This window comes from Alteromonas sp. 5NS40-0096 (assembly GCF_057544385.1).
Genome location: NZ_BAAJLQ010000006.1, coordinates 230,686 through 288,356, shown reverse-complemented (window position 1 = coordinate 288,356; position 57,671 = coordinate 230,686). Strand labels below are relative to the sequence as shown.

Sequence of the window (57,671 nt, the reverse complement as noted above, 5' to 3'; positions counted from 1 at the left end):
CAAAGCGTTCACGCTTGCCCTTAACCGGGTTGTACACAGTGTCGCCTGTGTTTACGACACCTGAATAACAGCGGAAAAATGTCAAAGTCCCTACAAACGGGTCTGTCGCAATCTTAAACGCCAACGCTGAAAACGGCTCATTGTCGTCAGCGTGACGCTCGGCTTCCGTCTCGTCTTTATCGTCCAGAATACCGTTAATCGCTGGAATATCCGTAGGCGATGGCAAGAATTCGATAACGGCATCAAGAACGGCCTGAACGCCTTTGTTCTTAAATGCACTGCCACATGTCGCCAGAACGATTTCATTATTCAGTGTTCGTACGCGTAACCCCTCGCGGATGTCCGATTCCGACAAATCACCTTCTTCTAGGTATTTGTCCATCAGCTCTTCATTGGCTTCAGCCGCCGCTTCCACCATTTCAACGCGATAGGTTTCGGCTTTGTCGACAAGGTCTGCTGGAATGTCTTCGTAAGTGAAAGTCATACCTTGGTCTGCAGGGTTCCAGTTAATCGCCTTCATCTTAATAAGGTCAATTACACCGTTAAACTCGTCTTCAGTACCTATATTCAATTGAATCGGAACGCAATTTGCGCCCAAACGGTTGCGGATCTGATCAACAACACGTTCAAAGTCAGCACCGGCACGGTCCATCTTATTGACGAAAACCATACGCGGTACTGAATATTTGTCAGCCTGTCGCCAGACTGTTTCTGATTGAGGCTCTACCCCAGAAGACCCACAAAAAACAACTACGGCACCATCTAGTACGCGCAATGAACGTTCAACTTCAATCGTGAAGTCAACGTGTCCTGGTGTGTCGATGATGTTGATTCTGTGCTGGTCGAACTGTTGTTCCATACCAGCCCAAAAACAAGTTGTAGCAGCAGAAGTGATGGTTATCCCACGCTCCTGCTCTTGTTCCATCCAGTCCATAGTGGCTGCGCCATCATGAACCTCACCGATCTTATGTGACAAACCAGTGTAGAATAGAACACGCTCAGTGGTCGTGGTTTTACCCGCGTCCACGTGAGCAACGATACCAATATTACGATAACGCTCAATTGGGGTCTTACGAGGCATACGTCTCTCTCATTTATACGTTGACAAGCAACGTTATTACCAACGGTAGTGTGCGAATGCTTTGTTCGCTTCGGCCATACGGTGAACGTCTTCACGTTTCTTAACCGCAGAACCTTTGTTGTCAGATGCATCAAGCATCTCAGCAGCTAGGCGCTGTGCCATTGATTTCTCACCGCGTTTACGTGCAGCTTCAACCAACCAACGCATACCAAGTGCATTACGACGAACTGGACGAACTTCAACAGGTACCTGGTACGTTGAACCACCAACACGACGAGACTTAACCTCGACTGTAGGGCGGATGTTCTCAAGTGCATCTTCAAATACATCTAGGTGTGCTTTGCCAGTTTTTTCAGCAACAATATCAAGCGCGCCGTAAACGATTTTTTCAGCGGTAGATTTCTTGCCGTCGAGCATTACGACATTCATAAATTTAGCAAGCAACTGCGATCCGAACTTAGGATCAGGTAGGATTTTACGTTGACCTACGACTCTTCTTCTTGGCATCTTAATTTCTCCGTGGAATTCAGGGATTACCCAAAACTCTAATTACTTCAGTTTGGCCTTACTAACGGAGAACCGTTAAGACTTAGGCCTTTTCGCGCCGTACTTAGAACGGCCTTGTCTACGATCGCTAACGCCAGCGCAGTCAAGAGTACCGCGAACTGTGTGATAACGAACACCTGGAAGATCTTTAACACGACCACCACGAATAAGAACAACACTGTGCTCTTGAAGGTTGTGGCCTTCACCGCCGATATATGAAGAAACTTCAAAACCGTTGGTTAGACGAACACGGCACACTTTACGTAGTGCTGAGTTTGGTTTCTTTGGCGTAGTTGTATATACGCGAGTACATACACCACGTCGTTGTGGACAAGCTTCTAGAGCAGCAACGTTGCTTTTTACAACGGGCTGTCTACGCGGCTTGCGCACCAACTGGTTAACTGTTGCCATTAACTAGCTCCTAATTAAAAACTACAAAAACCCGACGCTTAGTCAGGTGTCTTCTTGCGGCATTTTGTCTACCGCCAGGTAATGTGCTCGTCACTACCTGTTTATACGCTCTAAACAAAAAAATCCGCGTCAAAATAAGGCAGTTATTATTACTATCCATATTTTGGGTCGCGGCATATTAATGATCAAAGCTTACACTGTCAAGCTGTACAAACCATAACCAAAAGGAATTTATCGTTTTTACGCTTAAAAAGTGTAAAAGCGGGGGCTCACGCCCCCACTAATCTTTTTTACTCGTCGATTGGAGACTCGTCACCGACTTCAGCATTCAATGCTTGAGTCAATGCCTGCTCTGCTTCTTCAGCAGATACTGAGAGTTCTTCCATCGCAGCTTTGCGGCTTGCAGCACGGCGCTCGTGATAAGCAAAACCAGTACCAGCGGGGATCAGTCGACCAACGATTACGTTTTCTTTCAGACCACGTAAATCATCTTCTTTACCCTGTACCGCAGCTTCGGTAAGTACGCGAGTTGTTTCTTGGAACGACGCAGCAGAGATAAACGACTCAGTTGATAGAGACGCTTTCGTAATACCTAGCAACTGTGTTTCGTACAGCGCAGGCAATTTGCCTTGTTTTTCCATTTCACGGTTAGCTACTTTAACCGCTGAAACTTCAACTTGCTCACCTTCTAGGAACTGAGTATCACCAGACGCAGTAATGATGCACTTACGCAACATCTGACGAATTACAACTTCGATGTGCTTATCGTTAATTTTTACACCCTGTAGGCGGTAAACTTCTTGCACTTCGTTAACGATGTAGTTCGATACCGCACTGATACCACGTAGACGTAGAATGTCATGTGGAGACTCAGGGCCATCAGCAATAACTTCACCTTTCTCAACGCTTTCACCTTCGAACACGTTAAGCTGACGCCACTTAGGAATCATCTCTTCATACGGATCGCCATCCGCAGGTGTGATCACTAGACGCTTCTTACCTTTAGTCTCTTTACCGAATCCAACGGTACCCGAGATTTCAGCAAGGATAGCAGGCTCTTTAGGCTTACGCGCTTCAAACAAGTCAGCAACACGCGGTAGACCACCCGTGATATCACGAGTCTTCGAACTTTCCTGAGGAATACGCGCTAATACGTCACCTTCGTTTGCAACCTTGCCGTCTGCGGCTTCGATGGTTGTAAAGCTTGGTAGACGAATTTCTTGTAGACCCACTTCGTCGTTTTCAAGAATAAGCTTAGGCTCTTTTGAGTTAACCTTCGCTAGGTCTTTAACAACGATACGCGTGAGACCAGTTAGCTCGTCCTGCTGCATTTCTGTGTTTGAGTCGTCAATGTCAGCGAAGCTAATCTTAGACTTGCGTTCAGTGATGATTGGGTGACTATGCGGGTCCCAGTTAGCAACGATTTCACCAGCTGCAACTGCTGCACCATCATCAACCGTAAGCGTTGCACCGTAAGGTACTTTATAACGCTCTTTCTCACGGCCTTGTGCGTCAATTACAGTTAGTTCAGTTGAACGAGAAACGATAACAACTTTACTGTCTACGTTGCGAACGAACTTAGCGTTGTGAAGCTTCAAGCTACCAGCCGTTTTGACCTGTACGCTATTTTCAGCAGAGGCTCTAGATGCCGCACCACCGATGTGGAACGTACGCATCGTAAGCTGTGTACCTGGCTCACCGATAGACTGTGCAGCGATAACACCAACAGACTCACCTTGGCCAACCATGTGACCGCGCGCAAGATCACGTCCGTAACACTTAGCACAAACACCGAAGTCATTGTCACAAGTGATTACTGAGCGAACCATTACTTGGTCTACTGAGTTTGCTTCAAGCATATCAACGAGTGCTTCATCTAGCATCACGTTACGCTCAACCAGCACTTCATCAGTACCTGGCTTCAATACGTCTTCAGCAACAACACGACCTAGTACACGTTCACGTAGTGGTTCAACAACATCACCACCTTCGATTAGCGGAGACATTTGAACACCTTCAAATGTGCCACAATCTTCGTTAGTGATAACCAAATCTTGTGCAACGTCAACCAAACGACGAGTTAGATAACCCGAGTTTGCTGTCTTAAGTGCCGTATCGGCTAGACCCTTACGAGCACCGTGAGTTGAAATAAAGTACTGAAGTACGTTCAGACCTTCACGGAAGTTAGCGGTAATTGGCGTTTCGATGATTGAGCCATCTGGCTTAGCCATCAGACCACGCATACCAGCTAGCTGACGAATCTGTGCGGCACTACCACGAGCACCTGAGTCGGCCATCATATAAACAGAGTTAAATGATTGCTGTTCTTCGTCTTCGCCATCGCGGTTCTTAACCACGTCAGTCTTCAAGTTATCCATCATCGCTTTCGCGACTTTTTCGTTGGCATTTGACCAAATATCGATAACTTTGTTGTAACGCTCACCGGCAGTTACAAGACCTGATTGGAATTGTTCCTGAATCTCGATAACTTCGGCTTCAGCTGCATCGATGATGTCTTTCTTAGCATCAGGGATAACCATATCGTCGATACCAACAGATGCACCCGCGATCATCGCGTAGTGGAAGCCGGTATACATGATTTGGTCAGCAGCAATAACAGTATCTTTCAAACCAAGCGTACGGTAACAAGCGTTAAGCAATTTAGAGATTTGCTTCTTGCCCATCGGTTGGTTGATGATTTCGAACGGTAGACCTTTTGGCAAGATCAACGAGAAAATAGCACGACCAACCGTTGTATCAGTTAGCGTAACTTTTTCTGTCTTAGTACCGTCTTCCGCCACATCATATTCAGTAATACGAACTTTAACGCGAGCGTGCAATTCAGCATTACCAGTGCGGTACGCTTTTTCAGCTTCGTGCGGGCTTGTGAACATCATGCCTTCGCCCAAGCCATTTACTTTGTCACGCGTTAGGTAGTAAAGACCCAATACAACGTCCTGTGAAGGTACGATGATTGGCTCACCGTTCGCAGGAGACAGGATGTTGTTGGTTGACATCATAAGCGCACGCGCTTCAAGCTGTGCTTCGATTGTCAACGGTACGTGAACCGCCATTTGGTCACCATCGAAGTCGGCGTTATACGCCGCACACACTAGCGGGTGAAGCTGAATTGCTTTACCTTCGATTAGTGTTGGTTCGAACGCTTGGATACCCAAACGGTGAAGTGTTGGTGCACGGTTAAGTAATACAGGGTGCTCGCGAATTACTTCGTCAAGTACGTCCCATACTTCCGGCGCTTCACGTTCTACTAATTTTTTAGCTGCTTTGATCGTTGTCGCTAGACCACGACCTTCAAGCTTGCCGTAAATAAATGGCTTGAATAATTCAAGAGCCATCTTCTTCGGAAGACCACACTGGTGAAGACGCAACGTAGGACCAACTGTAATTACAGAACGTCCAGAGTAGTCAACACGCTTACCAAGTAAGTTCTGACGGAAACGACCTTGCTTACCTTTGATCATATCAGCAAGTGATTTCAAAGGACGCTTGTTAGAACCGGTAATCGCGCGACCGCGACGACCGTTATCAAGTAGCGCATCTACCGCTTCTTGAAGCATACGTTTTTCGTTGCGAACGATAATATCTGGCGCAGCCAAGTCTAATAGACGGCGTAGACGGTTGTTACGGTTGATGACTCGACGGTATAGGTCGTTCAAATCAGACGTAGCGAAACGTCCACCATCTAGAGGAACCAACGGACGAAGATCAGGTGGCAATACCGGTAGTACTGTCATGATCATCCACTCTGGTTTGTTGCCAGACTGTTGGAATGACTCTAGAAGCTTAAGGCGCTTAGTCACTTTCTTGCGCTTAGTCTCTGAATTGATGCTCGGCAACTCTTCACGCATAGCTGCTACATCAGCATCTACGTCAAGTACTTTAAGCAAATCGAATACTGCTTCAGCACCCATTTTTGCATCAAATTCATCGCCGTGCTCTTCTAGCGCATCTAGGTACTCTTCTTCGGTAAGAAGTTGAGAACGCTCAAGCGTTGTCATACCCGGCTCTGTTACTACGTATGATTCGAAGTAAAGAACACGTTCAATATCACGCAATGTCATATCAAGCATTAGGCCGATACGAGACGGTAGTGATTTAAGGAACCAGATGTGTGCTACTGGGCTTGCAAGCTCAATGTGACCCATGCGCTCACGACGCACTTTAGTCAGTGTCACTTCAACGCCACACTTCTCACAGATAACACCACGGTGCTTAAGGCGCTTGTACTTACCGCACAAACACTCATAGTCTTTCACAGGGCCGAAGATACGTGCACAGAAAAGGCCGTCACGCTCTGGCTTGAATGTACGATAGTTGATGGTCTCTGGCTTTTTAACTTCACCAAATGACCATGAGCGAATCATGTCAGGTGAAGCAAGACCGATACGAATATTATCGAATTCTTCTGTCTTATTTTGTTGCTTTAGAAACTTTAATAAGTCTTTCACACTTTTCTCCCAGCGGAGTCTTATACGTAGGCCTGAGCGTACTCAGGCCATCAGATCTATCTCAGCGAAGCTCGGCTTACTTCTCTTCCAGTTCAATGTTGATACCCAAAGAACGAATCTCTTTAAGTAGTACATTGAATGATTCTGGCATGCCAGGCTCCATTCTGTGGTCGCCATCAACGATGTTTTTATACATCTTAGTACGGCCGTTAACGTCATCCGACTTAACTGTAAGCATTTCTTGTAGCGTATATGCTGCACCGTATGCTTCAAGTGCCCATACTTCCATCTCACCGAAACGCTGACCACCGAACTGTGCTTTACCACCAAGAGGCTGCTGAGTAACCAAGCTGTACGAACCAGTTGAACGAGCGTGCATCTTGTCATCAACCAAGTGGTTAAGTTTCAACATGTACATGTAACCGACTGTTACTGGACGTTCAAACTCACGACCTGTACGACCGTCGAACAATGAAATCTGACCGCTTTCAGGAATATCAGCAAGCTTCAACATTTCTTTGATTTCACTCTCGCGAGCACCATCAAATACTGGCGTTGCAACTGGAACACCTTTGCGTAGGTTTTCTGCAAGACGTCTTACTTCGTGGTCCGTAAAGTTATCGATATCCACTTCCTGGTGATTCTCACCAAGCGTGTAAACCTGCTTGAGGAAGTCACGCATTTCAGCGATTTCACGCTGTTCTTTGATCATGCGGTCAATCTTCACACCAAGACCATGGGCAGCCATACCCAAGTGAGTCTCTAGAATCTGACCGATGTTCATACGCGATGGTACACCTAGTGGGTTGAGCACGATGTCAACTGGTGTGCCGTTCTCGTCGTATGGCATGTCTTCAACAGGCTGGATAGTTGAGATAACACCTTTGTTACCGTGACGTCCGGCCATTTTATCACCAGGCTGGATGTGACGTTTAACTGCTAGGTAAACCTTAACAATCTTAAGTACGCCTGGCGCTAGGTCATCACCTTGAGTGATCTTACGACGCTTGATTTCAAACTTCTTATCGAAGTCAGCTTTAATTTCAGAGTGTTGCTCTGCAATCTGATCAAGTTCGTTTTGTGCGTCAACGTCCGCTAATGGGATGTCGAACCACTTCTCACGAGGCAAGCTCTCTAGCTTAGCTAGGTCAGTACCGCCTTTAACCAATACGTTTTGTGCACGGCTGAAGATGCCATCCGCTAGGATGTTAAATTCGTCAGAAAGATCTTTCTTCACCTGACGCAATTGCATGTCTTCAATTTCAAGCGCACGCTTGTCTTTTTCTACGCCATCGCGAGTAAAGACTTGTACATCGATAACCGTACCGTGAACACTGTTTGGTACGCGAAGAGAGGTATCTTTAACGTCAGACGCCTTCTCACCGAAGATCGCACGCAATAGCTTCTCTTCCGGTGTTAGCTGAGTTTCACCTTTAGGTGTCACCTTACCAACAAGAATATCGCCGCCTTTGACTTCTGCACCAATGTAAACAACACCAGATTCATCTAGCTTGCTAAGAGCAGATTCACCAACATTAGGAATATCAGCACTGATTTCTTCTGGCCCAAGCTTGGTATCTCGAGCGATACAGCTGAGTTCCTGAATGTGAATTGTCGTGAAACGGTCTTCTTGCGCTACGCGCTCAGAAATAAGGATTGAATCCTCGAAGTTATAACCGTTCCAAGGCATGAACGCGATACGCATGTTCTGGCCTAGTGCCAATTCACCCAAGTCAGTTGACGGGCCGTCTGCCAATACGTCACCAGTAACAACTGGGTCACCGACGCTACAAGTTGGGCGCTGGTTAATACAGGTGTTCTGGTTAGAACGGGTGTATTTGTTAAGGTTGTAGATATCAATACCCGCTTCACCAGCAAGCATCTCTTCTTCATTCACTTTAACAACAATACGCGCTGCATCTACGTAGTCGATTACACCACCACGCTTCGCAACAACAGTTACACCAGAATCAACCGCGATGGTTTTTTCCATACCTGTACCAACTAGCGGCTTATCAGCGCGCAATGTAGGTACTGCTTGACGTTGCATGTTCGCGCCCATCAAGGCACGGTTAGCATCATCGTGTTCTAGGAATGGGATAATGCTTGCTGCAATTGAAACGATTTGCTGAGGTGAAACATCCATGTACTTGATGTCTTCACTTGGCATCAGAGTTGTTTCACCACGGTGACGACATGGAATCAAATCTTCTGCCAATGCACCTTCTTCAGTCAGTAGTACGTTTGCCTGTGCAATCGCATACTGGCCTTCTTCAATTGCTGATAAATAATCAATTTCATCAGTCACGATACCGTCTACGATACGACGATAAGGTGTTTCTAGGAAACCAAAGTCATTGGTGCGAGCAAAACTCGACAATGAGTTGATTAGACCGATGTTTGGACCTTCAGGCGTTTCGATTGGACACAAGCGACCGTAGTGAGTCGGGTGTACGTCTCGAACTTCAAAGCCCGCGCGCTCACGTGTTAGACCACCTGGGCCTAATGCAGAAATACGACGCTTGTGCGTTACTTCTGAAAGCGGGTTGTTTTGGTCCATGAACTGTGACAACTGGCTAGAACCGAAGAACTCTTTAACCGCAGCCGAAATAGGCTTAGCGTTGATAAGATCTTGCGGCATTACGTTGTCTAGATCGCCTAAGCTCAAGCGTTCTTTAACTGCACGCTCAACACGTACAAGACCAACACGGAATTGGTTTTCAGCCATTTCGCCAACAGAACGGATACGACGGTTACCTAGGTGATCGATATCATCCACTTCATCTTTACCGTCACGAATGGCGATAAGACGTTGCATAACAGCGATGATGTCTTCTTTATCTAGAGTACCTAGACCTGTCGACTCGTCACGACCCAAACGACGATTGAACTTCATACGACCTACAGAAGAAAGGTCATAGCGCTCGTCTGAGAAGAACAAGTTATCAAATAATGTTTCCGCTGCGTCTTTCGTTGGTGGTTCACCAGGACGCATCATGCGGTAGATCTCAACTAGCGCTTCAAGGCGGTTAGTTGAAGAATCAATACGCAAGGTATCAGAAATATAAGAACCGTGGTCCAGTTCGTTAATGTATAGCGTTTCGAAGACTTTCACACCAGCTTGGCTGAGTGCAGCCATGTTTTCTAATGTCGCTTCGTCGTTCGCATTAACGATAACTTCGCCAGTTTCTTCATCTATATAGGTACGCGCATAAACGCGGCCGATAAGGTATTCAGCAGGTACTTCTAGTTCTGTAACACCAGCTTTGTCTAGAGCTCGTGTGTGACGTGCAGAGATTCTGCGGCCAGTCTCTACTAGTACGTTGCCTTCACCATCAAGGATGTCGAATGCTGCCGTTTCACCACGAAGGCGATCAGCAACGATTTCCATCATCAACTTGTTATCAGCAATACGTACAGACACGCGATCGAAGAAAGTATCTAAGATTTCTTCGGTTGTCATTTCCAACGCGCGCAAGATAATTGAAGCAGGCAGCTTACGACGGCGGTCTATACGAACAAATAGGTTATCTTTAGGGTCAAACTCGAAGTCCAACCATGAACCACGGTAAGGAATCACACGTGCGTTATAAAGCACTTTTCCTGACGAGTGAGTTTTACCTTTATCGTGATCAAAGAATACACCAGGTGAGCGGTGTAGCTGAGATACGATTACACGCTCAGTACCGTTGATTACGAAAGTACCGTTTTCAGTCATCAATGGGATTTCACCCATGTATACTTCTTGTTCTTTGATGTCTTTAACAGTACCCGGTGCTGCTTCTTTATCAAAAAGCACTAACCGAAGTTTTACTCTTAATGGAGCAGAATAAGTGACGCCACGAATTTGACATTCTTTAACGTCAAATACTGGCTCGCCCAAACGGTAGCTCACATATTGAAGCTCCGAGCTGCCAGAGTAGCTTTTTATCGGAAAAACTGAACGAAATGCTGCTTCCAAACCATATTGACCATCGACATCGATATCAATAAATTTTTTGAAAGAATCAAGCTGAATTGAAAGAAGGTATGGTATTTCCAGTACCTGTGGGCGTTTGCCAAAATCCTTACGGATACGTTTCTTTTCGCTATAAGAGTAAACCATGGGTTCCTCAGCCTGCTGATTTATGACCCAACCTGCTGTCCAAAAATGCTTGGACAACAAACTTCCACAACCCTTTTTTAGGGCAATTTAGCTAGCATACACCAAATAAAACTAAAATATTAGTTAAGCTGTTGGTTTTATGCCTAAATTATGATAGCCCGATTTGCGCAAAGTGGTAACAGTTAAAGGGTTAAAACTGTGCACCCTACAGCGCAAAAAGGCTGGTGGTCTAAAAAACCACCAGCCTCTGCCGTATTACCGGCAGTTAAGCAACCTGAAAAGGTAGATTACTTAACTTCAACTTCAGCGCCAGCTTCTTCAAGCGTCTTCTTAAGTTCTTCAGCTTCGTCTTTGCTTACTGCTTCTTTGATAGCTTTAGGAGCAGACTCAACTACTTCTTTAGCTTCTTTAAGACCTAGGCCAGTTGCACCACGTACTGCTTTGATAACAGCAACTTTGTTGCCACCGATTGCAGTAAGAACTACGTCGAACTCAGTCTTTTCTTCTGCAGCTTCAGCTGCAGCAGCAGGACCTGCAGCTACAGCTACTGCTGCAGTTGCTTCTACGCCGAACTTTTCTTCAGCTGCTTCGATTAGCTCAACCAGTTCCATAACCGGCATTTCAGCAATCGCGTTTAAGATATCTTCTTTAGTTAGAGCCATTTTCTCTAAACTCCTGGAATTAATAAGTTAAAAAAATCAATATGCCAAAGATGAGAATTACTTCTCGTCTTTGATCGCCGCCAATACGCGCACAAACTTGGTAGGCACTTCGTTGATTGTTTGAACGAATTTGCCAACCGGTGCTTTGAAGGTTGCAAGTAGTTTTGCAAGTGCTTCGTCGCGAGTAGGTAGAGAAGCAACTGCGTCCAATTTCTCAGGACCAAGTAGACCACTACCAATTGAAAGTGCAGTTACGTTTAGCTTGTCGTTCTCTTTAGCGAAATCTTTGAAAAGACGCGCTGCACCACCTGGTGCTTCAAGAGAGAAACCATAGATAAGCGGACCTGTTAGTGCGCTTTCCATGTCAGCAAACTTACTGTCAGCCAATGCACGCTTAGCTAGTGTGTTACGTACAACGCGTAGGTATACGCCTTGTTCACGAGCTTTAACGCGAAGGTCTGTCAGTTCTGCAACTTCCATCCCACGGTATTCAGCGACGGCAACGGATAGAGCTTGAGATGCAACGTCGGTAATCTCCGCTACGATCTCTTTCTTTGCTGCTAAGCCTAGTGCCACTGAGTTCACCTCTTTGTATCTGATTACCATCAAATAACGATAGATAATCAGGGTTCACAGATTGATACTTACCAATGCAAGTACCGCTCTACGGTGTTTGTTATCCCAGAGAGTCTGAGTCAAACCACCGTCTGCGCAGGCTGTTAGATTAAGCGAGACATTGAATGTGAAAGTTCTCTTACCTCTTTCACTGTTTCGCACCTGCGGTCTTGGACGGGAGCCGTATTCGTCCACAACTGATGTCGTGTATGAATCAGCTCCAACCCATAACCTTAAGAGAATGCAGGGTTACCCCTACATCAGTCAATTACTGACCTACGCTCGCTTTATCAACAGAAACGCCAGCACCCATAGTTGTGCTTAGGCTAACTTTCTGGAAGAACGTACCTTTTGCTGAAGAAGGCTTAGCTTTCTTAAGCGCTTCAAGTAGAGCTTCAAGGTTTTCTTTGATTTGATCAGCTTCGAAAGCGATCTTACCAATGCTCGCGTGGATGATACCGTTCTTGTCATTACGGTAACGAACCTGGCCCGCTTTTGCGTTCTTAACAGCCGTAGCAACGTCTGGCGTTACTGTACCCGTTTTAGGGTTAGGCATAAGACCACGTGGACCTAGGATTTGACCTAGTTGACCAACAACGCGCATTGCGTCAGGGCTAGCTACAACTACGTCGAAGTTCATTTCGCCTTTTTTCACTTGCTCAGCAAGGTCTTCCATACCTACGATGTCAGCACCAGCTTCTTTAGCAGCGTCAGCGTTTGCACCTTGAGTGAATACTGCAACGCGAACATCTTTACCAGTACCGTGAGGTAGTACAGTTGCACCACGTACGTTTTGGTCAGATTTCTTAGCGTCGATACCAAGGTTTACGGCTACGTCTACGCTTTCAGCGAATTTAGCAGTCGCAAGTTCTTTAAGAAGAGCAACAGCTTCGTTGATTTCGTAGTCTTTTGTTACGTCAACTTTTTCGCGGATTAGACGTGCGCGTTTAGATAATTTAGCCATTCGATTAACCCTCTACGTTCAAGCCCATGCTACGTGCAGAACCAGCGATAGTGCGTACCGCGGCATCCAAATCAGCAGCAGTCAAGTCAGGTTCTTTAGCTTTAGCAATCTCTTCCAACTGAGCGCGAGTAACAGTACCCACTTTTTCAGTGTTAGGACGACCAGAACCACTCTTGATGCCAGCTGCTTTCTTAAGCAAGAAAGACGCAGGAGGAGTTTTCGTTTCGAATGTGAAAGAACGGTCTTCGTATACAGTAATTTCTACTGGTACCGGAGCACCTTTCTCAAGGCTGTCAGTTTTCGCGTTGAAAGCCTTACAGAATTCCATGATGTTCACACCATGTTGACCTAGTGCAGGACCAACCGGTGGACTTGGGTTAGCAGCACCAGCTGCAACCTGTAGCTTAATTAAGCCAGTTACTTTTTTAGCCATTTTATTGCTCTCTCTAGTGGGTCAATCGCCTCGCAAACAGTGAGTCTGCCTGCTCAAACGGCTCCCCGTTTCCAAATCAAGGGGCGCGAATTATAGTTGACGTTCAAAAGATAAGCAATAGTAATTTTACACAAAGTGTAGAAAAACTAAGCGAACCTTCATTGCGCATTCGTCAAACGCGCGTCAACTAGAACACTGCTCTCATAAATAGAAAAAGCGGCCGTTGGCCGCTTTTTTGTGTCTTGTTGCGGGTTAGCCTTTTTCGACTTGACCAAACTCCAACTCAACTGGCGTAGAGCGACCGAAAATAAGTACCGACACTTTGACTCGGCTCTTCTCGTAATCGACTTCTTCTACAACACCGTTGAAGTCTGCGAAAGGACCATCGGTAACGCGTACCACTTCGCCTGGTTCGAACAATGTCTTTGGTTTTGGCTTGTCTACGTTTTCTTCTAGACGATTTAAGATAGCATCTGCTTCTTTCTTAGTGATTGGCATTGGGCGGTCAGAAGTACCACCAATAAAACCAAGTACACGAGGTACACTTTTCACTAAGTGCCAAGAATCTTCGTTCATTTCCATTTCTACCAGTACGTAACCTGGGTAGAATTTACGTTCAGACTTGCGCTTTTGACCTGCACGCATTTCAACCACTTCTTCAGTTGGTACTAAGACCTGTCCGAAGTAGTCTTCCATCTCGTGCATTTTGATGTATTCAAGTAGAGTTTTCTTAACACGCGACTCGTATTGAGAATAAGCTTGAACCACGTACCATCTTTTTGTGTTTTCTTCAGACATACGTTAGCTCCCAATACTCATTACGAAGTTGACAAGATTAACCAAGATACCGTCGATACCCCAAAGGATAAGTCCCATTACTAAGGTAGCGATAAGGACGATAGCCGTAGTTTGATTTGCTTCTGTACGCGTCGGCCATACGACTTTGCGAACTTCGATGCGCGACTCTTTTGCAAACGTCAAGAACGCTTGACCTTTTTCAGTGGTCGAAGCGATAAAGGCAGCAATGGCAACTGCAACCACGGCGCCTACAGCACGAATAAGTACTGACACTTCACCTAGCATGTTGTTAGCAACAATCACGCCTGCCAATAGGGCAACAATAATCACCCATTTGAACATGTCCAATACATTGGACGAATTTTCCGTTTTTTCGCTCATCTCACGATCCCAGCCGTACTGCGTCGAACTCACCTTACATATTGTAAGGACTACTAAATTTGGCAGGGGTGGAGGGACTCGAACCCCCAACCATCGGTTTTGGAGACCGCTGTTCTACCAATTCGAACTACACCCCTGTGGTGCCATTAGGCAAAATTTACTTACACTACCCTTGTGAATACTGCGTCTTTTGTTTGAAAAGTGCGGAGTCGCAAGGGAGGGACGCGTATTATACTCAACCTGCGAGTAGATACAAGCGGTTTCCTACCCTTGGGAGAAAAATCCACAGGCCGGTTACCGGGTTAGACCTGCGGTATTTAATTTTTTGAGAATCGTCCTATTCCAGACCTATGAATCCACCGGTTTGATGGGCCCACAATTTGGCATAAATGCCATTTTTAGCGACTAATTCGGAATGGGTGCCCGATTCGACAATCTGGCCTTTGTCTAATACGAGTAACCTATCCATTTGAGCAATGGTTGACAGCCGATGTGCGATCGCTAACACCGTTTTGTTTTCCATGACCGTATTTAAGCAATCTTGAATTGCCGCTTCGACCTCTGAATCCAAAGCAGATGTCGCCTCATCAAGAATCAAAATGGGCGCGTCTTTCAACAGCACACGTGCAATTGCAATTCGCTGACGTTGGCCACCGGACAACTTCACACCACGTTCCCCAACATGCGCGTCATAACCCGTTCTGCCCTCTTTGTCAGATAGAGACAAAATAAAGTCGTGGGCTTCGGCTTGTTTAGCTGCAGCAATCACTTCTTCATCCGTCGCATTTGTCCGACCGTAAACAATGTTATCGCGCACGGAACGGTGCATCAAAGAGGTATCTTGAGTCACCATGCTTATCTGTGCCCGAAGCTGCTCTTGGGGCACTTGGGTAATATCCTGCCCATCGATTTTAATACTGCCTGATTGCGTATCGTAAAAACGCAGTAACAAGTTCACCATGGTAGATTTGCCTGCACCAGAGCGCCCGACTAACCCCACCTTTTCACCGGGTTTGATATTGAGCTGAAGCTGCTTAAAAACATCTATTTGCTGATCTGCCGCTCCGCGGTACGAGAAATTGACGTTATCAAACTTAACCTCACCACCCTGGACAACAAGTGCAGAGGCCTGTTTGGCGTCCTTGACATCAACCGGTTGTGCGAGGGTGTTAATCCCATCCTGTACCGTTCCTATGTGCTCAAAGAGTGACGAGACTTCCCACATAATCCAATGGCTCATACCATTGAGGCGTAAGCAAAGGCTAATCGCTACTGCAATGTCGCCAGGCGTCGCCAGGTTGTGCATCCACAAATAGACCGCCATAGCACCAACAACGAATATCAATATTGCGTTGATCAGTTCTACTGCAGTCTCAAGCACCGTAACCAATCGCATCTGTGGATAGACGGTTTGCAGAAATCCATCCATGCTCTCTTTGGCATACTCAGCTTCACGTTTACTGTGGGAAAACAATTTAACCGTGGTGATATTGGTATAGCTATCGACTATGCGGCCCGTCATTATCGAACGCGCATCTGCCTGCTTTTGCGATACCGCTTTTAACTTAGGTACCAAAATTCGCAAAACCACAATGTAAACAAACAGCCACACAATGAGCGGTAAACTCAAGCGCCAGTCCGTCGAAAAGATGAGTACCACCATCGAAATGAAATACACCCCTATGTACACCATGAGATCGAGTATCTTCATCACGGTTTCTCTAACCGAGAGGGATGTTTGCATGACTTTGGTCGCCACTCGTCCTGCAAATTCATTGTGAAAGAATGACAAGCTTTGGCCAAGCAGGTAGCGATGGGCTTGCCAGCGAATTCGCATTGGATAATTACCCAACAAAGCTTGATGGCTAAACAATGCCCGGAGCAGCACAAAACCGGGAATCAGTACCAATACGACGACACCCATCCAGATCAGGGTATCTCGTTGTTCGGTCAAAAACGTTTTAGGGTCGGCTGTGGCAAACAAATCTACCAAGTCACCCATAAAGCCAAATAGCGCCACCTCCAGCATCGCAATCACGGCGCTGATCATAGAAACGGTAATAATGACTCCCCACATGCCCTTGGTGTAAAAGCGGCAGAATGCCACCAAGCCTTTCGGCGGCTGCGTGGAAGGTTCATCTGGGAAGGCTTTTGTGAGGCGCTCAAAAAAAGCGAACATTGAATACTCCATGACTGCCCAGCGGAACAGCCACCGAGCGTTAATTTTCTTTATACCCTAGCTTTTGTAAACACGATTCAACTTTGCTGAAATGTTCCGCTTGCCATTCGTCTAATGACATACTGCTGTCTTTACGGGCGCGTTTTTGCGCAATGTCTAAGCTTTGATCTGCCGACAATTTAGGTAATGCTGCGATACCCTCTTCATCTGCAACAATGATATCACCACTGTGAACTGTGACACCACCACACAATACTGGTTGGTTCAGTGGCGATATACACTTTTTGGCACCGGGTTTTGCCATCACGCCTCTTGCATAGACAGGAAAGGCCATCTCTCGCACTTCTGCAAGGTCTCGAATCACACCGTCAACGACAAAACCTTTAATTCCCCTCTTTTGCGCAATCGCACATACATTGCCGCCAGCAACGGCGAATTGGTCAGAGGCTTGTACTACGATAATGTCACCAGGGTTGGCACGATAAATCGCCGCATGCAGCATGAGATGGTCGTCCGGAGCGCAATAAACGGTAAATGCGGGGCCCGCTATTCTGGGCATACCGGCCCACAGCGGTTTTATCTCATAATTCATAAACTGGCTACGCGGTAAAGCATCAGCATAATCACAAACCGATACCTGAGCATATTTATCGTGCATTCTGTTTTCCTATAGCTGAGTTAGCATCGCAAACAACCAATATCCGCAAATGCCGAATTGAATAAGGAATAGAATAAAACGAATTTGAATCGCCATGTTAGAAATAGAAATTATGTGTACTATTGATTGGCCTAATCTTGCTGCCAACAACACAAGGGCCAACCCATCAGTTAAGCCACTTTGACCAGTCGCCAGCGCCAGCAACATTGTGCCGCCAATGAAGGCAAACGATTCAGAGCAATTTGCTTGTGCGCGCGTCAGTCTCAGCCCGAACTCGGGGACATCAGAGCCATCGGCTTTAAATTTTAATCCGCGAGCCTCACTGTTTGCCAATTTTGTTCGATAGCCCGCAAGTACGAGTAGCAATAACATAGTCCATGCGATATATCCTGCTAATGAAACGGCCGTTAATGACATAATTTATCCTTTTTATTGTTAATGGTGATGAATGAGCAGCAATTCTATTCAACTTCAAAGACCGAAAAAGCCAACCGAATCATTCAAAATGATCTTGGTCAACACGCCCTAGTCACTATAGCAGGGGATAACACTAAGTTGTTACAACGTATGTATTTGGCCATGAAAAAGTTTGCGCCTTGGCTCAAGCATGCTATTTAATAGTCTCGAATAAGACTAAATGGGTCAGACGCTTTGAATTTGCGTCAAAAGACCATCGCAATGTCTAAAACTACAAGCGATTGACAATTCGCGTCGACTACAGGAATTCTCATGCAAAAATCACTACTGGCTCTTGGCATCGCCTTTGCGTTGTCAGCATGTAGCCCTCAAAACTCTACCACCTCAAACAATGAAAGCAGCACGGCTACCGAGGCCCAACAAGAACAAGCATTGTCCTCAGGTATTATCAAAGCCAATATGGATTTGTCCGTTAATCCAGGTGATGACTTTTTCAAATACGTAAATGGTAAATGGTTAGAGACAGTAGAGATTCCCGCTGACAAAGCCAGTTATGGCGCATTTCGCATTCTTCGTGACGAATCTCAAGAAGATGTCATGGACATCATCAAAAGTTCTTCAGAAGGGGATTTTGCCCAAGGTAGTGACGAACAAAAAGTCGGTGATTTTTACCGTGCTTACATGGACATGGAAACGCGAGATGCCCTTGGTGCATCACCGCTAACACCTGAATTAGCCAAAATTGACGCGATCGAAAACTACACTCAACTCGCTGAGTATTTTGCATACGCTAACAAATACGGTTTCGGCGTGCCTTTCGCTATGGGGCAATACGCTGATTTCAAAACGCCTGAAAACTATATGATTTACACCTGGCAAGCGGGCCTGGGATTACCGGAAAGAGAGTTCTATTTCAAAGATGACGAAGCGAGTCAAAAAATTCGCGACGCCTATGTGCCTCATATCGAGAAAATGCTTTCGCTGGTAGGGGACGAAAACGCGGCTGACAATGCGGCGAAATTGATGGCAATGGAAACCGAAATTGCCGGTATGCACATGCAAAAAGAGCTAACGCGAGATTGGGCAACCAACTATAACAAAGTGATGACACCTGAATTGACGTCGGTTATGCCAAAGTTTGATTGGGATGCCTTTTTGAAAGAAGCGCGCCTGACGGAGTTAGATGGCGTAGTCATGATGCAAACCGATTTCATGAAGCAGATGGATGATTATATTGCTTCTACGTCTCTTGAAGACTGGAAGCTATTCTTGCGTTGGGGGTTATTGCGAGGTACGGCTACTCGTCTATCATCCGATTTCGACCAAGCTAATTTTGATTTCTACAGCCGCGTACTGTCAGGTTTAGAAGAGAAGCCACCACAATGGCGCCGTGCAGTCAGCCTGCTCAATAATCACGTAGGCGAAATCATTGGTAAAGTGTATGTAAAACGTCACTTCCCACCAGAAGCAAAAGCACGTATGACCGAAATGGTTAACAATCTATTGTTGGCATACAAAGAAAGTATCGAGCAACTTGATTGGATGACAGACGACACGCGTAAAGAAGCACTCGATAAGTTGTCGAAGTTTACGGTGAAAATTGGTTACCCAGATGAGTGGAAGGACTATACCGCCTTGACGGTAAACAAGGACGACCTATTTGGTAACTTGAAACGCTCTGCTGACGCCAATTACGAAGAGTTGCTTAAGAAACAAGGTGGCCCAGTGTGGAAACAAGAGTGGGGCATGACGCCGCAAACGGTAAATGCCTATTACAGCCCACCTCAAAATGAGATAGTGTTCCCAGCGGCGATTCTCCAACCGCCATTCTTCGATATGAATGCAGAAGATGCCGTTAACTACGGCGGTATCGGCGCTGTTATCGGGCATGAGATTGGCCATGGCTTTGACGATTCAGGCAGCACCTTTGATGGCGACGGCGTGCTTCGCAACTGGTGGACAGATGAAGACCGCAAAGAATTTGAGGCGCGCACTGCAAAACTGATTGAGCAATACAGCGCATTTGAGGCTCTCGAAGGGCTCAATGTTAATGGAGAGTACACTCTGGGCGAGAACATTGGTGATCTAGGCGGTATTAGTATTGCCCTCAATGCTTATCACTTATCGTTGAACGGTGAGCCGGCCCCTGTCATCGACGGATTTACTGGTGATCAAAGGGTATTTATCGGATTTGGGCAGGTTTGGGCAGTTAAATTTAGAGACGAAGCCCTGCGCAACCTCATTGAAACCGATACTCACTCACCAGGACCGTTCCGAGCCAATGGTTCTGTGCGAAACGTACCTGAATTTTACTCTGCATTTGATGTTAAGCCTGAAAATGCACTGTATCTAGCGCCAGACGATCGAGTAAAAATCTGGTAACGCGATCGACAATAAAAAAGCCGGCAAACGCCGGCTTTTTTTATTGGTTTTAAATTCTAGCGGTATTCCTTACGTCATGCCTAGTGGCAAGAACCACCAAAAACAGCAAACCCAATGGTTGTGCAATGCCCAACAATGCGCCGAGTAACGCCGTTAGCATGGGGGATGCCGTTTTCTTTCTGCCAAGTATGTAACCCAACACAGCAGTGACCAATACCGAGACAACAGCGATGGCGATTAAACTCGTATTCATACAAAAGTCCTTTTTTGTCTTTTTAAACGGTTTGATTAATTCAGCTTACGTGCGCGACAGCGCTTACCTTTAATCTTTCCTTCCCTAAACAAACCCATGGCTCGTTTGACACTGCGAGACTTAATCGCAATGTAACTGCGAGTCGCCTGCACCGTGATTTTTCCTATGTCATCGCCGGGAATATCAGCATCTTTGGTCAATGCACCCAAGAAATCTCCCGGCCTGATTTTATTTTTCTTACCCGCATCTACGAGAATACTCACATAAGGTGGGATCACAATACGATTTTTGTGAAAACGCAGGCTTTGTATTCCCTTGAGTGGAATTTCTTTACCCACAAGGTCTAAGATACGTTGCCAAAAATAGTTTTCTGCTTCGCTAACCAGCGTGATAGCAAGGCCTTCTTTATCGGCTCTACCCGTGCGTCCAATTCGATGTACGTGGACTTCCGACTCTTCACTGACATGGGCATTGATTACCAGATCTACGTCGGCAATATCGAGCCCTCGAGCAGCCACATCTGTTGCAATTAACACATTAATCGAATTTGACGCAAATTGTGCTAGTACCTGCGTTCGCATCGGTTGCTCCAAATCACCGTGAATAGCACCAGCACTAAACCCCGCATCAACCAATTCCTCAACTAGGTCTTGGGCTTGACGCTTTCGATTACAGAACACGATACAACTTTGTGGCTGGTAATGAGTTAGCACTGCCATAACACCGTTGTTGCGGTGAGCGTCTGAGACTGTATAAGCCAATTGCGTAATCTGCGTTTCCGCTTGTTCGTTGTCAACTTCAATCACTTCAGGGCCAGTGAGATACGCCTCTGCCATCTGCGTAACGCTCTCAGTGTAAGTTGCTGAGAACATCAGCGTCTGCACATTGTTGGGTACCGACGAGAAAATAACAGCAAGGTCATCGGCAAACCCCATATCCAACATACGATCTGCCTCGTCAAGCACACGGATATTGACTTCACTGAGGTTCAATCGACGCTTTTCAACGTGGTCCATAATACGGCCTGGCGTGCCCACCACAATGTTGCAACCGTGCTTTAACGACGCAATCTGTGGCCCCATTGGCTGACCACCGCAGAGCGTAGCGACTTTCACATTCGGCATCTTGCGCGCAAGTAACCTAATTTGATCGGCGACTTGATCTGCTAATTCTCGAGTTGGGCAAATTACCAATGCTTCAGGGTGTCGATTCGTGCTATCCACCTTTTGCAGACAAGCAAGTGCAAACGCTAGCGTTTTACCACTGCCTGTTTTTGCCTGAGCAATAACGTCTTTACCAGCCAAAGAAATTGGCAACGTTTGGGCCTGAACGGGTGTCATTGCAGTATACTCACCTAAAGCCAGCCCTTCGAATAGTGCCTGAGATAAAGGTAGAGAAGAAAAGTCAGTCACGATAATAGCGCCTGTTTACAAAAATTGATGGAAGCTCGGTAAGTCAGCAGGATTTCGGTTATTTTAGTCTTAACCTCAAAACTGTCCCACCGAATGGAATTCAGCCGTTAACCTATTGCAGTACTACTTATTCAGTTGGACGCTGCCAAAAGTTAACTACACCTTTTTCGACATGCACTGGGCCTATGGGCTGAGCCTTAAGGAACAGCTCCCAATCGGACGACCAGTTATCAATAAACGCCCCTTTTTTGGTCTCATAGGCTGCCGCCTTTAATCGCTCGACGAGGGGGATTCGCGTACCGGGTTTAGATAATGTCAGGTAGGTCGTCGTGGTTTTATAGTCGAAAACGCGGTGCATATTATCACAGTTTACCGCAGACTTTTCACATCCATAGTTCAACGCGCCATCCGAACCAAACAATAAATCGACCTCTCCCTCCGCCAACGCTTTAACCGCCTCAGGCCAAGTAGCAAATTCAAAAGTGTTGAGCCCTTTTTCCTCTGCAATATCTTTGCGATAATCGTGTGCAAGCACGGCAATTTTGGTTTGTTTGTCGATCTCATCCAAGGCGTTCAATTTAGGAAAAGCCTTGTCTCCGAATAAACCGTGAATCCCACGAGTAATCGGCGTAATCCAATGCAGATGCGGCTCTCGCTCTGGGGTGCGAGTCAATGCAAAGGCGATAACGTTAGACTTTTGTTCCGATTCACGCATGATGCGCTCCCAAGGCGCGGCAAGTATGGGCTTTTTGATACCTGCTCTTTGAAGAACTTGCTCTACTAATTCAACCGCATATCCTTCTGGTTGGCCCTGGCTATTCAGTTGGCTAAACAAGGGTTCAGGGGAAGTAATCACCCAGATATCATCAACGATGACGTCCTCCAATTCAAACCCGAAACCGACGATACCCTCAGCAACCGTGACGTTGGCTGAAAAATCACTGAGCGAAGGCAGCCACCGAGCATGAAGATTAAGAAAATCAACAGAGCGTTTAAATGCAATTGCAGCGTTGGCTAACTTTTCAGCTACCTCTGTGTTTTCCTCCATTTTAGGCATGGCGATGTAACTGTAAAACACTTCAATTACCGGTCCTTGCCGTAAGGTAGCGCAATCTAGCTGGGCACGATTACATATTGCATTTACCCCCACCTCTGAGAATAAGATGCCATCAACGGTATCGTTCAGAAGCGCAGTGATGGCATCTGCCCAACTATCAAGGGCGATAATTTTGCCCTCGTAGCGTTCTTTGAGAAGTTGGTGCCGATAGTCCTCTTTCAGCACTGCAACGGACCGTAAGCTTTGCAACGTCGTCGCATTAGACGTCATAACAGAATCACTTCGCGTGTAAATGCGAATGGGGTTAGCATTGATAGGCGTTATCCAATGATAATCCTGCTCCCTCGCTGGTATGCGGACTAACCCGGTGGTCACTTGAAAAGGCTGGGAGTGAAGCTGGCGTTGGCTTTGTTCAAATGGCAACTGAAAAAAAGTAGCGGTGTATCCGGCTTCTTTTGCGATAAGTCGGGCTAGCTCGACCGAATAACCCGTCGCTTTGCCGTCCGTGCCTTTTTCACTGAACACGGGCAAAGGAGAACTAAAAACATTGATGGTCTTGGCGGTAGCCACAGAACAAAATGCCAAAAGCCAGGCTAGCAGAGCCAGCCCGGTTAGTCTTTGAAATCGGTAATCAACTACGCCAATGGCGTTTCGAGTTTCCAATTCAGGGTCTGCCCAGCAAAGAATGGAACCATATCCGTGCCATCTGCAAGTGTTACCTCTCCTGGTACTTGCCAATCTTGCTCGACCAAAGTGATCGTGCCTTCATTTTCGGGTAAACCATAAAACGCAGGGCCAAACTCACTCGCAAAACCTTCGAGTTTGTCGAGTGCGTCGAGTTGGTCAAAAACCTGCGCATAAAGCTCTATTGCACTCCACGCACTGTAACAACCCGCGCATCCACAGGCGTTTTCCTTTTTGTGCTTCGCATGAGGCGCTGAGTCGGTACCGAGAAAGAACTTAGGCGACCCAGATTTCACGACCTCTTGCAAGGCCAATTGGTGAATATTGCGTTTCAATACCGGTAAACAATAATTGTGAGGGCGAACACCGCCGACCAATAAGTCATTGCGATTTAGCAATAGATGTTGAGGTGTGATGGTTGCGGCGACATGACTGCCAGAAGCCAAGACGAACTCTGTCGCATCTTTTGTCGTAATGTGCTCGAAAACAATTTTCAATCCCGGGAAAGTTGCGACAATCTTCTCGAGGTACTGGTCGATAAATTCTTTCTCTCGATCGAATATATCGATGTGGTGTTCCGTTACTTCACCGTGAATCAATAACAATAACCCTTGCTCTTGCATCGCTTCGAACACTGGGTAGAGCGCCTCAATACCTGAAACCGCCGCATCTGAGTTTGTTGTGGCTCCGGCCGGGTACAATTTACATGCTGTTACTCCAGCCTGCTTTGCCTCGGCTATATCAGCCGGCGTAGTATCGTTAGTCAGATAAAGTGTCATCAATGGTTCAAAATGACTACCTTGAGGCCTAGCATCGAGAATTCTCGCTTTGTAAGCCATCGCGTGTTCAGCCTTCGTTACCGGTGGCACCAAGTTAGGCATCACGATGGCCCGCGCGAAACACCGAGCCGTTGCCGGCACAGTTTCTTTGAGCATATCGTCATCTCTAAAGTGTAAATGCCAATCATCCGGCGTTTTGATCGTTAACTTACGCATTGACTCTTGTTCCTCACTACAAACTTGATTCAAGACTGAAAAAACTTCTGCACGTAACCATGGTGCAAAAAGGATACTTAAGTCTAACACGACCTCAAAAAATCAGTGAGCGAAAGCGCGATTATTGTGCACTTTGATCAACGAAAATAAACTGACTGATATCAAAACCAAGTTCGGTTGCTTTGTCTAACAGCTCATTTTTTACTTCATCGGATATTGTAGGAGTGCGCGCCAAAATCCATAAATAGTCGAAATCTGGTCCGCTGACCAAAGCATACTCATAGCCTTTTTGGTCAAGAGCAGCAACAACGTAACTGGCGTAGAAAGGGCCAAAGAAAGAAACTTTTAAATGCCCAGTGTTTTCATCTGACACGAAGTAAGCACGGCCCTCTGCTTCATCCCAACTATCACTTTTGGCACTATATCCTCTATTGAGCACCTTAATGCCGCCGTCCTCTCGTTTGGAATAGGTCGCAGTCACGCGACTTAAGCCCCGTTCAAAACTGTGGTCAAATCTCGCTATTTCGTACCAAGTACCGAGGTAACGGTCTGAATCAAAGGGGGTTACCGGCTCTACGCCGTCGGGTATCGATGTACAAGCGTTTAACAACAACACACAAACCAATACTAAAAATCGCATTTGAATAAACTCTTTGGATAAACAAGCTTATACTTGTAGTCAGTAAAACTGGTTTATATGCGATTAAACAGGAGTATCAATGCTAAAAGGAATACATCACGTCGCTATCATTTGCTCGGATTATCAAACATCTAAAGCGTTTTATCGCGATACTCTTGAATGTGAAGTAATAGATGAAAATTATCGCGCAGAAAGGGATTCGTATAAGTGTGATCTGCGGTTACCCGATGGCAATCAAATCGAATTATTTTCTTTCCCAGGTGCGCCAGTTAGGCCCTCTGGTCCCGAGGCGCAAGGGTTACGCCATTTGTCTTTTCGCGTGTCAAACGTGCAGGCCGCCGTCGACTGGCTATCGGAAAAAGGCGTAGACTGTGAGCCGGTAAGAATCGATCCCTATACGGGCAAAGCCTTCACTTTTTTCAAAGATCCAGATAACTTACCCCTTGAACTGTATCAAGTAGATTGAAGCCGATATACATCGGCCTCAGCCGTTCTCAAGCATTTAAGCTCGTTGGTCAAGTAAAGCCAAAGCCCCCAAAATACCCACCTTGTCTCCCAAATCCGGCAAACAAAGGATGTCTTCTAGGTTAATGCCTTCAGGAAAAGCAATATACCCACCGAGTTGCTCTTGTGTTGCAACGACGACCTTATCGAGCAAACCTGGTTTTTGCATTACACCGCCACCAAAAATGATTTTATTTGGGCTAAAACACAGCATCAAGTTTCGACATACTTGCCCCATCACAAAAGCAAAGCTGTCCCAAGCTGGGTGTTCATCGCCGAGTTCATGGGCTGGTGTTCCCCAAATTTTTCCAAGTGCCGCACCTGATATTAATCCTTCAGCGCAACACTCATGAAAAGGACATGTTCCTGTTTGCCCTTCGGGGGCCACGACGACCATATGGCCTATTTCTGGATGGGTGACACCGTGTAGTGGCTTGCCGTTGATCACGACACCTCCGCCAAGACCAGTGCCTACTGTGATATAGACAACTGACTCACAACCTTTAGCAGCACCCCACTTGTACTCTGCCAAAGCTGGCGCATTGACATCTGTATCTATGGTGACTTCAATGCCCAGGGCGTCGCGGATAACAGGCGCAAATGGCGTATGTGACCAACCCGGTTTAGGCGTTTTACTAAAATATCCCCATTCGTTAGATTGAGGATCAAGTATGATAGGACCGAATGATGCAATACCGATCTGTTTGATGTCATAACCTGCTTGCATCTGATTTTCAAAGAAGGCGATACAAGCCTCAATCGTTTCTTTCGGCATCAACGTCGGTATGCGTTGCTGAGCGACTATCTCTCTCTCTCTAGTGACAATAGCGCAATTGAATTTGGTTCCACCGGCTTCAATTACGCCGTAATACGGTTGCTCAAGCGCCATATTCTGATGCCTCTATCTTGTTCAATCGATTTTGTGTGGGGTTTTTCACTAAGTTGTACAACAAGCCCAAAAATAAAATAAACGCGAATACACTTGCTACGATAAACCCGTATTTTGCGTCGCCTCCATAGGTATCACTGATCAATCCCATGATGAGCGGACCTGCCGCCGCCCCAGCAGCAGTAAAAAAAAGAATGACGCCAGCCACAGATCCGTGCTGATGTTTCGGAAAGCAGCTAATGCCCTTTGAATTGAATGTCGGGTAAATCACCGACATGAAAATACCGCTGAGAGGGAAGGTAAACAAGGCTATTTGTTTGCCGCCAACCAGCCCTACAACGAAACAACCGAGAATGGCAGCGCTGAATAATGCAAGTACCAGTGTCCAATTGAAGCGAGCCATCATCCATATACCAACAAAACGCCCTGCCGCTCTTAGCGCAAAAAACACAGCAACAGAGTAAATCGCTAGCCACTGGGTAGATTGATTGGTGTAACAATCGTAGGCAGCCGAGGTACTTGTTGCATCACACACTAGATAGCTTGGCATCCACACATAAATGGCACTTTCAGCGGCAACATAGAGAAAAGCGCCGACAGAAAAGCCCATTGCGTAGGGATCTTTGAGCAATTTTAAGCTATCACCAAAGGAAACCTTGTCTTTTGCTTTTTGATCTACATGGTGCTCGGGATAATTCACCAAGCTTGCTGCGACAATCAATAGGGTGCACATCCCACCCGCAATCACATAAAGCCATTGCCACGAGACGCCTTGCCTCACCAAGTACGCTACAATCAAAGGGCCGATAATCGCGCCGACGCCAAAAAATGCCTCTGCTCCGTTCATAGTGGACGTATGCTGTTTAGTGGAATTAGATATATCGCCGATCAGTGCCAGTGCCCCTGTTTTAAAAATACCTACAGCGATACCTGACAACGTCATCAAACTCACAATCACGACAAAATTATTGGCCGCTAGAAAACCGTAACAAGCAGCTGCAAAGACCATTAGACCAAGAATAATCGTCTTTTTACGACCAAATTTATCGGCTAGAAACCCTAAGAACAAACCAGATAAAGCGATGCCAAGCATAGGTAAAGAGTGCATCAAGCTAGCTTGAGCATTGGTAACCGAAAAGGCGACCTTTACCTCTTTGATGATTTCGCCAATGGAGTCTGATGTCATCGCGAACATCATGAACATAAGATACGTAAGCCAGCGGATTACGCGAATATTTTGGTCACTAACAGGCATAGTTTCTAACCTATAAAAAGCGGTAAATAAACATCGCCAAGCAGCTTACTTGGCGATATTCACTCTAAAAAAGAGGAGTGCAAGGCACTCCTCAAGCACGGGACACTTTATTCGAAAGTGTATTTAAGTGATAGCGTTGTAGTTCGGCCGTTAAGTGGTCTTGCGCGAATGATATCGCCCACTGCAGCAGAACCTTCTTCTGACTCGGTAATGACAAATTCGTCAGTCGCATTATTGACGTTAAGTGAGACAGAGAATTCATCAGAGATGTACCAGGTCGCAAACAAGTTGACGATGTTGTAAGCATCCTGTTTTAGCTCGTTACTGTCTTGAACATAGTACTCAGTTGAACCTTGCAACGCGGCGCCCACAGTCACATTTTCCAATTGGTATTGCGGTACGATTGTCCAAATGACATCAGCTTGACGACGTGGCGTTCTGCCTACCAAATCAGGATTGAATCGATCTGCACTGATTTCCGCGTCAGTCCAAGTTAGGTTACCGTTAATCGAGAAAGCATCATTGAAGGCATAGTTACCCTCAAGTTCAAGGCCCGTTGCTTCGTATTCACGAATAAATGTCAAGCCACTGGTCACCTCTGCCTGAGTATCTTCTGTTACCGTATCGAACAAGGTAGCGTTAAAAACGAAACCTGGCTTCGCATATTTGAAGCCAATCTCTAGTTGCTTCGTTTCATCAAAACCCGAAGTCGTGCTAGTAAGGCTGCCATCAGAATTTAGCGTACCGGCGATTTGTAACAGACGGTCAGCTATCGCTCGGCTACCTTTACTGTATCGCGCGAAAAGCGTTTTACTATTGTCTAGAAGATAAGAACCACCGAGTGAGTATGAGGTATTGGACGCGTCATAGTTAACAATCTGACTGCCCGCACCGGCGCGATTTAAATTGATAACACCACCGCCAAAGCCAAAACCATTACTCGCTGACGCATCCTCAGCATTGCCGTTTATTTGACCGTCGCCATTGAGGTCAAAGTCGGTATTACCGCCGCAACAGCTGCTAATTAGCTCGCCATTTGCATCAACCGTATCATGGCGCACACTCACGTCGAACAACCAGTTTTCACCCACTTCAAAGCCCACGTTCATGTAAGGCGCGGTAGTGGTGTAGTTCAGGTCCCAGTTCCATGACAAGAAACTAGGCGCCCACAAGCCATTGTCAACCAAAGCATTACCGTCTGCATCGACAATGTGTAGATATTGTGAGTCTGTGCCATCAACAGTTTGAATAAAGGTAGGCCAGCTATTCCAACTAGTGGCGATATCTTGTTTTGAGTAATAGTAACCAACGGTCAAAGACACACCATTGTCGAACTCTTTGCGTAGGCTTAGGTCATTGATCATGTTACCAAGATCGTTGATTGACGTATCAAATAACAAATTGAGGAATGCCAGACCGTTGTATTGGTCACCTGCACCAGGGCCATTCGCCAAAGTCACAGTTGTGCTAGAGCAGTTGAATGCGTTGCCATCACCGTCTAATGCGGAGGCACAGATTGCAGCCGCCATGCTATCAGCCGATTGTGGACCATAGGCACCGAATGTATCGGTAAATGGAGAGATAAAACCGCCACTAACATCACTGATACGGAATTTGTTGAGCAAGAACAATTCAGGTGCAACTTCTAGGTCTGCCTCAAATCCAAAGGACTGCACGTTAGATTCAATACCATCAGTTAAATCGCGGTTGCGAGGGTTACCATAGGCATCAAACGTCGAGATATTGGTCGTGTAAGCTGAATGGAGCGTCTCACTCGAAGCATCGAAATTCGCAACGGGGCCATATTGACCGTTACTTTCAACTAATACAGGCGCTGGCAAGTATGTTGTGACGCGATCGTCTAGGTTTTTGTAGTAAAAACGTAAGTGGCCATTGTCCAGCACTTTAGTAATGTTGAACTTGACTTGTCCACCTTGGTCACCATTGAAACCAGTATCTCTAGGGCCTTCTCCGCCGCGAGCAAAACCGCCTATGTGAAAATACAAATCGTCGCTTATCTCTCCACCATATGCGAAGTCTAAACGAAACTCTTCGTAATCAAGTCCGAACGTAGTACCAATTGCCCCACCACCTAATTCGCCGGTGTTGCTGATCATGTTAATAACACCACCTGGTGAGTTACTGGCAAAAGTTGAAGCAGAACCACCGCGGACAGATTCAATGCGATTCACTGACCAGTCGTAACGCAGGAAGTTGTCCGCATTACCAAAGTTAATGTCACCATACTCGAGAACAGGCAAACCATCTTCGTGTAGTTGCATAAACTTAGAACCACCTGTGGCAAGCGGAATACCACGAATAGTAATGTTGGCATTACCGCCACCGCCCGAAGACTCAGCTCGAATACCTGGAAGAGAACGGAAAGCTTCTGCGGTGGAGCGCGGAGCAAGTTTCGCTATGGCTTCATCGTCAAGTGCACTGACGGAAACACTCGCCTCTTGCATAGTTGCACCAGCAGGTGCTGCGGTTACAACAATACTTTCCCATTTATTTTTGTCCTCAGCTGCATTTGGCGCCTCCGCTTCTTGTGCCAATGCATTGCCGCTAAGAATAAGTGCGATCGTACTACTCAACACTTTTTTGTTAGTAAATACATTCATAGTTTTCATTCCAGGTTCCGGTGTTTATTACCTGAGTGTGCTACTCAAGCTTCTCTCGCCCAGAGACGACAACTTACTCAAACATTACGTTTATGCTAAGCCTACATCAATTTGGGCATTTCGATGGCTGTTTTGAAAAGTATTCATCTTCCTAGTGACTTAACTATTTGCAAAAACAACTTAATCGTTTAAGATCAAGTTAGCAAATAAATTTACAGCTGTAAACGGGATGTAAAAAACTTTTTTTGGACTATCCTGATATCAGCGGGGTTAACTAGCTTAATCGTTTTACGCGAAAGGTATGGACATATTGTATGAACTACGCTGCTGACAGTGGGCTTTGCCTGACACGAATTCTTAACAACCTTGATTTGAATATGTTAACAAATCAAGAACGTACGCTATTTACTGAAAGGCTTGATGAGCATTTTGATGCCTTGTTCGATTGTTACACTCGTGTATATGGCGGCCAATATGATTGCTATTTTCACCTTGAACATTTGATAAAAAACCTCGCGGATGGCTTTAAAAATCGCAAAGCCAGTTTAAAGAAGTTGGACCAGAAAAGAGCGTCTGAACAACTTTGGTACAAAGACGAGCAGCAAGTGGGTATGGCCTGTTATGTCGATTTGCTTGGGCCAAGGCTGCATGACCTGATAGGTAAGATCCCCTATTTTCAATCATTAGGTATCACCTATCTGCATTTAATGCCGCTTTACGAATCACCGGAAGGAGACAGTGATGGCGGTTATGCGGTGTCGAACTATCGAAAAGTGAATCCGACGTTAGGTTCGATGACTGATTTACGCAAACTGGCAGATGCCCTTCAAAAAGCTGGGATCAGCCTAGTTTTGGATTTTGTATTCAACCATACATCAGATGAACACGACTGGGCCAAAAAAGCATTAGCGGGCAATCCTACTTATCAAAACTATTACTACTTGTTCCCTGACCGACATGAACCTGATCAATATGAGCAGTCTCTTCGGGAAATTTTTCCACAAGTTAGGCGGGGCAATTTCACGTGGAACGAACAAATGCAACAATGGGTTTGGACAACGTTTAACAGCTTCCAATGGGATCTGAACTACGCCAACCCTGAAGTATTCAATGCCATTACATCTGAGATGCTGTTTTTAGCGAATGTGGGTTGCGCCGCATTGCGCTTAGACGCCCTTGCGTTTATTTGGAAAGAAAAAGGCACCAACTGCGAAAATCAACCTCACGCACATACTTTGATTCAAGCGTTTAATCGTTGCCTACAAATTGTCGCACCCGCCGTCGTATTTAAGTCTGAAGCTATCGTTCATCCCGATGAGGTCGTTAAATACATCGATAAAGACGAATGCCAATTGTCATACAACCCGCTGTTAATGGCATTAATTTGGAACAGCCTTGCAACACGCAAAACGCGCTTACTCAATCAGTCAATGCGTAAGAGTTTTGCTATATCTGACCAAACGGCTTGGGTTAACTATGTACGTTGCCATGATGATATCGGTTGGACTTTTGATGATGATGTAGCCTATGAACTCGGTATCAACCCTCATGATCATCGTCACTTCCTCAATCAGTTTTATACCGGTAGGTTTGAAGGCAGTTTTAGCAATGGTGTTGCTTTTGGTGAAAATCCGACAACAGGTGATTGTCGAGTTTGTGGCTCTCTCGCCTCTTTGTGTGGGCTAGAAGCTGCGTTAACTGAGCAAGATGAAAACGCCATCAAGAGCGCAATCAAACGTATCATGCTGGTCCATGGTATCGTTTTCAGTATAGGCGGTATTCCATTGTTGTATTCAGGGGATGAGCTTGGTTTGTTAAATGACTATCGCTATGAAGAGGATGAGAGCAAAGCGCACGACGCTAGATGGGTACACCGCGTATCAGTGGAAGCGTCAGATATTGCATTGGCACAGGCCTCAGAAAAAGACACTGGCCATGATCTGATAACTGCGACCAAACTCAGTATATTCAAAGGTCTACAAAAACTTATTCATATTAGAAAAGCCCACAAGGTATTTGGCAACGCCCCTACTGACATCATCGAACTCAACAATCAACACTGCTTTGGTTTTAAGCGTCACAGTTCATGTGGGCAGCAGTTGACTGTGCTTTCAAACTTCAGCGAACAGCCTCAAACCATCAACGTGGCTTCGATAATGCAATCTGATAACACCCAATTCCAGTCTTTGATTGACGATAACGCATTGTCGTTGAAACAAAGCTTGATAACACTCGAGCCCTATGAACAAAAATGGTTGTTAAACAACCACTAACGGAGTTGTGCCAAACACCAACTCACGGCGGTGTTTGGCTATTTGAGCTGTAGATTTTTAATTCCAAAAAAGCACTTCATCTTTTACATCCTCAACTATAATTAGACGAAGGCATGTGTTCACACATGTGAGCCTTGATAGTTGCCAGTGGACGGTTATTCGATAAACAAGGGAGGATGAGAAATGCCCCATTTAAAGGTGCATGAATTTATGTGTCCCTGCTGTGGATATATAAACAGGGTGAGTCACAATGTTCTGGGCGACAAGTACAAGGAACAAGCTACACGGTGTGCCAGTTGTAACAGCTCTTTGGAAATCATTGTAGCAGATGGGATCGGTGATGAAATCAATCTAATTGTGACCTCATCACCTGATACAAGCTCCCGTTGATTCGGGTTAAGAGAAGAACTCTCTGCGCAAGTCTTTATCTTCTAAAAATGCGCCACCTAACGCCGAGGTTTTCGTGTATGAATTGGTATCGCGAATACCTCGTGCTTTCACACAATAGTGGGTAGCGTTAATCGAAACAGCCACGTCTTGAGAGCCGGTAAGTGCCTGCAGCGCAACTAACACTTGCTGAGTTAGGCGTTCTTGTACCTGCGGTCGCTGTGCGAAGAAACCGACTAACCTATTGATTTTCGATAAGCCAATGACTGTCCCTTTGGGGATGTAAGCGACAGATGCAGTGCCATCGATTGTGACAAAATGATGCTCACAGGTACTCGTCAAGCTTATATCTGTGACCTGAACTGGCTGTTCGATCTGCATTTTGTTTTCAATTTGGGTGATTTTTGGAAACTTGCGGTAATCTAGCCCTGAAAATATTTCATCGACATACATTTTAGCGATGCGACGAGGTGTCTCAGTTAAGCTGTCGTCCTCAAGGTCTAACCCAAGAGTTTCCATGATGTCTGACATTGAAGCTTCGATACGACGGCGTTTTTCATCATCTGAAAGATGGTTCTCGGTCATTGGTGTTTCAAGGCCAGCCTTCACTAAGGCATCTCTCACCAATACAGCTTCTTTTGATAATGAACGCTCAAGTGCATCGCGCACAACTACTGCTTCTTTTGCTAACATTAATCCTTTCCGATAAATCTATAATAGGCCTTATACGTACAAACCACCGAATAAGGTTTAGTCGAACCACTTTTACTTTAACCTATACTGCTTTCGCCAAACTTTTATGCAAAGCAACATAGCAACCACAGTCAAGAGGTCAAACAGTGACAGCACCCGTACTCATAACAGGAGGCGCCCAGCGCTTAGGACTGGCCGTAGCAAAATCACTACTCTCGCAATCGATACCCGTGATAGTGACTTACCGGACTCACAAGCCTGCCGTGGATGAGTTAGCCAAAACCGGAGCAGTCACACTGCAAGCTGATTTTAGCACTCAAGCGGGTATAGAGCGAGCAATTGTCGAAATTCGCGGTGTAAGCCAGCATCTTCGAGGCATCATTCACAATGCATCAGACTGGGATGCAGAATCAAATGGCGTAGCGCCAGATGTATTACTAGACAAGATGATGCGCGTGCACGTTCAAGCGCCTTACCAAATTAATTTGGCGTTTGCCAAAACACTACAAAACAACGCCGGGTTTTCGGATATCATCCACATGACGGATTTTGTGCAAGACTGCGGGTCTGCGAAACACATCGCTTACGCGGCAAGTAAAGCTGCATTGCACAACTTAACCTTGTCTTTTGCCAGAAAACTCGCGCCCAACACCAAGGTCAACTCCATCGCTCCCGCATTGGTAATGTTTAATGAATGGGATGACAATGCCTACCGTGAAAAGGCCAAGAAAAAATCATTATTAAGGGAAGTTCCCGGCGCAGACGAAGCGGTTAAGGCGGTTAATTATTTACTCAACTCAGATTATGTAACGGGGCAAACCTTGCATTTGAATGGGGGAAGACACCTAGTTTTACCCTAGAGTTTGAATAATCAGTCACACGATGAAAACTTGCTGATATAATTTCTCCATCCATATTTTGATAAAACAATGACTATGCAACTCATTCCTGAATGGCATCCCGCGGATGCCGTTGTATTAGCTTGGCCTACTGAGCAAACGGATTGGGCGCCATGGCTTGAGCGCGCGCAATCGACTTATGTCAAATTAATCGAGGAAATCAATGCTGCCAATGCGGGAGTCATCTTACTGTGTGCAGAAGCAACAATCCCGCGCGTACGACAATTACTTCGTCCAGAGCAACGGGTATTGATTGTATCTGCACAATATAATGACACCTGGGTTAGAGACTATGGCTTTCTGACAGTTGCCGCTAAACCACACAATCGTCCAATTGAGTTCGTTTTTAACGGTTGGGGCAACAAATTCGATGCAACATTAGACAATCAGGTAAATCAACGTTATCTGGCACAGATGTGCCTTGCACCCATCGTTTCTAGCCGCATGGTGGCGGAAGGTGGTGCTTTGGAAATTGATGGGCAAGGCCACTTGCTATCGACAGCGTCTTGTTTATTTAATCCCGAACGAAATGGCAGTGCTACAACAGAAGATTATAGTGCTGAGTTTGCGCAGCTAATTGGGCAAGCGCAATTCACAGTCTTCGAAAATGGTCATCTTGAAGGCGACGATACTGATGGGCATATCGATACGTTAGCGCGGTTTACGCCAAACAAAGGCATCGTCGTACAGGCCAGCCGAAATCGCCCAGACGATAAACATTTTGCTGGATTAGAGGCGTTGGTCGACGAATGTAACAGTTTGCTCAATGACCATGAAGTTTTTACCCTACCATTACCCTTTATTGAAAATGAAGATGGCGAAAGGCTACCTGCTTCATATGCCAATTATTTAATTTGCAATAACAAGGTGCTGGCGCCTGTCTATAACCAACCTGAGGACGAAGCTGCTATAGAGACGCTGAATCAAGCCTATCCAGAGCACGACATTGTGCCTGTTGATTGCAGTGTGCTTGTACAGCAATTTGGTAGCCTGCACTGTATTACGATGCAAGTACCAACTAATACGTTAAAACCTTCAGTTGTTAGCCAACTGCATAAAGGAGTCACGATTTATGAAGCCGAATAAATTGAAAGTTGGCTTAGTTCAACAAGCTGTTGCAGACAATGACAAAGCAACCAATTGGGCGAAAAGTGCCGCACATATTGCTCAGTTAGCAGCGGATGGCTGTGAATTGGTACTGTTGCAAGAACTTCACAGTACCCTTTATTTTTGCCAAGAAGAAGACACGGACGCATTCGACCTGGCGGAACCGATTCCGGGCCCCGCAACAGCGTTTTTCGGTGAGCTTGCGGCAAAGCACAACATAGTCCTAGTGACGTCTTTGTTCGAGAAGCGCGGTTCGGGTTTGTATCACAATACCGCTGTCGTCTTTGATCGAAGTGCGGAAATAGCAGGAAAGTACCGCAAGATGCATATTCCTGATGATCCGGGCTTTTACGAGAAGTTTTATTTTACTCCTGGTGATATGGGGTTTGAACCGATACAAACGAGTGTAGGTAAACTTGGGGTGCTAGTGTGTTGGGACCAATGGTATCCAGAAGCGGCCAGACTGATGGCAATGAAAGGCGCTGACCTACTGTTTTACCCAACAGCGATTGGTTGGGATATGCGTGATACAGAAGATGAGAGGCAGCGTCAATTCGACGCATGGCAGACTATTCAGCGGGCTCACGCTGTGGCCAATTCCCTACCTGTCATTGTTGCAAACCGCACAGGATTCGAAGCCTCCCCCGTAGAAGCTGACCCCGGCATACAGTTTTGGGGGCAAAGTTTCATTGCTGGCCCACAAGGTGAATTACTGACATCAGCAAGTGCTGACGGCGAAGAAACCTTATCGGTGGAATTGGATATGGCACGCACAGAACAAATAAAGCGCATTTGGCCTTACTTTAGAGATAGACGTATTGATGCCTATGACGACTTAACCAAACGCTGGAGAGATTGATCTCTCACGGTAAAGTAGGTGCAATGTGCACCTACTTCGTTACCACGTTTTTTGCCCCTTTGAGCAGTTGCTCTTTATCAATTTTCGCGGGCACTTCTACTCCTCGACGGGCCGCTGGCCTTGCTTCAATCGCATTCTTCCAACGAGTAAGGTGGTCCAACCCATCGATACTTACTCCAGACCATTCATAAGTGCGCACCCAACACCAATTGGCCATATCTGCGATAGAGTAATCACCGGCGAGATATTCACGCTCCGCTAAATGCCCGTCTAAGACTTCAAACAAACGTCGCACCTCGTTTTGGTAACGGTCAATTGCAGCGGGAATTTTCTCTTCAAAATAGCGAAAAAATACATTCGCTTGCCCCATCATGGGGCCGACACCGCCCATCTGAAACATCAACCATTGCAGCACGTTGGCTCGTCCCTTTGCATCGGTTGGCAAAAACTTCCCGCACTTTTCTGCCAGATAAATCATGATTGCCCCTGATTCGAAGACCACCAAATCGTCCGCGCCACGATCTCGAATAACAGGGATGCGTCCATTCGGGTTCATCGACAAAAAATCTGGTTGTTTTTGCTCGCCTTTCATCAAATTCGTAGGGAATACTGCGTACTCTAGTGCCATTTCTTCGAGGGCCACGGAAGCTTTCCAACCATTTGGGGTCGCAGCTGTGTAAAGTTCAATCATAGTGTCATCCTATTGTCTTATTACCAGCCACTAGGCTTTTGCGCTTGGGCGTTGATTAACTTCGTCATACCAGCGCTGCAAGTCTGTTTGGTCGTCGCCAATTCGAATTTTCATTACTCGAGCAAAATCGATGGCGCACAAGGCTGTGATATCGGCGATAGAGAAAGCCTCGCCCGCGATAAATGGATTATCGGCTAAACGCTTGTTGAGTAAATGAAGAAACTTAGACGCGTTGATACCCGCTTGTTGGCCGAATTCTGGAACAGGCGTCATGCGGTCTTTGAAATAGCCAGTTGTGTGTTGGAAACACATTCCAACTTGCATGAACAAACCAAATTCAACTTGGCGTTGCCACATGGCGATTTGCGCTTTCTCAAGCGCACTCGAACCCAACAAACTCGGCTCGGGTTGCAAGGCTTCAAAATAAGTACAAATCGCATCAGATTCACTGATACAGGTACCATCGTCCAGCTCTAGAATTGGCACCTTGCCAATTGGGTTTTTGGCCCGCATTGCTTTCGACAAATTCTCCCCTTTTTCGATGTCGACTTGCACATAATCCATATCAATAGCTTTCTCTGCTAGAAAAATGCGCACTCGGCGGGGAGTTGGAGCAGTGTTTGTTTCGTATATTTTCATCGGTTTCGCCTAAGCCCAAAACATGTAAATGAGTTGTTAACTCGATTAGGCTAAACTCTATTACGCAGACAAACAAATCATCCCTATTTTGGTCAGTTCATTCACTATTCTAATGGGAATTTCCGGAAGCACTGCATATAGTTAACCGACATATTGGTAGTCAAGTACCAGTGTTTTCTCAAGGGGTTCAATGCCACACCGGATTGCGACACCAAAGAAAAGTCGCTTCCGACCCACTGGACTAGTTCATCGGGTTTAACAAACTTGCGCCAATCATGGGTACCGATAGGCAAATACCTCATGATATATTCCGCGCCGAGTATGGCGACGAAGTAAGACTTCAACGTGCGATTGAGCGTGGCTAAAATGAGCAGGCCGCCGGGTTTGACGAGGTTTGCACATTGCTCAATCAATACCGCTTGATCAGGTACATGCTCAACGACTTCTGCATTGATAACGACATCAAATTGTCGCGCCTCTGCAACCATATCTTGTGCCATTTTGTGTTGATACGATACCAATACACCACTTTGAATTGCATGGGCTCTGGCTACTTCCACGCTGGTTGCAGATGCGTCGATACCAACCACTTCTGCCCCGAGTTTGGCCAGATTTTCACTGACGAGCCCACCTCCAGAACCAACGTCCAAAATAGATAAGTCACTCCACGGCCGTTGCAATGTCTGCGTAATGTGTTCAGTGAAATAACCCAAACGAGCCTGATTAAACTCAAGTGCCGTCTTAAACTTCCCATCGGGATCCCACCACTCTCTGGCCATTTCATTGAACTTGGCGATTTCATTGTCATCGATGTTTACTGGCTGGCTTAAACGGCTTTTATCCAACATACTAAATTTAACAACCTCTTTCTTGAATCCAGTGTGGGGGTCTGATTCCATTGCGATTTTATGGTATTGTGACTTTTACCGAAGTGGACAAATGTTAGATCAAAAACCCCACTTTTTCTCAATCTTCGAATGGAATGTTCTGCTATGGCAAACGCAAAAAATGTGCTCGGCCAACCCCTGAAATTGTGTTGCGGCAATTCTGGCTATACACGCGAAGGATTTTGTTATGTTCCAGAGAGTGATCAAGGTAATCACAGTGTTTGCGCTGTCATGACCGATGCCTTCTTGCAGTTTTCCCTTGGTCGAGGAAATGACTTAATGACACCACGCCCAGAATACGCGTTTGAAGGCTTGAAAGCAGGGGATAAATGGTGTCTGTGCGCCTTGAGATGGCTTGAAGCAGAGCTAGCCGGGTGTGCACCTTTGGTTGATTTAGATGCCACAAATGAAAAAGCGCTAGATGTGATTCCAATGGAGAAGTTGGCGCGTTTCGCTATTTAGGACTCATGCTCGGCGTTACTTTTGCTCAAGCTCGGCCATCTTCGCTTCCCAGTCCATTAGCTTTTGGGCCGTATTCGCGTCAATGTTTCCTTTTTGCTGGCTGACCCACCACTTTTCCATAATACGCACGTTTCTTTGGTTAGCTTTGAAGAATAGGTCGAATAGATCGCCTATAAAGGGAAAGAAGCCGATACCAAAATCGATAACCGCATTTCGCAACATGGCTGCGACTAAAGGCTGGGGTAATCCCATTCGTTTGCCCAGCCAGACGATTCTCAATGCAACAAATAGCATCAGTGCGTCGCCGACCCCAGGAATGAGGCCGATCAAAAAGTCCCAACCCAACTTAATATTGAAAATAGGTAGGGTATACGCAGTATCAAGGAAATTACCAAGCTTCTGAGCTTTTAATAACTCCTTTGGTGCTTTAACAGCTTCATTCGATGACAATTACTTTGGCGCTCCGAGTTTTTGTGCTTCAGCCGCACGAATGCGAGTGTCTGCTTCAACATGCCAACCATGGAGATTATCTTGTACGATGCCAAACAAGGCGTCAATGTGATTTGTGTTACTGTTTAGGGCAGGTATGTAACCAAACTTTTCACCACCCGATTCCATAAAGTATTCACAATTTTCCTCACCAATTTCTTCAATGGTTTCTAAGCAATCGGCTGAGAAACCAGGGCACACAACTTGTACAGACTTCACGCCCTGGCTAGGCAGTGACTTCATGGTTTCGTCTGTGTAAGGGTTTAACCACTCTTCACGACCAAAGCGCGACTGAAATGTCGTCATGTATTCATGGGCTTCGAGGCCGAGCCTTGCCGCTACCAAACGGCTCGTCTTGTAGCACTCACAGTGATAAGGGTCGCCGTTCAGCAAATAACGTTTCGGTATACCGTGATACGACATAACCAACTTATCCGCTCTGCCATGTTCTTGCCAGTAAGTTTCGATACTGGCGGCAAGCGCGTTGATGTAGCGCTCATCATCGTGATACTGATTGATAAAACGCAGTTCGGGAAGCCAGCGACGGCTGGTAAAATCATGCGCTAATGCGTCAAAGGTCGACCCCGTCGTTGACGCACAATACTGAGGATATAGCGGCAGCACGACGAGCTTTCTGACGCCTTTGGCCAACATATCATCGACGACATTGCTGACCGCAGGCTGACCATACCGCATGGCAAAATCAACGATGACATCATCACCATATTCCGCTTTGCATCTTTGAGCTAATGCCTCTGCTTGCGCTTTGGTGTGGACTAACAATGGTGAGCCTTCGTCACTCCAAACGGTAGCGTAGGCTTTCGCAGACCGTCGAGGACGGATATTGAGAATGACGAGATTGAGAATGCACCACCAAATTAGACGCGGCACTTCTACCACTCTGGGGTCAGATAAAAACTCTTTGAGATAAGGCCTAAGGGCCTTTTTGGTTGGTGCTTGAGGTGTACCTAGATTGGTAATTAGCACACCAATTTTGTCTTTTTGTTTATGTGTAAATTGCTGATTACTTTTGTATTTCATTTATAAACCTGAAAACGTTCTTTGCTAGCGGTCTGTCTACGAAAGAAATCGATATCCAGACCACTTGCAAAGTCACTAAGCCGGTTACGGCTGGTAATACGTGGCAGCACCAGGCCCAACTGGCATATTGAAAACAAAGACCCATAAGTAAAACAGTGCTGTCCAGCCGAGGATGAAGACCAATGAGTAAGGCAACATAGTTGCTATCAAGGTACCCATACCAATGTTCTTTTGATATCTCGCCGCCATAGCCAATATCAAACCAAAATAACTCATCATAGGCGAAATCACATTGGTAACCGAATCACCAATACGGTACGCGGCTTGAATCACTTCTGGTGCGAAACCAATTAGCATCAACATAGGAACGAATATCGGTGCTGTTACCGCCCATTGCGCCGATGCACTACCCAGTGACAAGTTGACGATGCCACACATCAAAATAAAGAAAATAAACACCGCTGGCCCATCTAGACCAATAGCTTGAAGTAGCGCGGCGCCTTTAACGGCCATTACTGTGCCTAAATTTGTCCACTTGAAGAATGCGACGAACTGCGCAGCAAAAAACACCAAGGTAATGTAGAGCCCCATTGCCCCCATGCTTTTGCCCATTGCATCGATAATGTCTCGATCATTTTTCATCGTGCCAGCGACGCGGCCATAAACAAAGCCAGGAATGGCAAAGGTGATAAAGATAAAAGCAACAATACCTTTTAGGAACGGAGAGCCTGGCACCCCACCCGTCTCTGGATTTCGCAAAATACCATTTTCAGGAACAATAGTTAGTGCCAACACACCACAAACTAGCACAAAAGCAAGACCGGCCATTTTCAGCGCTTTCTTTTCAAGTGCTGTTGGGGCTTCCATTTTCTGCTCGCCTAAATCAATCGATGCACCTTTCGGGTCGTATTCACCCAACCTAGGTTCAACCACTTTTTCAGTAACAAATGCCCCCATAATGGCAATCACAAAAGTACTGATAAACATGAAATACCAGTTAACTTCTGGGCCAACGACATAGTCTGGATCGATCATGTGCGCAGCCGACTCGGTAATGCCCGAGAGTAAAGGGTCTACCGTACCTAGCAGTAAGTTCGCGCTGTATCCAGCAGATACGCCAGCAAACGCAGCGGCTAAGCCCGCTAATGGATGGCGACCTAACGAGTGGAAAATCATCGCCGCCAAAGGTATCAATACCACATAGCCAAGTTCTGATGCAGTATTGGAAATAATACCCGCAAAAACAATGGCAAATGTCACCACTCGCTTAGACGCATTCATCACTAATGAGCGCATCGCCGTGGACAACAAACCAGAGTGCTCTGCAACAGATACCCCAAGTAGTGCAACCAATACCGTACCTAGCGGCGCGAAACCCGTAAAGTTTGTCACCAACCCCGTCACAATGCGTTGCAATCCCTCGGCACTCATGAGTGAAATCACTTCAATCATGCCATCAGCTTCTCTTCCCTTTGCGCCTTCTGGGCGGGGATCCGCAACTGCGACGTCAAAATAGCCAAGGATGCCACTGAGGATAACGATAAAGCACGCCAATAGAGCAAACAAGGTAACCGGATGAGGAAGTAAATTACCCAACCACTCAACCGTTGCGAGAAAGCGACTGAACCACCCTTGGTTCTTCACTTGTTGATTTTGTGTAGTTTGTTCTGTCAAACCAATCCCCTGTATTTATTATTTTGGTATGCCGTTATCGTCGACATTTGAAAAGCTAGTGTACACAAAAAAGCCGGTGACTAGCACCGGCTTTCTTCAAAGGTTCAGCCGAAGCGACTATTTACCGCTTTGCGCGTTCATATACCGGAAGAATTCACCATCGGGCTTCACAACAATAACGTCTTGTTTGCTGTTGAAGCTCGCTTTGTATGCATCCATACTGCGCCAGAAACTGTAGAACTCGGCGTTTTTAGAGTAAGCATCAGCGTAGATTTGAGCAGCTGTCGCATCTCCTTCACCGCGCAATTGACGAGCATTTCGCCCTGCATCCGCCAGCATTACCGTGACTTTTGCATCAATGTTCGCGCGAATGACTTCTGCTTGCTCTTGACCTTCAGAGCGATGCTCACGGGCTACAGCAGCTCGCTCAGCACGCATTCGCTGGAAAATTGAGTTACTGACTTCTGTCGGCAAGTTGATTTGCTTCACTCGAACGTCAACAATCTCAATACCTAACTCATCTGAAGATGTCGCAGCTTGTTCCATCGCTTGGTTCATTAATTCAGAACGCTCGCCAGAAACAATCTGTGGAATTGTACGTGTACCAAACTCTGAACGTAGGCCGTTATTCACTTTCTGCTCAAGTAGATTTTCAGCCACTAACTTATTGCCGCCCGAAGTAGACAAGTAGTAAGTTTCGAAATCCGCTATACGCCACTTAACGTAAGAATCGACGATTAAGTCTTTTTTCTCTGATGTAACGAAACGGTCTGGGTCACCATCAAGAGTTTGAAGACGCGCGTCTAGGTGACGTACGCTATCAATCAGCGGCCACTTGAAATGTAAACCAGGCTCGAAGACTACACTTTCACCAGAACTGGCGTCTTTCTTCACTTTTCCGAATTGGATAACGATTGCTTTTTCGCCTTCTTTCACAACAAAAAGCGAACCGGAAAGCAAGACTGCAATCGTTACTAAAATTGCGATACCAAAATTTTTCATGACCAATTATCTCCCTGATCTCGAGCGATCACTACGCAGCCCGCTGTTCGGGGAAGTCGTGCGAGGTACATCGACAGTTGTTGTGCCCTGTAAACCTTCAAGGGTACTACGAGAGCGAGCAGGTTGAGTGCCAGTCGGGCGATCCATAATCTTGTCTAATGGCAAATACATCATATTGCCACTACCTTCGCCACCGTCGACCATGATTTTACTCGTATTGCCAAATACTTGTTCCATGGTTTCTAGGTAAATTCGCTGACGTGTCACCTCTGGGGCTTTTTCGTATTGTGGAAGCAACTCAGAGAATCTCGCGACCTCACCTTGAGCTTCTAGAATGACCTGCTCTTTGTATGCGAGTGCTTCTTCATTCATACGATTAACTTGACCACGTGCTCTTGGCTCGATTTCACGCGCATACGCTTCTGCCTCACGAATGAAACGCTGTTCATCCTCTTGAGCAGAAATAGCGTCGTCGAAAGCGTCTTTGACCTGATCGGGCGGACGCGCATCTTTGAAGTTCATATCGATAATTGAGACACCTAGGTTGTAGGGCTCAATGATTGACTGTAATTCTTCCCAAACGCGTTGACGGGTTACTTCACGACCATCAGTCAGCACGTCGTCCATAGTAGAATGACCTACGACATAACGAATTGCACTGTCGAGCGCTTGGCTCAAACTGGTTTCGGGATTCGCGACAGCAAAGGTCCAGCGATAAGGGTCAACAACGCGATATTGCATCTCCATTTGAACACGAACGACATTTTCGTCTTCCGTTAACATCGAACCTGCTGAGGATTGATCGCGAATGGCTTGAACGTCTACAGGGATGACCGTGTCGATGAAGGTTGGTTTCCAACTCAAGCCAGGACCCACTTCTTTGTGGAACTGTCCAAATCTCAACACCACGCCCGATTCCGCTTCTTTGATGGTATAGATCCCGCTCACAGCCCATACAACGATAGGTAATATGAGGATGATGAGTAAGCCATAACCGCCAAGCTGCTTGCCAGCACCTCCGCTGCCACCGCCGTTTTTGCCAAACTTGCCAAACAAGTTTTTAAACACATCGTCAAGGTCAGGTGGTCCTTGATCTCGACCTCCGCGATTTTTCCACGGGTCGTTGTTATTACCACCCGGCTCATTCCAAGCCATGTTGATACTCCATAAAACAGTTGTTAATCAATAATACTGAAAAAGATACATTTTTGATTGAATTAATTGTAACTGAAACTGTATTAATGCTTCACTACAAAACCAGAAATCCCGCTATCTAAGCGTTTTTCCAATCGATTCCAATCCGCCGACGGCATGCGCACATCGACAACCCAGTCTCCCGTCGCGTCATACTCTTCGTTCGCGATACAATTAAGTTCATACAACACTCCGCGCAGGCGACTCTGGGCAGGCGGTATCTTTAAAGTGTAGCTCACCATACTCTCTGCAAGGCAATCTGTTAGCGCCTCTTGCAGGAGATGTGCACCTTCTCCCGTTCTAGCTGACAGCCAAACCCGAATAGGCCTACCTTCTTCATCTCTGTCAATACGCGGTGACACATCTTCTAATTGATCGATTTTATTACATACAATCAGCTGAGGAATCTCATCCGCATCGATTTCTTCTAATACTTTGTTTACCTCGTCCATGGTGTCGAGATAGTTAGCATCAGAGTAATCCACCACGTGAAGCAATAAATCCGCTTCCTGAGTTTCTTGCAGTGTAGCTTTAAACGCCGCGACAAGGTCGTGTGGTAGGTGCCGAATAAAACCCACGGTATCAGCTAATATCACTGGGCCGACTTCTCTCAGTTCCAACTTGCGAAGCGTTGGGTCTAGTGTCGCAAACAGTTGATCCGCAGCATAAACCGCTGAATCAGTGATGCGGTTAAACAGAGTCGATTTGCCCGCATTGGTATATCCCACCAGCGACAGCGTGGGAATTTCTGCTCGCTTCCGAGAACGCCTGCCTTGCTCACGCTGCTTTTGAACCTTTTCCAAACGCTTCAGAATGGTTTTGATTCTGCCACCGAGTAGACGACGGTCGGTTTCCAACTGGGTCTCACCCGGGCCCCGTAAGCCAATCCCGCCTTTTTGGCGCTCTAAGTGAGTCCATCCACGAATCAAACGAGTAGAAATATGCTTTAGCTGAGCGAGTTCGACCTGCAGTTTACCTTCATGAGTTCTTGCTCGTTGCGCAAAGATATCCAGAATAAGACCTGTACGGTCGAGTACTCGACATTTACAAATCGCTTCAAGGTTGCGCTCTTGAGACGGAGACAGAGCATGATTGAAGATAACGACATTCGCCTGATGAGCATTGACAGCCGCAGCTATCTCTTCTGCCTTGCCAGACCCGACAAAATACTTAGTGTGCGGCGCATTTCTTGAGGTCGTTAAGACATCTGCCGCTGTGACACCCGCCGACGAAACCAGCATCTCGAATTCAGCGAGATCCTCTTTACTATTTTCATCGGCAAAATTTACATGAACGAGAACAGCCTGTTCACCGGCTTCGTAACGGTCAAACAACAGACTGTTCCTTAATGTTATTCACCTTTGCTATTTTCAGAATCCCCCTGAGTAGAGCTAGGCATTGTGATTGCGCGCGCTGGCACAACAGTAGAAATTGCATGCTTATACACCATTTGGCTTACTGTGTTTTTCAGTAAGATGACAAATTGGTCAAATGACTCAACCTGACCTTGTAACTTAATCCCATTAACCAAATAGATGGATACCGGGATACGTTCCTTGCGTAGTGCATTTAGAAATGGGTCTTGTAGTGATTGCCCTTTAGCCATTGGATATCCTTTATTTTTTATTATCTTAAGGCGAATAAAATAAATCCGCCAATGCGCCTATATATAGCACACTCCTCAAATTAAAGTGTGACTTTTGCTGCTATTTTAGTCAAATTATCTTTAGCAAATGTGTCAAGCCAGGTTACATCCTTCCAACCTCTCAACCAGGTGAGTTGTCGTTTGGCCAGCTGACGCGTTGCTATGATACCTCTTTCTCGCATTTCCAAGTGTGACAATTCACCATCGAGGTACTGCCAAACTTGCCTGTATCCGACCGAACGCATTGACGGCAAATCCAGGTGTAAATCTGCTCTTTGATGAAGTGCTTTCACTTCATCAACAAAACCTTGCTCTAGCATGATGTCGAACCGTTGTTCAATTCGTTCATGCAGCACGCCCCTGTCTTCAGGTGCGATCGCAAACTGCGTGATGGCAAAAGGACATTTGTCCCCTTCTAAACTTTGCCAATAGGTCAAGTTTTTACCCGTTGACCTATACACCTCTATAGCCCTTGTAAGCCTTTGAGGATCATTTGGATGAATACGCTGTGCGCTAATTGGGTCGTAACCCGCTAATTCATCGTGTAAAACTTGCCACCCCTGCGCTTGAGCTTGTGATGAAATCTCTGCGCGAATCGCCTCGTTAGACTTAGGTAGTGGCGAAATTCCATTTATCAAGGCATTAAAGTACATCATTGTACCACCAGCCAGTATTGGTACTTTGCCACGCGAATGTATTTCTTGGATCAAAGATACGGTGTCTCGACAAAATTCTGCGACTGAATAAGCATCAGCTGGGTCAATTATGTCTATTAACCAATGAGGCGCTACAGCCATTTCGTCTTCAGTTGGCTTAGCGGTACCAATGTCCATCTCACGGTATATCAGGGCTGAATCAACGCTGATAATTTCACAAGGCATCTGCTCAGCTAATGCAAGTGCAAGCCCCGTTTTCCCTGAGGCAGTCGGCCCCATAATCGATATCACAGGCAGTGCTTGGTCAGCTTGCTCAATGTGACTCATTGCATCCACCAGTTTAATACACTATCTAAGGTTCGTACTTTACCAAACTCACTAATATATTCCCATTGTTCTGAAGCACTTAACACATCTAACCAGTGCCAAATTTGGGCGTTTTGCTGTTTGTCCTGTGTAAATTCAGATTGAGAAAACACACTCGCCAACGCGTCCATTGATGTCGGTATTTTCGAGACCAAAATGGGGAACAGCACTGCCCAGGGCAAATGTCTTGTACCTGCTGGCACTTGTTGTAGCCGCAATTTGCCACCTTGTTTGTTGATAACGAAGTAGTGAGATTGCAATAAATCGATAAAATCATCGGCATTGGGCTCCCCCTCAACAACCACAGGCAATAAGAGAGGCTGGCTACAATCAGCCTTCGCTAACTTATCCTGAAACCAAGTGGGGGCTAGCTTCTGTACATCAAGCATAATCAAAGTATCGGACTTTTGATAAAGCCTGATATGTTCTATTGGCGAGAAATAGCGAAACTGTGCTTCAACAGGTTTTCCCTCGCCGACACTTGGCGTCATCAATGTCTGGTAGTTGGCGAAGTTCTGGGTATTACTCTGAGCCGGAGGACGATACGCTGATCCTTGCCCAACACTGCTGCCACTTTGCCTAGCATTGTTGCCGCTGTATGCTGCTGATGACTCAGATGCAGGCGACAAAGGCTGTATGTATTCGTGGGTCGGCTGCGCCCATTCCTCTGCTCCACTTGTTTGTTCTGTGGGAATGGAAGCGTCATTTGCCAACGCATCACATACCGATTTAACAATATAGTCGTGAATCAAACGGCTTTGCTGAAACCTCACCTCGTGCTTTGCTGGGTGCACATTGACATCCACCTCTGTGGCTGGCAAATCGAGATAAAAAACAAACGAAGGCTGCTCTTGAGAATGCAAAACCAGTTCATAGGCTTGCCGGATTGCATGTAACATGAGCTTATCCCGCATCCCTCTGCCATTGACAAAACTGTACTGATTATCTGTACTGCTTCTGAACTGGGAAACGTTGCCCAACCACGCTTTGATGGTGATATCACCGTAGTCTGAATCTAAGGTGACCGCATTATCGACAAATTTTTGGCCTACGACTTGAGCGATGCGTTGCTGAGGCTTATCAGCGGGCACCTTTTGAAACCTGCGAATGACTTTGCCATTGTGGCGCAACACAAAAGTCACATCTGGACGACTCAAACCAATGCGCTTTACGACATCCTCTATATGCTGAAATTCTGTTTTTTCGGTTCTCAAGAACTTTCTGCGAGCAGGGGTATTGTAGAACAAGTCGACTACATCAATCGTAGTACCGTACGGATGCGCCGCGGGTTGTAGCTTTACCTCCATCTCTCGCCCTTCGCATAAGGCTTGCCACGCTTGTTCTTGATCTGCTGGGCGAGAAGTTAAGGTCAATCGACTCACTGAGCTGATACTGGCCAAAGCCTCTCCTCGAAAGCCTAACGAGGCGATTTGCTCTAGATCATCAAGCGTTGAAATCTTACTGGTAGCGTGGCGACTCAATGCCAAACTCAATTCGTCTTTGACAATCCCCTTGCCAGTATCTCGAATTTTAATTCGCTTGTGGCCACCTTTTTCTATATCGATCTCAAGTTTGTCCGCTCCAGCGTCCAGACTATTCTCGATGAGTTCTTTCACAACAGAGGCCGGTCGCTCGACCACTTCCCCTGCCGCTATTTGGTTAGCCAGTCTTGGCGGTAACAAAGCGATTGGCAATGTAATCCCCTGAATGTTGCTATGAGACAGTGATAACGATGAAATTAGGTGCTAGGAATTGTCAGAATTTGACCTATGCGCACCACATCACTATTTAAGTTGTTGGCTTTTTTCAAGGTACTCACCTTAACATTGTATCGTTGTGCTAACAATGAAAGGGACTCGCCGCTACGGACTTTATGAGTACGCCTTGTTGATTTTTGCGATGCCCACAAGGTGCCATCTGGTGGTGTTTGTAGGAAATATTTTTTGGTCGCACTGAATAACGAATTAGCCAATCTTTGTCGGTACTCACTCCAATTGAGATTCTTCTCTTCCTGAGGATTGGAGATAAAGCCAACTTCAACCAGTATTGATGGGATATCAGGTGAGGTTAGCACGGCCAGACTTGCCGCTTGTGGGCGCTTTTTGTGCATCTTGGTGATTTTCTTCATTTCACCAATCACGGTATTACTCAAATCGTGGCTGGCAGCCATCGAATGATCCATAGAGAGACCGAGTATTGTCTCAGCCAGATAACGTTCACTGGCTTTGTCATTAATCACCTCGGCTGCCCCACCTAGCAACTCCGAGTGTCGTTCGGTCTTTTCCATCCAACGACCCAATTCGGTATCGGCACGGCCCATCGACAATACCCATACCGAGCCACCACGAGGACCGGGTTGAGTAAAGGCGTCGGCGTGGATAGAGATCAATAAATCCGCATTGTTTTTACGCGCGATTTCCGGCCGTTTGTTGGGATGGATATAATAATCGCCAGTACGTGTCATTACTGCAGACATGCCCGGTTCTTTATTGATGAGATCTCGCAGGCGTTTGGCAATACCGAGCGTTATGTGTTTTTCATAGGTCCCGCTGGGGCCGATACTCCCTGGGTCCTCGCCACCGTGCCCCGCATCAATAACAACGATAATATCGCGGTCGCGGTTATTGGACTGGGTGTTTAATACCACTTCACTAACTGGAGGCTTAGAGTCGGCCAAATCGATAACCAACCTGTGCCCATAGGGTGCGGTTGGTGTCATGGCAAACAGCGAGGCTTTGGCCTTGCGTTTCAAATCGATAACCACGCGAGTGCTTTGTTTGTTCTTAGGTGTTGAATAGCGTACGCGCTTGACGAGATCGCTCTTGTTTTCGAACTGTGAAAGGTCAGTGGAATTGTTGGTGTCGGCAATATCGATGACTAGGCGGTTTGGATTTTGCAGCGAAAAATAGCTGTACGTCGGCGCTGAATCCATGTCCAGTACCACTCTGGTGTTACCAGGAGAAGGCCATATCCTGAGCCCTTCAATCTGGTTTTTTGCCATTGCAATGCTGCTAATACATCCCCATAGCAGCGTGACAATGATTCCAACGCGCAACAAATTTTGCATAAATTTAATAATTATTATTGTTACCACCACAACCTGTAATCAAACTAGGTTGCCGTGTTTAAGTATGTCTTCGCCTTTAGAGGTCAATCCATCTAGGCAAAACTGACGTTGTTCCCCAACTGATTTAATAGTAATCACTAAATCCGCACATGCCAATAGTTCACCGCCTTTTTGCGGCCATTCAACTAAACAAACGGTATCTTCGGCGAAATAGTCTCTCACTCCCATAAATTCAAGCTCTTCAGGATCAGCCAGACGATAGAGATCGAAATGATAAACCGTGATATCGGCCAGTTCATAGGGCTCAACCAGCGTATAGGTTGGGCTCTTTACCGTTCCTTTATGGCCCAAAGCCTGAATGAAAAAGCGGCTAAATGTAGTTTTACCGGCACCAAGGTCGCCTTCGAGGTGGAATATGACACCAGAGGACTGGCTGTCTTTGACCGCTTTGGACAAGGCGATAGCCAATGCTTGTGTCTCGTCAAGGCTTGTTACCTCAACCATTGTTTGAATCAGACTCATAAAATGCAAAACTGAATGATATTGGGTGCCATGCTAGTGACTATTGCTCCATCTCGCAAGACACCCAACACAAAGTTTCTCTTATTGGTTAATCAGTGCCCTAACAGCTTCGAACAAGTCACTTGCCAACATACCGCGCTGCCCATAAAGCCTCGCCACTTCGTCGCCCGCTTTTCCATGTATACAGACTCCGTATTTACAAGCGATATCTTTTGGTAAACCTTGGGCCAACAAGGCACCGAGAATGCCACTAAGTACATCCCCCATACCCGCAGTTGCCATGCCAGGGTTACCGTGACGACAGACCCAGGTCGATTTTTCGTTATCGATAATACTACCCGCCCCTTTTAGTACGCAGGTAGCGTGATAGCGCTGAGCACACTGCCTCACACTGTTGAATCGGTCGGCTTCAATGTCGTCTACCGATACCCCTAAAAGTCTCGATGCTTCACCAGCATGAGGCGTCAATATGCAATCGGTAATGCTGTAAGCCGTTGTATGCTTGCTCAATAAATTCAAAGCATCCGCATCGATAATCATAGGTTTAGGGTGCGTTTGACAATGCTTCATGGTTTTTTCAAACGTCTCTAGCGCCCACGCGTCTTGACCTAACCCCGGACCAAGTACCACGCAAGTGGCCCAATCTAGTGCATCTTCTAAATCTGTGTCGGTTACCATCAACTCTGGGCGCCCGGCACTGACTTGTACCTTTGACGCTTCGTGCACATAGACCTTTACCAAACCTGCGCCGGTGCGAAGGGCTGCTTCACCTGCAAGCCTGATAGCGCCCGCCGTTCCCTTGTTGCCACCCACACACAATAGACGACCATATGTTCCTTTGTGGCTATGCACCTCCCGCGGTGCCATTTGGTAAAAGTGCTCAACATCGAGCAAATTCGCAGAGCTTCTTGCAAGAGCTTCAAAGTGATGACCAATACCAAGGTCAGCGTACACTAATTCACCGCAAGACTGCTTTCCGGCTCCCGTCGTTAACCCGGGCTTGATGCCAACGAATGTCACTGTGACATTGGCTTGCACACATCGCCCCAACGATTGCCCAGTGTTGGCATCTAACCCCGATGGCACATCAATACTCACAACCGGTGTGTCTATGTGGTTCACGGCATCGATGACATCGGCAAACTCATTGCGAATGTAACTGTTGATTCCTGTACCAAGTAAAGCATCAATAATGATTTCGGCTCGACCGAGTAATTCGCTTGAAAAGACTTCAATCTTCCCCCCCGCCTCTAGCCACATTTTCTGAGCTTTCCCCGCTTCATCGGCTAAAATGCGATGTGGTTCGATTGCGCACAAATGAACTTGCTTTCCGGCTTTTTTGGCATGTAACGCCGCGATATAACCATCTCCAGCATTGTGGCCTTGACCGACAAGGACTAGAAACACCTCAGTGTTGGGTAGTAACAGCTGACATTGGTCAAAAACCGCTTTCCCAGCGCGCTCCATAAGGGTAAACATATCCAGACCAGCGGCATGTGCTGCGCCATGTTCATGCTCTCTAATCTGATCGGCGCGAAAAAGTTTGTGTGATAAACTGTCGTTTTGTTGAGTATCTAACATGTTGGCATGTCCAAAATAAGTTCAATCGATCTGGTTCAATTAGTAGACAATATCAAGGCTTGGGGAAAGTCGCTAGGCTTTCAAGAGGTTGGTATCAGCGATATTGATCTGCATCAGTACGAGCCTCAGCTCTTAGCTTGGCTAGAAAAGGGCTATCACGGCGACATGCAATTCATGCAGGCTCACGGCACCAAACGAAGCCGTCCGGCGGAATTAGTGCCGGGCACCCTGCGTGTGATTAGCGTGAGAATGAATTACCTCCCACCTGATGCCTCGTTTGCCAAACACCTCAAGGATAATCGTATTGGCTATGTCAGCCGTTACGCTTTGGGCCGCGATTACCACAAAGTATTGCGCAAGAAACTCAAACAACTGGGCGAGAAAATTACAGAGGCTTTGGCTGAAACCGAGTATCGACCGTTTGTTGATTCTGCCCCCGTACTAGAACATGCTATCGCTGAAAAAGCAGGTATTGGCTGGACAGGTAAGCACTCGCTTACACTAAACAAAGACGCGGGTTCGTGGTTTTTTCTGGGCGAGCTGTTTATCAATTTACCCTTGCCCGTCGACGAGCCCATTGAAGAAGGTTGTGGTAGCTGTAACGCCTGCATAACTATTTGCCCAACCAACGCTATCGTCGCGCCATATACCGTTGATGCGAGGCGCTGCATTTCTTATCTCACCATAGAATATGACGGTGTTATCCCAGAAGAGTATCGCGAGGCCATGGGCAACCGCATTTATGGCTGTGACGATTGCCAGTTAGTATGCCCATGGAATCGCCATGCTAGCGTCACCACCGAATCCGATTTTTTCCCGCGTTCGAACTTACACGGGAACACATTGGTTAATTTATTTGCTTGGGATGAAGCCAGTTTCCTCAAATTTACTGAAGGGTCACCTATTCGCCGAATCGGCTTTGAAAAGTGGCAAAGGAATATCGCTATAGCGCTTGGCAATGCCGACCCAAGCGACGAAATTCAGCGCACACTAGCTGCGAAACTGGAGCAGGCCAGTGAACTGGTTAAGCCACATATTGAGTGGGCTCTGGAAAAACAACATAAAAAAAGCGTTGAGCCAAATCGATTGACACAACGCTTGATTAGAGTTGTTGAAAAGGGCCTGCCTCGTGACGCTTAGCCCCTTTATTTATTTGTGGTAAGGCTTACTGAGTTTGTGTACTGCCTCGACAAACACGCCAGCGTGTTCAGGCGGTACGTCCAAATGAATACCGTGACCTAAATTGAATACATGGCCAGTTCCCTCGCCAAATCCTTCTAAAATTGTCGCGACTTCTTGCTCGATACGAGCTGGCGAGGCATATAGCATTGAAGGGTCCATGTTGCCTTGCAGTGCAACTTTGTCGCCCACCCGTGCTTTGGCGTCAGCAATATCTATCGTCCAATCCAAACCTACACCGTCACAACCTGTTGCCGCAATGGATTCAAGCCACATACCACCATTTTTAGTGAATAGCGTGACAGGTACTTTTCGTCCTTCGCTCTCGCGATTGAGGCCATCAACAATTTTAGCCATGTACTGCAAAGAGAATTCTTTGTAGTCTCTGGGTGACAACACTCCGCCCCAAGTGTCAAAGATCATGACCGACTGCGCGCCCGCTGCGATCTGTGCATTCAAATAACTGATAACTGAATCAGCCAACTTATCGAGCAAAGCATGGAGAATCGCAGGCTCTGCAAAAGCCATTTTCTTGATTTTAGTAAACGCCTTACTAGAACCACCTTCCACCATGTAAGTTGCCAGCGTCCAAGGGCTACCAGAAAAGCCTATCAAAGGCACTTCGCCTTTCAGTTCGCGACGAATCGTACGAACCGCATTCATTACGTATTGCAGTTCGCCTTCGGGATCCGGAATACCAATCTTGTCAACGTCTGCTGCACAGGTGATAGGTCTTTCAAATTTAGGACCTTCGCCCTGTTCAAAGTAAAGACCTAGTCCCATTGCATCGGGAATCGTTAGGATATCCGAGAATAAGATAGCGGCATCTAGCGGATAGCGGCGCAAAGGTTGCAATGTCACTTCACATGCTAGCTCAGCATTTTTACACAGTGACATGAAGTCACCGGCTTGCGCTCTCGTTGCCTTGTATTCTGGAAGGTAACGGCCTGCCTGTCGCATCATCCAAACGGGAGTCATATCCACTGGTTGCTTGAGTAAGGCTCTTAGATAGCGATCATTTTTTAGCGCTGGACGCTGAAGAGTGGGCGAAACATCAGACATAAACTTACCACTTAGATGTAAACTGGCTAATAAAGGTTGCGGAGTATAGCAAGGTTCGTTAATAAAGTTGATAGCAATACGCTCTCGCTCTTGATGTTAATCAAAACTCACACAATCGTTTTTCTCTATTGGAAAACCAAACCTTTATCAGCATTTCGAAAACGCTTTCAAAAGATGGACAAAAAACTTGTATAATAAGTGAGCGTTTGCTACAAATATAACCAACATAGAAAAAGAAGCCCGTATACGGGACCGAGATTTACTTCTGAAACCCTGCCTTGGCAGGGTTTTTTATTTTCTATTGACGACGGCGTCGATGAGCTGCCCTGCAATAGAGAATTTGGGCGGGATGTTCGGTAAATCATGAATATCAAACCACTGGGCATCATCAATTTCATGGTCGTCAATTTTAATGTCACCGCCAGCGTATTCCGCGATGTATCCCACCATTACCGAATGTGGAAAAGGCCATGGTTGGCTACCGAAGTACTCCAAGTTCTTAACCCTAACTCCCACTTCTTCTTCGACTTCTCTGTGAACGGCGTGTTCTAGGCTTTCCCCACTCTCAACGAAACCTGCCAGAGTAGAATACATATTGACTTCTTTGTGACGAACGCCCCTTGCCAGCAGTATTTTATCGCCGCTGTAGATAGCCACAATAATACAAGGCGATACGCGGGGATAGCATCGGTGTTGACATGAGTGGCAATGCACAGCCATTTCCCAATCCACCGATTCCATTTTACTGCCACAACGACCACAAAAACGATGAGTCCGCAAGAAATGCGTGTACTGCCAAGTTTTGGCAACCAGACCAAATGCGTCGGTGGGAATAGAAGTCAGCAGGCGACGAAGTGAGATCGTTTCCCATCCGGCTAGTTCAACTAGCTCACTACCTATATCGATGGTGTGACCATCGAACTGAGCCCCTCCAACTTCTCGGTGTTCTATGCGCTTCACTTGGTCAGCATAGTGATGTAAAAACGGTATGTCTTGCCAGCGCATATGTGGCAGTGAAGACTCACCCTCTTTCACCAGTAAACGATCGCCACTGAAAATTAGCCAAAGCGATTCAATCGACGCAAGCGCGTCATGTTTTACAGGTTGAAACATAGTTTTCCTCACCAAGAATTATCGAGACCGCTACCAATGCTACGCTATCAATAGTGAACGCGATGAACACCAGCTACGCCAATACTGGAGCGCTAGGATTTCACAATCGAGGCAAAAACTCTAGCGCGAACCGAAGTTTGTTGGCTACTATGTTGGTAACGATGCATTACACAAGCCATTGAACCCATTAAAGACTTTGCGATGAGGTGGCTGAATAACATTTTTCTTATGTAAGAATACTGACTCGGCATGGCAACAAACTATGTGTTATGCTAATTGAAAGACGGAAGAATTTTAGTGTCAATGAACAGTACTACGCTAGTAAACAAAGCAAGGGCGTACTGCGACCAACGCGGCGCACGGTTTACCCCCTTAAGAGAAAAAGTTTATCAAATACTGATTACCAAGCACGGCCCTATGGGTGCTTATGAGTTGTTGGATGAACTAAAAGAAACAGAATCGAGTGCGAAACCGGCTACGGTTTATCGGGCACTGGATTTCTTGCTCGATTTCGGCTTTATTCACCGTCTAGAATCAACCAATGCGTTTGTCGCATGCCATCATTTTGGCTGTAGTCATCCGGTTCAATTTTTGATCTGTGATAGCTGTGGCGACGTCGTTGAAATCCAATCTGAAGGTTTAAAGGAAACGTTAAACACTCAGGCACACGAGCATGGCTTTCAAGTGTTAAAACAAACAATAGAAGCGCACGGCTTGTGTGCAGATTGCCAGCAATCTGAATCGGTTAATGCCAAGGAGAATAAGAGTGAATGCTGAGTTCGTTAATCCCTTCATTGCAGGCCTGCTAAATGTCATGGAAACCATGGCGCAAACTAAGCTAACGCCAGGAAAACCTAAACGCAAAGAAGACGAAACTGCCCGCGGTGATGTCTCAGGATTGATAGGCATGGTTGGCCCAGAAGTAAGAGGCTCTTTGTCGATTACGTTTGACGAAAACTTAGCACTTACCATTATGGAGAGAATGGTTGGCGAACGCCCTGAATCTCTCGACGCTGAAGTTGGCGATATGGTAGGTGAAGTCACTAACATGATTTGCGGTAACGCGAAACGCGACTTATCCGAAAAAGGCTTTGAATTTGGTATGGCAACCCCTGTGGTAGTGTCAGGTCATGATCACACCATTAGCCACCAAGTAGACGGCCCAAAGATCATACTGCCATTTCTTTGTGACGAAGGTCAGGCGCACTTGGAAATCTGTTTTGACAAATAGCGTATGGTTTTCAAAAACCATACGCCTACCTTCGATGAGCCGTGGTTTTCACCTTATTACAGATAAAGTTCTTCATGCGCTTCCTGAGATTGGCCAACTCAAACACGGCTTACTGCACCTACACTTGCAGCATACTTCAGCTAGCCTGACGTTAAACGAAAACGCCGATCCCTCGGTTCGAGCGGATTTAGAACGCTTTTTCAATCACACTGTCAGCGATGACACACCATACTTTACCCACACTTATGAAGGCCCGGACGATATGCCAGCCCATGTCAAAAGTAGCCTTTTGGGTTGTCAGCTAACCATTCCAGTCGCTTCAGGCGAACTGCAATTAGGCACTTGGCAAGGTATCATACTCGGAGAACATCGAGACCATGGTGGTAACAGAAAAATTATCGCAACACTCAATGGGATAATTGAGTAACTGATAACACTAGAGAACTGTCTACGGTAACCCCAAAGTCTAGCCATATGGCTAATACACATTGGTTGAATTTAATTTAGCCTAAGTTAGAAAGCAATTTCATATACTTACATA

Annotated in this window: 51 protein-coding genes and 1 tRNA gene (1 of these 52 running past the window's edge); 11 read left to right on the top strand and 41 right to left on the bottom strand. The window is 46.3% G+C overall.

What is annotated here, in order from left to right; translation table 11 throughout:
- From fusA to AC27G9_RS18015, 15 genes are all read right to left on the bottom strand, one after another.
- Positions 1-1,081, bottom strand: partial view of an elongation factor G gene (gene fusA, locus AC27G9_RS18085; protein WP_487075878.1) — the 5' portion only. 1,022 nt of this gene lie to the left of the window's left edge; 1,081 of the gene's 2,103 nt are visible here — the first part of the coding sequence; its start codon is at positions 1,079-1,081; the stop codon falls past the left edge of the window.
- A 36-nt stretch (positions 1,082-1,117) separates the two neighbouring features.
- A complete protein-coding gene (gene rpsG, locus AC27G9_RS18080) occupies positions 1,118-1,588 on the bottom strand; it encodes a 30S ribosomal protein S7 (protein ID WP_487075877.1) in 471 nt (156 codons plus the stop codon).
- Positions 1,589-1,663: 75 nt separating this feature from the next.
- Positions 1,664-2,038 carry a 30S ribosomal protein S12 gene (gene rpsL, locus AC27G9_RS18075; RefSeq protein WP_487075876.1) on the bottom strand — a complete coding sequence of 125 codons (375 nt, stop codon included), beginning with the start codon at positions 2,036-2,038 and terminating at the stop codon, positions 1,664-1,666.
- Positions 2,039-2,328: 290 nt separating this feature from the next.
- Positions 2,329-6,507: a DNA-directed RNA polymerase subunit beta' gene (gene rpoC / locus AC27G9_RS18070; RefSeq protein WP_487075875.1), complete on the bottom strand. Its 4,179-nt coding sequence runs from the start codon at positions 6,505-6,507 to the stop codon at positions 2,329-2,331.
- Positions 6,508-6,583: 76 nt separating this feature from the next.
- Positions 6,584-10,612, bottom strand: a complete 4,029-nt coding sequence (gene rpoB, locus AC27G9_RS18065; RefSeq protein WP_487075890.1) for a DNA-directed RNA polymerase subunit beta — start codon at positions 10,610-10,612, stop codon at positions 6,584-6,586.
- 287 nt (positions 10,613-10,899) lie between these two features.
- A complete protein-coding gene (rplL, locus tag AC27G9_RS18060; RefSeq protein ID WP_487075874.1) occupies positions 10,900-11,274 on the bottom strand; it encodes a 50S ribosomal protein L7/L12 in 375 nt (124 codons plus the stop codon).
- A gap of 57 nt (positions 11,275-11,331) precedes the next feature.
- Entirely contained in the window at positions 11,332-11,850 is a 519-nt protein-coding gene (rplJ, locus tag AC27G9_RS18055; RefSeq protein ID WP_487075873.1) for a 50S ribosomal protein L10, read from the bottom strand.
- Positions 11,851-12,157: 307 nt separating this feature from the next.
- A complete protein-coding gene (gene rplA / locus AC27G9_RS18050; protein ID WP_487075872.1) occupies positions 12,158-12,853 on the bottom strand; it encodes a 50S ribosomal protein L1 in 696 nt (231 codons plus the stop codon).
- A 4-nt stretch (positions 12,854-12,857) separates the two neighbouring features.
- Positions 12,858-13,286, bottom strand: coding sequence for a 50S ribosomal protein L11 (rplK, locus tag AC27G9_RS18045; RefSeq protein WP_487075871.1), 429 nt, complete (start codon positions 13,284-13,286; stop codon positions 12,858-12,860).
- Between the two features lie 252 nt (positions 13,287-13,538).
- Positions 13,539-14,084 (bottom strand): transcription termination/antitermination protein NusG, encoded by a 546-nt coding sequence (gene nusG, locus AC27G9_RS18040; RefSeq protein ID WP_487075870.1) that lies wholly within the window; start codon positions 14,082-14,084, stop codon positions 13,539-13,541.
- Between the two features lie 3 nt (positions 14,085-14,087).
- Entirely contained in the window at positions 14,088-14,465 is a 378-nt protein-coding gene (secE, locus tag AC27G9_RS18035; RefSeq protein ID WP_487075869.1) for a preprotein translocase subunit SecE, read from the bottom strand.
- Positions 14,466-14,525: 60 nt separating this feature from the next.
- Positions 14,526-14,602, bottom strand: a tRNA-Trp gene (locus AC27G9_RS18030).
- A gap of 200 nt (positions 14,603-14,802) precedes the next feature.
- Positions 14,803-16,644 (bottom strand): ABC transporter ATP-binding protein, encoded by a 1,842-nt coding sequence (locus AC27G9_RS18025; protein ID WP_487075868.1) that lies wholly within the window; start codon positions 16,642-16,644, stop codon positions 14,803-14,805.
- 40 nt (positions 16,645-16,684) lie between these two features.
- Positions 16,685-17,302: an RraA family protein gene (locus AC27G9_RS18020; RefSeq protein WP_487075867.1), complete on the bottom strand. Its 618-nt coding sequence runs from the start codon at positions 17,300-17,302 to the stop codon at positions 16,685-16,687.
- A gap of 9 nt (positions 17,303-17,311) precedes the next feature.
- On the bottom strand, positions 17,312-17,719 hold the full coding sequence (locus AC27G9_RS18015) for an MAPEG family protein (protein ID WP_487075866.1): 408 nt from the start codon (positions 17,717-17,719) through the stop codon (positions 17,312-17,314).
- A 312-nt stretch (positions 17,720-18,031) separates the two neighbouring features.
- Between AC27G9_RS18015 and AC27G9_RS18010 the strand changes: the two genes are divergently transcribed.
- On the top strand, positions 18,032-20,101 hold the full coding sequence (locus AC27G9_RS18010; protein ID WP_487075865.1) for a M13 family metallopeptidase: 2,070 nt from the start codon (positions 18,032-18,034) through the stop codon (positions 20,099-20,101).
- Between the two features lie 49 nt (positions 20,102-20,150).
- Here AC27G9_RS18010 and AC27G9_RS18005 read toward each other — a convergent pair whose 3' ends face one another.
- The 5 genes from AC27G9_RS18005 to AC27G9_RS17985 all read right to left on the bottom strand — a co-directional run bounded on the left by AC27G9_RS18005 (position 20,151) and on the right by AC27G9_RS17985 (position 25,142).
- Positions 20,151-20,354: a hypothetical protein gene (locus AC27G9_RS18005; RefSeq protein ID WP_487075864.1), complete on the bottom strand. Its 204-nt coding sequence runs from the start codon at positions 20,352-20,354 to the stop codon at positions 20,151-20,153.
- A 35-nt stretch (positions 20,355-20,389) separates the two neighbouring features.
- Positions 20,390-21,772, bottom strand: coding sequence for an ATP-dependent RNA helicase DbpA (gene dbpA / locus AC27G9_RS18000; protein WP_487075889.1), 1,383 nt, complete (start codon positions 21,770-21,772; stop codon positions 20,390-20,392).
- A 121-nt stretch (positions 21,773-21,893) separates the two neighbouring features.
- Positions 21,894-23,486: a substrate-binding periplasmic protein gene (locus AC27G9_RS17995; RefSeq protein WP_487075863.1), complete on the bottom strand. Its 1,593-nt coding sequence runs from the start codon at positions 23,484-23,486 to the stop codon at positions 21,894-21,896.
- The gene (pyrC, locus tag AC27G9_RS17990; protein ID WP_487075862.1) at positions 23,459-24,502 is read right to left on the bottom strand and encodes a dihydroorotase; all 1,044 of its coding nucleotides are present in this window, start codon (positions 24,500-24,502) and stop codon (positions 23,459-23,461) included. The genes AC27G9_RS17995 and pyrC overlap by 28 nt, the downstream gene beginning before the upstream one ends.
- Before the next feature lie 121 nt (positions 24,503-24,623).
- Complete coding sequence (locus AC27G9_RS17985; RefSeq protein ID WP_487075861.1) at positions 24,624-25,142, bottom strand: lipocalin family protein; 519 nt, start codon at positions 25,140-25,142, stop codon at positions 24,624-24,626.
- 79 nt (positions 25,143-25,221) lie between these two features.
- On the opposite strand from AC27G9_RS17985, the gene gloA2 reads away from it, so the two are divergent.
- Complete coding sequence (gloA2, locus tag AC27G9_RS17980) at positions 25,222-25,608, top strand: SMU1112c/YaeR family gloxylase I-like metalloprotein (protein WP_487075860.1); 387 nt, start codon at positions 25,222-25,224, stop codon at positions 25,606-25,608.
- Positions 25,609-25,644: 36 nt separating this feature from the next.
- Here gloA2 and AC27G9_RS17975 read toward each other — a convergent pair whose 3' ends face one another.
- The 3 genes from AC27G9_RS17975 to AC27G9_RS17965 form a co-directional block, all read right to left on the bottom strand.
- Entirely contained in the window at positions 25,645-26,535 is an 891-nt protein-coding gene (locus tag AC27G9_RS17975; RefSeq protein WP_487075859.1) for an ROK family protein, read from the bottom strand.
- Positions 26,525-27,739: an MFS transporter gene (locus tag AC27G9_RS17970; protein ID WP_487075888.1), complete on the bottom strand. Its 1,215-nt coding sequence runs from the start codon at positions 27,737-27,739 to the stop codon at positions 26,525-26,527. The genes AC27G9_RS17975 and AC27G9_RS17970 overlap by 11 nt, the downstream gene beginning before the upstream one ends.
- Positions 27,740-27,897: 158 nt before the next feature.
- A complete protein-coding gene (locus tag AC27G9_RS17965) occupies positions 27,898-30,411 on the bottom strand; it encodes a TonB-dependent receptor domain-containing protein (protein WP_487075887.1) in 2,514 nt (837 codons plus the stop codon).
- Between the two features lie 314 nt (positions 30,412-30,725).
- Here AC27G9_RS17965 and AC27G9_RS17960 point away from each other — a divergent pair, with 314 nt between their 5' ends.
- Positions 30,726-32,684: an alpha-amylase family protein gene (locus tag AC27G9_RS17960; protein WP_487075858.1), complete on the top strand. Its 1,959-nt coding sequence runs from the start codon at positions 30,726-30,728 to the stop codon at positions 32,682-32,684.
- A gap of 396 nt (positions 32,685-33,080) precedes the next feature.
- On the opposite strand, the gene folE is transcribed toward AC27G9_RS17960, so the two are convergent.
- Positions 33,081-33,764 carry a GTP cyclohydrolase I FolE gene (folE, locus tag AC27G9_RS17955; RefSeq protein WP_487075857.1) on the bottom strand — a complete coding sequence of 228 codons (684 nt, stop codon included), beginning with the start codon at positions 33,762-33,764 and terminating at the stop codon, positions 33,081-33,083.
- A gap of 146 nt (positions 33,765-33,910) precedes the next feature.
- Between folE and folM the strand changes: the two genes are divergently transcribed.
- The 3 genes from folM (at position 33,911) to AC27G9_RS17940 (ending at position 36,629) form a co-directional block, all read left to right on the top strand.
- Entirely contained in the window at positions 33,911-34,624 is a 714-nt protein-coding gene (folM, locus tag AC27G9_RS17950; protein ID WP_487075856.1) for a dihydromonapterin reductase, read from the top strand.
- A gap of 75 nt (positions 34,625-34,699) precedes the next feature.
- Positions 34,700-35,749: an agmatine deiminase family protein gene (locus tag AC27G9_RS17945; protein WP_487075886.1), complete on the top strand. Its 1,050-nt coding sequence runs from the start codon at positions 34,700-34,702 to the stop codon at positions 35,747-35,749.
- Positions 35,736-36,629, top strand: coding sequence for a carbon-nitrogen hydrolase (locus AC27G9_RS17940; RefSeq protein ID WP_487075855.1), 894 nt, complete (start codon positions 35,736-35,738; stop codon positions 36,627-36,629). The genes AC27G9_RS17945 and AC27G9_RS17940 overlap by 14 nt, the downstream gene beginning before the upstream one ends.
- Positions 36,630-36,660: 31 nt before the next feature.
- On the opposite strand, the gene AC27G9_RS17935 is transcribed toward AC27G9_RS17940, so the two are convergent.
- From AC27G9_RS17935 to ubiG, 3 genes are all read right to left on the bottom strand, one after another.
- Positions 36,661-37,320, bottom strand: a complete 660-nt coding sequence (locus AC27G9_RS17935) for a glutathione S-transferase family protein (protein ID WP_487075854.1) — start codon at positions 37,318-37,320, stop codon at positions 36,661-36,663.
- 30 nt (positions 37,321-37,350) lie between these two features.
- Positions 37,351-37,959, bottom strand: a complete 609-nt coding sequence (locus tag AC27G9_RS17930) for a glutathione S-transferase family protein (RefSeq protein WP_487075853.1) — start codon at positions 37,957-37,959, stop codon at positions 37,351-37,353.
- 104 nt (positions 37,960-38,063) lie between these two features.
- Entirely contained in the window at positions 38,064-38,807 is a 744-nt protein-coding gene (gene ubiG / locus AC27G9_RS17925) for a bifunctional 2-polyprenyl-6-hydroxyphenol methylase/3-demethylubiquinol 3-O-methyltransferase UbiG (RefSeq protein WP_487075885.1), read from the bottom strand.
- A gap of 144 nt (positions 38,808-38,951) precedes the next feature.
- Here ubiG and AC27G9_RS17920 point away from each other — a divergent pair, with 144 nt between their 5' ends.
- Positions 38,952-39,308, top strand: coding sequence for a DUF2237 family protein (locus AC27G9_RS17920; protein WP_487075852.1), 357 nt, complete (start codon positions 38,952-38,954; stop codon positions 39,306-39,308).
- Between the two features lie 15 nt (positions 39,309-39,323).
- Here AC27G9_RS17920 and AC27G9_RS17915 read toward each other — a convergent pair whose 3' ends face one another.
- The 12 genes from AC27G9_RS17915 to AC27G9_RS17860 all read right to left on the bottom strand — a co-directional run bounded on the left by AC27G9_RS17915 (position 39,324) and on the right by AC27G9_RS17860 (position 52,545).
- A complete protein-coding gene (locus AC27G9_RS17915) occupies positions 39,324-39,758 on the bottom strand; it encodes a DUF4112 domain-containing protein (protein ID WP_487075851.1) in 435 nt (144 codons plus the stop codon).
- On the bottom strand, positions 39,759-40,838 hold the full coding sequence (hemH, locus tag AC27G9_RS17910) for a ferrochelatase (RefSeq protein WP_487075850.1): 1,080 nt from the start codon (positions 40,836-40,838) through the stop codon (positions 39,759-39,761). It abuts the gene before it with no gap.
- Positions 40,839-40,922: 84 nt separating this feature from the next.
- A complete protein-coding gene (locus AC27G9_RS17905; RefSeq protein ID WP_487075849.1) occupies positions 40,923-42,512 on the bottom strand; it encodes an AbgT family transporter in 1,590 nt (529 codons plus the stop codon).
- A gap of 117 nt (positions 42,513-42,629) precedes the next feature.
- Positions 42,630-43,514 (bottom strand): protease modulator HflC, encoded by an 885-nt coding sequence (hflC, locus tag AC27G9_RS17900; RefSeq protein ID WP_487075848.1) that lies wholly within the window; start codon positions 43,512-43,514, stop codon positions 42,630-42,632.
- 6 nt (positions 43,515-43,520) lie between these two features.
- Positions 43,521-44,669 (bottom strand): FtsH protease activity modulator HflK, encoded by a 1,149-nt coding sequence (gene hflK, locus AC27G9_RS17895; RefSeq protein ID WP_487075847.1) that lies wholly within the window; start codon positions 44,667-44,669, stop codon positions 43,521-43,523.
- Positions 44,670-44,752: 83 nt separating this feature from the next.
- On the bottom strand, positions 44,753-46,042 hold the full coding sequence (gene hflX / locus AC27G9_RS17890) for a ribosome rescue GTPase HflX (RefSeq protein ID WP_487075846.1): 1,290 nt from the start codon (positions 46,040-46,042) through the stop codon (positions 44,753-44,755).
- A 17-nt stretch (positions 46,043-46,059) separates the two neighbouring features.
- The gene (hfq, locus tag AC27G9_RS17885; protein WP_487075845.1) at positions 46,060-46,314 is read right to left on the bottom strand and encodes an RNA chaperone Hfq; all 255 of its coding nucleotides are present in this window, start codon (positions 46,312-46,314) and stop codon (positions 46,060-46,062) included.
- An 80-nt stretch (positions 46,315-46,394) separates the two neighbouring features.
- Positions 46,395-47,336, bottom strand: a complete 942-nt coding sequence (gene miaA, locus AC27G9_RS17880; RefSeq protein ID WP_487075844.1) for a tRNA (adenosine(37)-N6)-dimethylallyltransferase MiaA — start codon at positions 47,334-47,336, stop codon at positions 46,395-46,397.
- The gene (mutL, locus tag AC27G9_RS17875; protein ID WP_487075843.1) at positions 47,333-49,069 is read right to left on the bottom strand and encodes a DNA mismatch repair endonuclease MutL; all 1,737 of its coding nucleotides are present in this window, start codon (positions 49,067-49,069) and stop codon (positions 47,333-47,335) included. Before mutL ends, miaA begins: the two co-directional genes overlap by 4 nt.
- Before the next feature lie 44 nt (positions 49,070-49,113).
- Positions 49,114-50,442: an N-acetylmuramoyl-L-alanine amidase gene (locus AC27G9_RS17870; RefSeq protein ID WP_487075842.1), complete on the bottom strand. Its 1,329-nt coding sequence runs from the start codon at positions 50,440-50,442 to the stop codon at positions 49,114-49,116.
- Between the two features lie 39 nt (positions 50,443-50,481).
- Positions 50,482-50,964 carry a tRNA (adenosine(37)-N6)-threonylcarbamoyltransferase complex ATPase subunit type 1 TsaE gene (gene tsaE / locus AC27G9_RS17865; protein WP_487075841.1) on the bottom strand — a complete coding sequence of 161 codons (483 nt, stop codon included), beginning with the start codon at positions 50,962-50,964 and terminating at the stop codon, positions 50,482-50,484.
- 81 nt (positions 50,965-51,045) lie between these two features.
- Positions 51,046-52,545 (bottom strand): NAD(P)H-hydrate dehydratase, encoded by a 1,500-nt coding sequence (locus tag AC27G9_RS17860; protein ID WP_487075840.1) that lies wholly within the window; start codon positions 52,543-52,545, stop codon positions 51,046-51,048.
- 6 nt (positions 52,546-52,551) lie between these two features.
- On the opposite strand from AC27G9_RS17860, the gene queG reads away from it, so the two are divergent.
- Positions 52,552-53,685, top strand: coding sequence for a tRNA epoxyqueuosine(34) reductase QueG (gene queG / locus AC27G9_RS17855; RefSeq protein WP_487075839.1), 1,134 nt, complete (start codon positions 52,552-52,554; stop codon positions 53,683-53,685).
- Positions 53,686-53,694: 9 nt separating this feature from the next.
- On the opposite strand, the gene hemE is transcribed toward queG, so the two are convergent.
- Entirely contained in the window at positions 53,695-54,786 is a 1,092-nt protein-coding gene (hemE, locus tag AC27G9_RS17850) for a uroporphyrinogen decarboxylase (RefSeq protein ID WP_487075838.1), read from the bottom strand.
- A 291-nt stretch (positions 54,787-55,077) separates the two neighbouring features.
- Positions 55,078-55,899: an NAD(+) diphosphatase gene (gene nudC, locus AC27G9_RS17845; protein WP_487075837.1), complete on the bottom strand. Its 822-nt coding sequence runs from the start codon at positions 55,897-55,899 to the stop codon at positions 55,078-55,080.
- A 303-nt stretch (positions 55,900-56,202) separates the two neighbouring features.
- On the opposite strand from nudC, the gene AC27G9_RS17840 reads away from it, so the two are divergent.
- Genes AC27G9_RS17840 through AC27G9_RS17830 form a run of 3 tightly spaced genes read left to right on the top strand, consistent with a single transcriptional unit; the run spans position 56,203 to position 57,557 of the window.
- The gene (locus tag AC27G9_RS17840) at positions 56,203-56,676 is read left to right on the top strand and encodes a transcriptional repressor (RefSeq protein WP_487075836.1); all 474 of its coding nucleotides are present in this window, start codon (positions 56,203-56,205) and stop codon (positions 56,674-56,676) included.
- Entirely contained in the window at positions 56,666-57,130 is a 465-nt protein-coding gene (locus AC27G9_RS17835; RefSeq protein WP_487075835.1) for a chemotaxis protein CheX, read from the top strand. Before AC27G9_RS17840 ends, AC27G9_RS17835 begins: the two co-directional genes overlap by 11 nt.
- Entirely contained in the window at positions 57,120-57,557 is a 438-nt protein-coding gene (locus AC27G9_RS17830; RefSeq protein WP_487075834.1) for a secondary thiamine-phosphate synthase enzyme YjbQ, read from the top strand. Before AC27G9_RS17835 ends, AC27G9_RS17830 begins: the two co-directional genes overlap by 11 nt.
- The last annotated feature ends 114 nt before the right edge of the window (positions 57,558-57,671 follow it).

Excerpts from the sequence above, each read along its gene's own strand:
- rpsG (WP_487075877.1), bottom strand. The coding sequence starts at position 1,588 with ATGCCAAGAAGAAGAGTCGTAGGTCAACGTAAAATCCTACCTGATCCT.
- rpsL (WP_487075876.1), bottom strand. The coding sequence starts at position 2,038 with ATGGCAACAGTTAACCAGTTGGTGCGCAAGCCGCGTAGACAGCCCGTT.
- rpoB (WP_487075890.1), bottom strand. The coding sequence starts at position 10,612 with ATGGTTTACTCTTATAGCGAAAAGAAACGTATCCGTAAGGATTTTGGC.
- rplL (WP_487075874.1), bottom strand. The coding sequence starts at position 11,274 with ATGGCTCTAACTAAAGAAGATATCTTAAACGCGATTGCTGAAATGCCG.
- rplA (WP_487075872.1), bottom strand. The coding sequence starts at position 12,853 with ATGGCTAAATTATCTAAACGCGCACGTCTAATCCGCGAAAAAGTTGAC.
- rplK (WP_487075871.1), bottom strand. The coding sequence starts at position 13,286 with ATGGCTAAAAAAGTAACTGGCTTAATTAAGCTACAGGTTGCAGCTGGT.
- nusG (WP_487075870.1), bottom strand. The coding sequence starts at position 14,084 with ATGTCTGAAGAAAACACAAAAAGATGGTACGTGGTTCAAGCTTATTCT.
- secE (WP_487075869.1), bottom strand. The coding sequence starts at position 14,465 with ATGAGCGAAAAAACGGAAAATTCGTCCAATGTATTGGACATGTTCAAA.
- AC27G9_RS18025 (WP_487075868.1), bottom strand. The coding sequence starts at position 16,644 with ATGTTCGCTTTTTTTGAGCGCCTCACAAAAGCCTTCCCAGATGAACCT.
- AC27G9_RS18020 (WP_487075867.1), bottom strand. The coding sequence starts at position 17,302 with ATGCACGATAAATATGCTCAGGTATCGGTTTGTGATTATGCTGATGCT.
- AC27G9_RS18015 (WP_487075866.1), bottom strand. The coding sequence starts at position 17,719 with ATGTCATTAACGGCCGTTTCATTAGCAGGATATATCGCATGGACTATG.
- AC27G9_RS18010 (WP_487075865.1), top strand. The coding sequence starts at position 18,032 with ATGCAAAAATCACTACTGGCTCTTGGCATCGCCTTTGCGTTGTCAGCA.
- AC27G9_RS18005 (WP_487075864.1), bottom strand. The coding sequence starts at position 20,354 with ATGAATACGAGTTTAATCGCCATCGCTGTTGTCTCGGTATTGGTCACT.
- pyrC (WP_487075862.1), bottom strand. The coding sequence starts at position 24,502 with ATGCGTAAGTTAACGATCAAAACGCCGGATGATTGGCATTTACACTTT.
- AC27G9_RS17985 (WP_487075861.1), bottom strand. The coding sequence starts at position 25,142 with ATGCGATTTTTAGTATTGGTTTGTGTGTTGTTGTTAAACGCTTGTACA.
- gloA2 (WP_487075860.1), top strand. The coding sequence starts at position 25,222 with ATGCTAAAAGGAATACATCACGTCGCTATCATTTGCTCGGATTATCAA.
- AC27G9_RS17975 (WP_487075859.1), bottom strand. The coding sequence starts at position 26,535 with ATGGCGCTTGAGCAACCGTATTACGGCGTAATTGAAGCCGGTGGAACC.
- AC27G9_RS17970 (WP_487075888.1), bottom strand. The coding sequence starts at position 27,739 with ATGTTCATGATGTTCGCGATGACATCAGACTCCATTGGCGAAATCATC.
- AC27G9_RS17965 (WP_487075887.1), bottom strand. The coding sequence starts at position 30,411 with ATGAATGTATTTACTAACAAAAAAGTGTTGAGTAGTACGATCGCACTT.
- AC27G9_RS17960 (WP_487075858.1), top strand. The coding sequence starts at position 30,726 with ATGAACTACGCTGCTGACAGTGGGCTTTGCCTGACACGAATTCTTAAC.
- folE (WP_487075857.1), bottom strand. The coding sequence starts at position 33,764 with ATGTTAGCAAAAGAAGCAGTAGTTGTGCGCGATGCACTTGAGCGTTCA.
- AC27G9_RS17945 (WP_487075886.1), top strand. The coding sequence starts at position 34,700 with ATGCAACTCATTCCTGAATGGCATCCCGCGGATGCCGTTGTATTAGCT.
- AC27G9_RS17940 (WP_487075855.1), top strand. The coding sequence starts at position 35,736 with ATGAAGCCGAATAAATTGAAAGTTGGCTTAGTTCAACAAGCTGTTGCA.
- AC27G9_RS17935 (WP_487075854.1), bottom strand. The coding sequence starts at position 37,320 with ATGATTGAACTTTACACAGCTGCGACCCCAAATGGTTGGAAAGCTTCC.
- AC27G9_RS17930 (WP_487075853.1), bottom strand. The coding sequence starts at position 37,959 with ATGAAAATATACGAAACAAACACTGCTCCAACTCCCCGCCGAGTGCGC.
- ubiG (WP_487075885.1), bottom strand. The coding sequence starts at position 38,807 with ATGTTGGATAAAAGCCGTTTAAGCCAGCCAGTAAACATCGATGACAAT.
- AC27G9_RS17920 (WP_487075852.1), top strand. The coding sequence starts at position 38,952 with ATGGCAAACGCAAAAAATGTGCTCGGCCAACCCCTGAAATTGTGTTGC.
- hemH (WP_487075850.1), bottom strand. The coding sequence starts at position 40,838 with ATGAAATACAAAAGTAATCAGCAATTTACACATAAACAAAAAGACAAA.
- hflC (WP_487075848.1), bottom strand. The coding sequence starts at position 43,514 with ATGAAAAATTTTGGTATCGCAATTTTAGTAACGATTGCAGTCTTGCTT.
- hflK (WP_487075847.1), bottom strand. The coding sequence starts at position 44,669 with ATGGCTTGGAATGAGCCGGGTGGTAATAACAACGACCCGTGGAAAAAT.
- hfq (WP_487075845.1), bottom strand. The coding sequence starts at position 46,314 with ATGGCTAAAGGGCAATCACTACAAGACCCATTTCTAAATGCACTACGC.
- miaA (WP_487075844.1), bottom strand. The coding sequence starts at position 47,336 with ATGAGTCACATTGAGCAAGCTGACCAAGCACTGCCTGTGATATCGATT.
- AC27G9_RS17870 (WP_487075842.1), bottom strand. The coding sequence starts at position 50,442 with ATGCAAAATTTGTTGCGCGTTGGAATCATTGTCACGCTGCTATGGGGA.
- tsaE (WP_487075841.1), bottom strand. The coding sequence starts at position 50,964 with ATGAGTCTGATTCAAACAATGGTTGAGGTAACAAGCCTTGACGAGACA.
- AC27G9_RS17860 (WP_487075840.1), bottom strand. The coding sequence starts at position 52,545 with ATGTTAGATACTCAACAAAACGACAGTTTATCACACAAACTTTTTCGC.
- queG (WP_487075839.1), top strand. The coding sequence starts at position 52,552 with ATGTCCAAAATAAGTTCAATCGATCTGGTTCAATTAGTAGACAATATC.
- hemE (WP_487075838.1), bottom strand. The coding sequence starts at position 54,786 with ATGTCTGATGTTTCGCCCACTCTTCAGCGTCCAGCGCTAAAAAATGAT.
- nudC (WP_487075837.1), bottom strand. The coding sequence starts at position 55,899 with ATGTTTCAACCTGTAAAACATGACGCGCTTGCGTCGATTGAATCGCTT.
- AC27G9_RS17840 (WP_487075836.1), top strand. The coding sequence starts at position 56,203 with ATGAACAGTACTACGCTAGTAAACAAAGCAAGGGCGTACTGCGACCAA.